The organism is Streptomyces sp. NPDC047706, from assembly GCF_043204795.1.
Lineage (GTDB): Bacteria > Actinomycetota > Actinomycetes > Streptomycetales > Streptomycetaceae > Streptomyces.
This window is the reverse complement of sequence record NZ_JBIDCW010000001.1, coordinates 281,470-339,140: the sequence shown is the minus strand read 5'-3', so window position 1 is coordinate 339,140 and position 57,671 is coordinate 281,470. Positions and strand designations below refer to the sequence as shown.

General features: G+C 71.7%; 50 protein-coding genes and 1 riboswitch (2 of these 51 only partly in view). Of the genes, 8 read left to right on the top strand and 42 right to left on the bottom strand.

Annotated elements, in window-relative coordinates:
* The 5 genes in view from ACGF8A_RS01625 to ACGF8A_RS01605 are tightly spaced (at most 34 nt apart) and all read right to left on the bottom strand, a layout consistent with a single transcriptional unit that may run on beyond the window.
* Window positions 1–155, bottom strand: the 5' portion of a protein-coding gene (locus ACGF8A_RS01625; protein ID WP_004990764.1) for a phosphoribosyl-ATP diphosphatase. The gene continues 118 nt to the left of window position 1, outside the view; 155 of the gene's 273 nt are visible here — the first part of the coding sequence; its start codon is at window positions 153–155; its stop codon lies beyond the left edge, outside the window.
* Between the two features lie 34 nt (window positions 156–189).
* Entirely contained in the window at window positions 190–675 is a 486-nt protein-coding gene (ribH, locus tag ACGF8A_RS01620) for a 6,7-dimethyl-8-ribityllumazine synthase (RefSeq protein WP_393103058.1), read from the bottom strand.
* Window positions 676–695: 20 nt separating this feature from the next.
* Window positions 696–1,982 carry a bifunctional 3,4-dihydroxy-2-butanone-4-phosphate synthase/GTP cyclohydrolase II gene (locus tag ACGF8A_RS01615; RefSeq protein WP_393103056.1) on the bottom strand — a complete coding sequence of 429 codons (1,287 nt, stop codon included), beginning with the start codon at window positions 1,980–1,982 and terminating at the stop codon, window positions 696–698.
* Window positions 1,979–2,623, bottom strand: a complete 645-nt coding sequence (locus ACGF8A_RS01610) for a nicotinamide riboside transporter PnuC (protein ID WP_393103054.1) — start codon at window positions 2,621–2,623, stop codon at window positions 1,979–1,981. Before ACGF8A_RS01610 ends, ACGF8A_RS01615 begins: the two co-directional genes overlap by 4 nt.
* The gene (locus tag ACGF8A_RS01605) at window positions 2,620–3,222 is read right to left on the bottom strand and encodes a riboflavin synthase (protein WP_393103052.1); all 603 of its coding nucleotides are present in this window, start codon (window positions 3,220–3,222) and stop codon (window positions 2,620–2,622) included. Before ACGF8A_RS01605 ends, ACGF8A_RS01610 begins: the two co-directional genes overlap by 4 nt.
* A gap of 145 nt (window positions 3,223–3,367) precedes the next feature.
* Window positions 3,368–3,498: riboswitch (FMN riboswitch) on the bottom strand.
* A 215-nt stretch (window positions 3,499–3,713) separates the two neighbouring features.
* On the opposite strand from ACGF8A_RS01605, the gene ACGF8A_RS01600 reads away from it, so the two are divergent.
* Together ACGF8A_RS01600 and ACGF8A_RS01595 are read left to right on the top strand one after the other, a co-directional pair.
* Window positions 3,714–6,053 (top strand): chitinase C-terminal domain-containing protein, encoded by a 2,340-nt coding sequence (locus ACGF8A_RS01600; RefSeq protein WP_393103050.1) that lies wholly within the window; start codon window positions 3,714–3,716, stop codon window positions 6,051–6,053.
* Window positions 6,054–6,356: 303 nt separating this feature from the next.
* Window positions 6,357–7,112: an SDR family oxidoreductase gene (locus ACGF8A_RS01595; protein ID WP_393103048.1), complete on the top strand. Its 756-nt coding sequence runs from the start codon at window positions 6,357–6,359 to the stop codon at window positions 7,110–7,112.
* Window positions 7,113–7,424: 312 nt separating this feature from the next.
* Here ACGF8A_RS01595 and ACGF8A_RS01590 read toward each other — a convergent pair whose 3' ends face one another.
* Window positions 7,425–8,669, bottom strand: coding sequence for an ROK family transcriptional regulator (locus tag ACGF8A_RS01590; RefSeq protein ID WP_393103046.1), 1,245 nt, complete (start codon window positions 8,667–8,669; stop codon window positions 7,425–7,427).
* Between the two features lie 109 nt (window positions 8,670–8,778).
* On the opposite strand from ACGF8A_RS01590, the gene ACGF8A_RS01585 reads away from it, so the two are divergent.
* From ACGF8A_RS01585 to ACGF8A_RS01570, 4 genes are all read left to right on the top strand, one after another.
* Window positions 8,779–9,996: an MFS transporter gene (locus ACGF8A_RS01585; RefSeq protein WP_393103044.1), complete on the top strand. Its 1,218-nt coding sequence runs from the start codon at window positions 8,779–8,781 to the stop codon at window positions 9,994–9,996.
* A gap of 42 nt (window positions 9,997–10,038) precedes the next feature.
* Complete coding sequence (locus tag ACGF8A_RS01580; RefSeq protein WP_393103042.1) at window positions 10,039–11,418, top strand: uracil-xanthine permease family protein; 1,380 nt, start codon at window positions 10,039–10,041, stop codon at window positions 11,416–11,418.
* 188 nt (window positions 11,419–11,606) lie between these two features.
* A complete protein-coding gene (locus tag ACGF8A_RS01575) occupies window positions 11,607–12,293 on the top strand; it encodes a DUF5995 family protein (RefSeq protein ID WP_393103040.1) in 687 nt (228 codons plus the stop codon).
* A 99-nt stretch (window positions 12,294–12,392) separates the two neighbouring features.
* Window positions 12,393–13,322: an LLM class F420-dependent oxidoreductase gene (locus ACGF8A_RS01570; protein WP_393103038.1), complete on the top strand. Its 930-nt coding sequence runs from the start codon at window positions 12,393–12,395 to the stop codon at window positions 13,320–13,322.
* A 6-nt stretch (window positions 13,323–13,328) separates the two neighbouring features.
* Here ACGF8A_RS01570 and ACGF8A_RS01565 read toward each other — a convergent pair whose 3' ends face one another.
* The 11 genes from ACGF8A_RS01565 to fmt all read right to left on the bottom strand — a co-directional run bounded on the left by ACGF8A_RS01565 (window position 13,329) and on the right by fmt (window position 26,244).
* Complete coding sequence (locus tag ACGF8A_RS01565; RefSeq protein ID WP_393103036.1) at window positions 13,329–15,026, bottom strand: flavin monoamine oxidase family protein; 1,698 nt, start codon at window positions 15,024–15,026, stop codon at window positions 13,329–13,331.
* Between the two features lie 53 nt (window positions 15,027–15,079).
* Window positions 15,080–15,868, bottom strand: a complete 789-nt coding sequence (locus ACGF8A_RS01560; protein WP_393103034.1) for a carbon-nitrogen hydrolase family protein — start codon at window positions 15,866–15,868, stop codon at window positions 15,080–15,082.
* Between the two features lie 432 nt (window positions 15,869–16,300).
* On the bottom strand, window positions 16,301–17,443 hold the full coding sequence (locus ACGF8A_RS01555) for an MFS transporter (protein WP_393103177.1): 1,143 nt from the start codon (window positions 17,441–17,443) through the stop codon (window positions 16,301–16,303).
* Window positions 17,444–17,522: 79 nt separating this feature from the next.
* Window positions 17,523–17,975, bottom strand: a complete 453-nt coding sequence (locus ACGF8A_RS01550) for an Lrp/AsnC family transcriptional regulator (RefSeq protein WP_393103032.1) — start codon at window positions 17,973–17,975, stop codon at window positions 17,523–17,525.
* Between the two features lie 10 nt (window positions 17,976–17,985).
* The gene (locus tag ACGF8A_RS01545) at window positions 17,986–19,455 is read right to left on the bottom strand and encodes an amino acid permease (protein ID WP_393103030.1); all 1,470 of its coding nucleotides are present in this window, start codon (window positions 19,453–19,455) and stop codon (window positions 17,986–17,988) included.
* A 492-nt stretch (window positions 19,456–19,947) separates the two neighbouring features.
* The gene (locus ACGF8A_RS01540; RefSeq protein WP_393103028.1) at window positions 19,948–21,402 is read right to left on the bottom strand and encodes a GuaB1 family IMP dehydrogenase-related protein; all 1,455 of its coding nucleotides are present in this window, start codon (window positions 21,400–21,402) and stop codon (window positions 19,948–19,950) included.
* 59 nt (window positions 21,403–21,461) lie between these two features.
* Window positions 21,462–21,746: a barstar family protein gene (locus tag ACGF8A_RS01535; protein WP_393103175.1), complete on the bottom strand. Its 285-nt coding sequence runs from the start codon at window positions 21,744–21,746 to the stop codon at window positions 21,462–21,464.
* 169 nt (window positions 21,747–21,915) lie between these two features.
* Complete coding sequence (locus ACGF8A_RS01530) at window positions 21,916–22,959, bottom strand: sugar-binding transcriptional regulator (protein ID WP_393103026.1); 1,044 nt, start codon at window positions 22,957–22,959, stop codon at window positions 21,916–21,918.
* Window positions 22,960–23,048: 89 nt separating this feature from the next.
* Window positions 23,049–23,735, bottom strand: coding sequence for a ribulose-phosphate 3-epimerase (rpe, locus tag ACGF8A_RS01525; protein WP_393103024.1), 687 nt, complete (start codon window positions 23,733–23,735; stop codon window positions 23,049–23,051).
* An 88-nt stretch (window positions 23,736–23,823) separates the two neighbouring features.
* A complete protein-coding gene (locus tag ACGF8A_RS01520) occupies window positions 23,824–25,242 on the bottom strand; it encodes an RsmB/NOP family class I SAM-dependent RNA methyltransferase (protein WP_393103022.1) in 1,419 nt (472 codons plus the stop codon).
* 69 nt (window positions 25,243–25,311) lie between these two features.
* Complete coding sequence (gene fmt, locus ACGF8A_RS01515; protein WP_393103020.1) at window positions 25,312–26,244, bottom strand: methionyl-tRNA formyltransferase; 933 nt, start codon at window positions 26,242–26,244, stop codon at window positions 25,312–25,314.
* Between the two features lie 286 nt (window positions 26,245–26,530).
* Here fmt and ACGF8A_RS01510 point away from each other — a divergent pair, with 286 nt between their 5' ends.
* Window positions 26,531–27,073 (top strand): hypothetical protein, encoded by a 543-nt coding sequence (locus ACGF8A_RS01510; RefSeq protein WP_393103018.1) that lies wholly within the window; start codon window positions 26,531–26,533, stop codon window positions 27,071–27,073.
* 526 nt (window positions 27,074–27,599) lie between these two features.
* Here the strand turns inward: ACGF8A_RS01510 and ACGF8A_RS01505 are convergent.
* The 14 genes from ACGF8A_RS01505 to pyrR form a co-directional block, all read right to left on the bottom strand.
* On the bottom strand, window positions 27,600–29,756 hold the full coding sequence (locus tag ACGF8A_RS01505; protein ID WP_393103016.1) for a primosomal protein N': 2,157 nt from the start codon (window positions 29,754–29,756) through the stop codon (window positions 27,600–27,602).
* A gap of 153 nt (window positions 29,757–29,909) precedes the next feature.
* A complete protein-coding gene (metK, locus tag ACGF8A_RS01500) occupies window positions 29,910–31,118 on the bottom strand; it encodes a methionine adenosyltransferase (RefSeq protein ID WP_393103014.1) in 1,209 nt (402 codons plus the stop codon).
* A 252-nt stretch (window positions 31,119–31,370) separates the two neighbouring features.
* Window positions 31,371–32,576 carry a bifunctional phosphopantothenoylcysteine decarboxylase/phosphopantothenate--cysteine ligase CoaBC gene (gene coaBC, locus ACGF8A_RS01495; protein ID WP_393103012.1) on the bottom strand — a complete coding sequence of 402 codons (1,206 nt, stop codon included), beginning with the start codon at window positions 32,574–32,576 and terminating at the stop codon, window positions 31,371–31,373.
* Window positions 32,577–32,684: 108 nt separating this feature from the next.
* Complete coding sequence (gene rpoZ / locus ACGF8A_RS01490; protein ID WP_003988945.1) at window positions 32,685–32,957, bottom strand: DNA-directed RNA polymerase subunit omega; 273 nt, start codon at window positions 32,955–32,957, stop codon at window positions 32,685–32,687.
* A 51-nt stretch (window positions 32,958–33,008) separates the two neighbouring features.
* On the bottom strand, window positions 33,009–33,566 hold the full coding sequence (gmk, locus tag ACGF8A_RS01485; RefSeq protein ID WP_393103010.1) for a guanylate kinase: 558 nt from the start codon (window positions 33,564–33,566) through the stop codon (window positions 33,009–33,011).
* Window positions 33,567–33,625: 59 nt separating this feature from the next.
* Window positions 33,626–33,949: an integration host factor gene (locus ACGF8A_RS01480; protein WP_003977346.1), complete on the bottom strand. Its 324-nt coding sequence runs from the start codon at window positions 33,947–33,949 to the stop codon at window positions 33,626–33,628.
* A gap of 288 nt (window positions 33,950–34,237) precedes the next feature.
* On the bottom strand, window positions 34,238–35,080 hold the full coding sequence (pyrF, locus tag ACGF8A_RS01475; RefSeq protein ID WP_393103008.1) for an orotidine-5'-phosphate decarboxylase: 843 nt from the start codon (window positions 35,078–35,080) through the stop codon (window positions 34,238–34,240).
* Complete coding sequence (locus ACGF8A_RS01470) at window positions 35,077–36,183, bottom strand: quinone-dependent dihydroorotate dehydrogenase (protein WP_393103006.1); 1,107 nt, start codon at window positions 36,181–36,183, stop codon at window positions 35,077–35,079. The genes pyrF and ACGF8A_RS01470 overlap by 4 nt, the downstream gene beginning before the upstream one ends.
* An 82-nt stretch (window positions 36,184–36,265) precedes the next feature.
* Window positions 36,266–39,574, bottom strand: coding sequence for a carbamoyl-phosphate synthase large subunit (gene carB / locus ACGF8A_RS01465; RefSeq protein WP_393103004.1), 3,309 nt, complete (start codon window positions 39,572–39,574; stop codon window positions 36,266–36,268).
* The gene (gene carA / locus ACGF8A_RS01460) at window positions 39,567–40,709 is read right to left on the bottom strand and encodes a glutamine-hydrolyzing carbamoyl-phosphate synthase small subunit (protein ID WP_393103002.1); all 1,143 of its coding nucleotides are present in this window, start codon (window positions 40,707–40,709) and stop codon (window positions 39,567–39,569) included. The genes carB and carA overlap by 8 nt, the downstream gene beginning before the upstream one ends.
* Window positions 40,706–41,275, bottom strand: coding sequence for a hypothetical protein (locus ACGF8A_RS01455; RefSeq protein ID WP_393103000.1), 570 nt, complete (start codon window positions 41,273–41,275; stop codon window positions 40,706–40,708). Before ACGF8A_RS01455 ends, carA begins: the two co-directional genes overlap by 4 nt.
* Window positions 41,272–42,558 (bottom strand): dihydroorotase, encoded by a 1,287-nt coding sequence (locus ACGF8A_RS01450; RefSeq protein WP_393102998.1) that lies wholly within the window; start codon window positions 42,556–42,558, stop codon window positions 41,272–41,274. Before ACGF8A_RS01450 ends, ACGF8A_RS01455 begins: the two co-directional genes overlap by 4 nt.
* Before the next feature lie 5 nt (window positions 42,559–42,563).
* Window positions 42,564–43,538, bottom strand: a complete 975-nt coding sequence (locus ACGF8A_RS01445; RefSeq protein WP_393102996.1) for an aspartate carbamoyltransferase catalytic subunit — start codon at window positions 43,536–43,538, stop codon at window positions 42,564–42,566.
* 104 nt (window positions 43,539–43,642) lie between these two features.
* The gene (gene pyrR / locus ACGF8A_RS01440) at window positions 43,643–44,203 is read right to left on the bottom strand and encodes a bifunctional pyr operon transcriptional regulator/uracil phosphoribosyltransferase PyrR (protein WP_393102994.1); all 561 of its coding nucleotides are present in this window, start codon (window positions 44,201–44,203) and stop codon (window positions 43,643–43,645) included.
* 277 nt (window positions 44,204–44,480) lie between these two features.
* On the opposite strand from pyrR, the gene bldD reads away from it, so the two are divergent.
* Complete coding sequence (gene bldD, locus ACGF8A_RS01435) at window positions 44,481–44,984, top strand: transcriptional regulator BldD (RefSeq protein ID WP_030166512.1); 504 nt, start codon at window positions 44,481–44,483, stop codon at window positions 44,982–44,984.
* A 178-nt stretch (window positions 44,985–45,162) separates the two neighbouring features.
* Here the strand turns inward: bldD and nusB are convergent, their stop codons facing one another.
* The 11 genes from nusB to alaS form a co-directional block, all read right to left on the bottom strand.
* Entirely contained in the window at window positions 45,163–45,600 is a 438-nt protein-coding gene (nusB, locus tag ACGF8A_RS01430) for a transcription antitermination factor NusB (RefSeq protein ID WP_393102992.1), read from the bottom strand.
* Between the two features lie 2 nt (window positions 45,601–45,602).
* A complete protein-coding gene (efp, locus tag ACGF8A_RS01425) occupies window positions 45,603–46,169 on the bottom strand; it encodes an elongation factor P (RefSeq protein ID WP_365460426.1) in 567 nt (188 codons plus the stop codon).
* Window positions 46,170–46,230: 61 nt separating this feature from the next.
* Window positions 46,231–47,337 carry an aminopeptidase P family protein gene (locus ACGF8A_RS01420; RefSeq protein ID WP_393102989.1) on the bottom strand — a complete coding sequence of 369 codons (1,107 nt, stop codon included), beginning with the start codon at window positions 47,335–47,337 and terminating at the stop codon, window positions 46,231–46,233.
* A gap of 598 nt (window positions 47,338–47,935) precedes the next feature.
* A complete protein-coding gene (locus ACGF8A_RS01415; protein WP_393102987.1) occupies window positions 47,936–48,799 on the bottom strand; it encodes a Pro-rich N-terminal domain-containing protein in 864 nt (287 codons plus the stop codon).
* 200 nt (window positions 48,800–48,999) lie between these two features.
* Window positions 49,000–50,091, bottom strand: coding sequence for a 3-dehydroquinate synthase (gene aroB / locus ACGF8A_RS01410; RefSeq protein WP_393102985.1), 1,092 nt, complete (start codon window positions 50,089–50,091; stop codon window positions 49,000–49,002).
* Window positions 50,088–50,603 (bottom strand): shikimate kinase, encoded by a 516-nt coding sequence (locus ACGF8A_RS01405; RefSeq protein WP_393102983.1) that lies wholly within the window; start codon window positions 50,601–50,603, stop codon window positions 50,088–50,090. Before ACGF8A_RS01405 ends, aroB begins: the two co-directional genes overlap by 4 nt.
* On the bottom strand, window positions 50,600–51,784 hold the full coding sequence (aroC, locus tag ACGF8A_RS01400) for a chorismate synthase (RefSeq protein WP_393102981.1): 1,185 nt from the start codon (window positions 51,782–51,784) through the stop codon (window positions 50,600–50,602). The genes ACGF8A_RS01405 and aroC overlap by 4 nt, the downstream gene beginning before the upstream one ends.
* A gap of 198 nt (window positions 51,785–51,982) precedes the next feature.
* The gene (locus ACGF8A_RS01395; RefSeq protein ID WP_393102979.1) at window positions 51,983–52,822 is read right to left on the bottom strand and encodes a shikimate dehydrogenase; all 840 of its coding nucleotides are present in this window, start codon (window positions 52,820–52,822) and stop codon (window positions 51,983–51,985) included.
* The gene (gene mltG / locus ACGF8A_RS01390; protein ID WP_393102977.1) at window positions 52,803–54,485 is read right to left on the bottom strand and encodes an endolytic transglycosylase MltG; all 1,683 of its coding nucleotides are present in this window, start codon (window positions 54,483–54,485) and stop codon (window positions 52,803–52,805) included. Before mltG ends, ACGF8A_RS01395 begins: the two co-directional genes overlap by 20 nt.
* A 121-nt stretch (window positions 54,486–54,606) precedes the next feature.
* Window positions 54,607–55,071, bottom strand: a complete 465-nt coding sequence (ruvX, locus tag ACGF8A_RS01385; protein WP_393102975.1) for a Holliday junction resolvase RuvX — start codon at window positions 55,069–55,071, stop codon at window positions 54,607–54,609.
* Window positions 55,072–55,084: 13 nt separating this feature from the next.
* Window positions 55,085–57,671 carry the 3' portion of an alanine--tRNA ligase gene (gene alaS, locus ACGF8A_RS01380; protein WP_393102973.1) on the bottom strand. It continues 86 nt past the right edge of the window, so the window shows 2,587 of its 2,673 coding nt (coding positions 87–2,673); its start codon lies beyond the right edge, outside the window; the stop codon is at window positions 55,085–55,087.

Below are 57,671 nucleotides of genomic sequence, written 5' to 3'. Positions count from 1 at the left end.
GCCATCCAGACCTCGGCGGCCTCCTCGACGACCTTCTTGCCGATGGCATGGACGCCCTTGTCGACCAGCTCCGCGGTGCGGGAAGTGGCGGGATCGCCGTGGGCGGCCTTGTGCTGGAGCTCGGTGAAGAGCTCCTCGAACGTCTTCTTGGACATGGTGCCGCCCACTCTACGTGTTCTGCCCGGCGACCTAACGCCAGGGCTCAGATACTGAACGCAGCGTAGCCGCGGTCGCCACCGCCGCCGTCACGGCCTCGTGCCCCTTGTCCTCGCGGGAGCCCTCCAGGCCGGCCCGGTCCAGGGCCTGCTCCTCGGTGTCGCAGGTGAGGACGCCGAAGCCGACGGGGACGCCGGTGTCGACGGACACCTGGGTGAGGCCCTGCGTCACGCCCTGGCACACGTAGTCGAAGTGCGGGGTGCCGCCGCGGATCACCACGCCCAGGGCGACCACCGCGTCGTAGCCGCGGCCCGCGAGGACCTTGGCGACGACCGGGAGTTCCCAGCTGCCGGGGACCCTCAGCAGGGTCGGTTCGTCGATGCCCAGATCGTGCAGGGCGCGCAGCGCCCCGTCCACCAGACCGTCCATCACCTTCTCGTGCCATTGCGCCGCGACGACGGCGACCCGCAGGTCACCCACGTTGCGTACGGACAGTTCCGGTGCGCCCTTGCCGCTCACGTTTCTCCTCGGTTCTTCTCTTACTGGTTGCCGCAGGTGGTCACGGCGGGCGTGTCCAGCCAGGGCAGGTCGTGGCCCATCCGGTCCCGCTTGGTGCGCAGGTAGCGGAGGTTGTGCTCGCCCGCCTGTACGGGCATCGGCTCGCGCTCGGTGACCTCGATGCCGTGCCGGACGAGCGCGTCGGTCTTCTCGGGGTTGTTGGTCATCAGCCGCACGCTGCGCACGCCCAGGTCGGCGAGGATCTGCGCGCCGGCCGCGTAGTCACGGGCGTCGGCGGGCAGGCCCAGCTCCAGGTTGGCGTCGAGGGTGTCCCGGCCACGCTCCTGCAGTTCGTACGCGCGCAGCTTGGACAGCAGGCCGATGCCGCGGCCCTCGTGGCCGCGCAGGTAGACCACCACGCCCCGGCCCTCGGCGTTGATGCGCTCCAGGGAGGTCTCCAGCTGGGGACCGCAGTCGCAGCGCAGGGAGTGGAAGACGTCGCCGGTGAGGCATTCGGAGTGCACGCGCACCAGGACGTCCGCGCCGTCACCGAGGTCGCCCTGCACCAGGGCGACGTGCTCGACGCCGTCGACGGTGGAGCGGTAGCCGTACGCCGTGAAGGTGCCGTGGGCGGTGGGGAGCCGGGTCTTGGCCTCGCGGCGGACGGTGGGCTCGGAGCTGCGGCGGTAGGCGATCAGATCCTCGATGGAGATGATCGTCAGACCGTGCTTGCGGGCGAACGGGACCAGCTCGGGCAGGCGCAGCATCTGGCCGTCCTCCCCCGCGATCTCGACGATGGCACCGGCCGGGCGCAGGCCCGCCAGGCGGGCGAGGTCGACGGCGGCCTCGGTGTGGCCGTTGCGGGTGAGGACGCCGCCGGGCCTGGCACGCAGCGGGAAGATGTGGCCGGGCCGTACGAGATCGGTGGGCTCGGCGGTGCCGCTCGCGAGCAGCCGCAGCGTGGTGGCCCGGTCGGAGGCCGAGATGCCGGTGCTGACGCCGTGGGCGGCGGAGGCGTCCACGGACACGGTGAAGGCCGTCTTCATCGACTCCGTGTTGTCCTCGACCATCTGCGGCAGACGGAGCCGGTCCAGTTCCGCGGCCTCCATGGGGGCGCAGATCAGGCCGCGGCACTCGCTCATCATGAAGGCGACGATCTCCGGGGTGGCCTTCTCGGCGGCGATGACGAGGTCGCCCTCGTTCTCGCGGTCCTCGTCGTCGACGACCACGACCGGGCGGCCGGCGGCGATGTCGGCGACGGCCTGCTCGACCGGGTCGAGGGTGAGGTCGAAGTCCTCGGTGTCGTAGAGGACGGTGGCCGCGGTCATGCCGGTGCTCCTTCCAGGACGGGCCGCGCGTCCTTGCGGGAGCGCAGCCACCAGTCGCGCATGCCCCACAGGACGAGTGCGCCGTAGATGACGTAGACGAAGCCGGAGAAGGCGAAGCCGTTGGCGAAGCTGAGCGGCACGCCGACCAGGTCGACGAGCAGCCAGGCGAACCAGAACTCGACCATGCCGCGCGCCTGGGCGTACATGGCGACGACGGTGCCGACGAAGATGTAGGCGTCCGGCCAGGGGTCCCAGGACAGGGACGGGTACGCGGTGAACAGGCCGCCGACGGCGAGGGTGCCGAGCGCCGCGGCACCGAGCAGCGCACCGCGCTCGGGCCAGGTGGCGAACCGGACGGCGATCGAGCCGTCCTGCGCCTGCTGCCGGCCGCGGTTCCACTGCCACAGGCCGTAGCCGGCGACGAGCATGACCACGATCTGCTTGCCCGCGCTGCCGGAGAGGTGGGCGGTGGCGAAGGCGGCGAAGAGGATGAGGCCGGAGAGGAACTGGGCGGGCCAGGTCCAGATCGACCGGCGCCAGCCGAGGGCCAGGGCGATCAGGCCGATCAGGTTGCCGATCATGTCCGACCACTTGATGTGCTGGCCGAAGAGGGTGAACGCCTCGGAGTTGAGCCAGTTCACCGGGTGCCTCCCCGACCGCCGAGCAGCCGCTCCACGTACTTGGCGATCACGTCGACCTCGAGGTTGACCGGGTCTCCGGGCTGCTTGAGGCCGAGGGTGGTCAGCGCGAGGGTGGTGGGGATCAGGCTGACCGTGAAGTGGTCGGCCCCGGCCTCGACGACGGTGAGGCTGATGCCGTCGACGGTGATGGAGCCCTTCTCGACGACGTAGCGCGCGAGGTCCGCGGGAAGGGAGATCTTCACGATCTCCCAGTGTTCGGAGGGGGTGCGCTCCAGGACGGTCCCGGTGCCGTCGACGTGGCCCTGCACGATGTGGCCGCCCAGGCGCGCGCCCACGGCGGTGGGCCGTTCGAGGTTGACACGGGAGCCGGCGGTGAGGACGCCCAGGCTGGAACGCTTGAGGGTCTCGGCCATGACGTCGGCGGTGAACTCGTCGCCCTCGTGTTCGACGACGGTGAGGCACACGCCGTTGACGGCGATGGAGTCGCCGTGCTGTGCCCCCTCGGTGACGACGGGGCCACGGAGCCGGAAGCGGGAGGCGTCGCCGAGGTTCTCGACGGCGGTGACCTCGCCCAGCTCTTCGACGATTCCGGTGAACACTTCCCGGGTCCTCCTGCCTGTTCGGGCACGGACTCCGGGGCTGCCGAGACGGCAGAATCACGAGCGGGGACACCAGGGACGACGCCGGACGGACTCGTCCAACAGGGGACGATCACGGTCGGCGGCGCGCACGAATGCCCGCTCGCCGCGCACTGCCTCCCATCCGGACTTTAACCGTCGGTCCAGGAATTTCACCTGGTCAACCGGCCGCTGGAGGCGACCGGGTCGCGGACTGTAACCGCCGGTTCGGAATTTCACCGACCCCGGAGTGCGCTGCTACTGGTACAGGGCCAGTGTGCCACGCCCGATCGGCGTCCATACGGGCGAGCGGTGTGGGGTGGCTCACAGGCTCTGTCGCTGGACATCCCGGACAGGCCGAGGCCGCCCCCAACTCCCGTGCGCCGACCGCCCTTTCCAGTTGGTACAGACCTATTGACGCAATGGTCTAGTCCTCTCTAGGGTCTGCGCAACTCCGTGGAGAGGAACCGATCGTGCTGTCCCCCTCACGTCTCAGATCCAGACCCGCCCTCCTCGCCGCCGCCGGGGCCGTCGCCGGGCTGGTCCTCGCGAGCCTTCCGGCCACCGTCTCGCACGCGGCCGACCAGGAGTCCTGCCGCCCCGACGGGCTGCACCGGACCCCCGGCGTGGACGTCCCGTACTGCTCGGTCTACGACACGGCGGGCCGGGAGAAGATGGGCACCGACCACCAGCGCCGGGTGATCGGCTACTTCACCGGCTGGCGCACCGGGAAGGACGGCACGCCCGCCTATCTGGCGTCGGACATCCCTTGGGACAAGATCACCCACATCAACTACGCCTTCGCGCACGTCGACTCCGGCAACAAGATCTCCGTCGGCACGGACGGCGCCGCCAATCCGGCGACCGGAACGACCTGGCCGGGCGTGACCGGTGCCGAGATGGACCCGGCGTTCCCCTACAAGGGGCACTTCAACCTGCTGAGCAAGTTCAAGAAGCAGCACCCGGACGTCAAGACGCTGATCTCGGTCGGCGGCTGGGCCGAGACCGGCGGCTATTTCGACGACAACGGCACACGAGTCGGCTCCGGCGGCTTCTACTCGATGGCGACGGACGCCGACGGCTCGGTCAACCAGGCCGGGATCGACACCTTCGCGAATTCCGCGGTCGACTTCCTCAGGAAGTACGGATTCAACGGCGTCGACATCGACTACGAGTACCCGACGACCATGAAGGACGCGGGACACCCGCTCGACTGGCCCGTCGCCAATGCCCGCCGGGCCGGTCTGGTCAAGGGCTACGCGGCACTGATGAAGACCCTGCGGGAGAAACTCGACCGGGCCGGCGCGGCGGACGGCCGGCACTATCTGCTGACGGTGGCGGCGCCGTCCTCCGGATATCTGCTGCGCGGCATGGAGACCTTCCAGGTCCAGAAGTACCTGGACTACGTCAACATCATGTCGTACGACCTGCACGGCGTCTGGAACGAATACGTCGGCCCGAACGCCTCCCTCTTCGACGACGGGAAGGACGCGGAACTCGCGGCGGCGGGCGTCTATTCCACCTCCCAGTACGGCGGCATCGGATATCTGAACACCGACTGGGCGTATCACTACTTCCGCGGCTCGATGCCGGCCGGGCGGATCAACATCGGTCTCCCCTACTACACCCGGGGGTTCAAGAACGTCACCGGCGGCACCGACGGCCTGTGGGGCAGGGCTCCCGCCACGAGCTGCCCGGCCGGCTCCGGTCTGGCCAAGTGCGGCGACGGCGCGGTCGGCATCGACAACCTGTGGCACGACAAGGACGACAACGGCAAGGAGTCGCCCGCCGGTTCCAACCCGATGTGGCACGCCAAGAACCTGGAGAAGGGCATCGTCGGCGACTACGTCACACGGTACGGCTTCCCCGCGGGCACGACGCTGACCGGGACGTACGCCCGGAGGTACGACGCCACGCTGGTCGCGCCCTGGCTGTGGAACGCCGAGAAGAAGGTCTTCCTGTCCACGGAGGACGAGCAGTCCGTGCGCGCCAAGGCGGACTACGTGGTCGACCGGGGCATCGGCGGCACGATGATCTGGGAGCTGGCCGGCGACTACGGGTGGAACGCGGCCAAGGGGCAGTACGAGCCGGGGTCGACGCTGACGTCCGCGATGTACGAGAGGTTCAAGTCCGCCCCGCCGTACGGCGCGAAGCGGTCGACGATCGAGCTGCCGGCCGAGGCGCTGAACATCGACGTGGAGTTCGGGCAGTTCCCGCTCGGCGACTCCAACTACCCCATCAGCCCCAAGCTGAAGATCACGAACCGCACGGGCACGACTCTGCCCGGCGGTACGGAGTTCCGGTTCGACTACGGCACCTCGGCCCCCGGCAACGCCAAGGACCAGTCGGGGTGGGGCACTTCGGTGATCCGAAGTGACCACACCGGGCCGAACGCCGGCGGCCTCAAGGGCGACCACCACCGGGTCTCGCTGAAGCTGCCCGGCTGGCAGACGCTGGCTCCGGGCGCCTCGGTGGAGCTGGACTTCGTGTACTACCTGCCGGTGTCGACGCCGTCGAACTGGACGGTGACGTTCGGCGGGAAGACGTACGCGCTGGCCGGGGATCTGGCGCGCGGGACGACGGTGGTGGAGCCCGGGACGGGGACACCGACGCCGACGCCCTCCCCCACGGCGAGCCCTACGGGTGGCACCGGGCAGTGCACGGCTCCGGCCTGGAACGCCATGACCGAGTACGGCGGAGGTAGCACGGTGTCTCATCGTGGGCACTCGTGGAAGGCCAAGTGGTGGACGAAGGGCGAGGAGCCCGGCACCACCGGTGAGTGGGGGGTCTGGCAGGACCTCGGCAGCTGCTGACCCCGCTCGGAGCGGGCCCGGCGGCGGTGACGAAGGCCCTTGCCCGCCGCCGGGTCTCCCCAGCAACGCCCGCGCCGCCCGAGGCCCCCGGCCTCGCGCGGCGCGGGCTTCGCTCCGCACGGGGCCGGCCACCGAACTGCGAGCCAGCCCGAATCCGGACAAGCTGGAACTCGTACGACGTGCGCCGGCGCGTCCGTGGACCAGCCGCCCCGAGGTTGTCGCGTACCAGGAGGGCTACTCGGTCCCCGCCGGCGAAGGGCGCTCCGCCCTTGGAGCGCACGGCGTCCGAAGGGGCTGAACACCATGACCACGATCCTGGTGACAGGCGGTACCGGAACCCTCGGCCGAGTCCTCACCGAGCGGCTGCACGCGGACGGGCACGACGTGCGGGTGCTCAGCCGGCACGCCGAGCCCTACGCCGTCGATCTGCGCCAGGGCGGCACCGTGCTCGACAGGGCCGTAGCCCATGTGGACACCATCGTGCACTGCGCGAGCGCTCCTGGTGGCGGCGACGAGGAAGCGGCGGCACATCTGATCGCGGCGGCGCGGCGGGCCGGGGTGGGCCACGTGCTCTACATCTCGATCGTCGGGGTCGACCGGGTGCCCTTCGGCTACTGCAGCACGAAGCTGGCGGTGGAGCGGCTGATCGAGGAGTCCGGGCTGGGCTGGACGGTGCTGCGCGCGACGCAGTTCCACGACCTGCTCGTTCGCCTGTTCGACGCCCTGTCCAGGCCGCCGGTCATGCTGCTGCCGGCCGGGCTGAAGGATCAGCCCATCGAGGTCACCGAGGTCGCGTCGCGGCTCGCGGAGCTGGCGTCGGGTGGGCCCGCCGGTCGGGTCGAGGACATGGGCGGCCCCGAGATACGGACGCTCGAGTCGCTGGCCCGCACCTATCTCAGAGCCACGGGCCACCCCCGGCGCCTCGTGAACGTGCCGCTGTGCGGCCGGACGTACCGGGCCTTGCGGAGCGGCGGTCATCTGGCGCCGGAGCAGGCCGTGGGCAAGGGCACGTTCGAGGAGTACGTCGCGGTGCGCATCGAGGGCGCCCGTGGGGCGTGAACCTGGGGTCACGACCGGCGGGCGTACCGAGGGCCCGACCGGCGGGCGTGCCCAGGGTCTGACCGGCGGGCGTGCCCCAGGGCCTGACCGGTGGCCCACCGCCCCACGGCCGTACCGGCGGGCGTGCCCCAGGGCCGGCCGTACCGGCGGGCGTGCCCCAGGGCCTGACCGGTGGCCCACCGCCCCGCGGCCTGACCGGCGGGCGTGCCCCAGGGCCGGCCGTACCGGCGGGCGTGCCCCAGGGCCTGACCGGTGGCCCACCGCCCCACGGCCTGACCGACGCCCCGCCGCTCCACAGCCTGACCGGCGGCCCTACCTCCCAGGGAGTGCGAACAGCTCGTCCTGGGCCCGGTCCCGCGCCGTCAGCAACGCCCCGCGCAGCACGGCGCCGCCGCCCAGCGCGCCGGCGCGCACCTCCGTGACCAGCGGCGACATCCGCCGTACCCGGCCCTCCACCAATCCGGCGAGCATGTCGCCACCGGCCTGCCCCACCTCCCCGCCGAGCACCACGCATCCGGGGTCCAGCACGGCGACGACGGAGGCCGCACCGAGGGCGAGCCGCTCGGCGAGCGCGTCGAGGAACCGGGTTGCGGCGGCAGCGTCGGCCCCGGGACTTCCGCCCGCCAGGGCCACGGCACCGCGCACCACCTCCGCGGCCCCCGCTCCGCCGCCTTCGGCCCGCACGCGCACCCCGCATTCCCCCGCCAGCCCCACGATCGCCCCGGCCGCCGCCAGCGAGTGGAAGCCGCCCGCGCAGTCCGTCGCCGACGGCAGCCCGCCGGTCCCCGGCACCGGCAGGAAGCCGATCTCCCCGGTCCCTCCGGACGCCCCGCGCCGCAGCGACCCGTCCAGCACCACCGCGGCTCCCGTGCCCTGCCCCAGCCACAGCAGCACGAACGTGTCCCGGTCCCGGGCGGCACCCTCCCGCTGTTCCGCCAGCGCCGCGAGATTGGTCTCGTTCTCGACGATGACCCGGGCCTGAGGCAGACGCTCCTGGAGAGCCGCGACGAGGCGCCGGTGCCAGGCGGGAAGGCCGGAGGAGTCGCGGAGTTCCCCGGTGGCCGGGTCGATCAGACCGGGCGCGCCGATGCCGACGGTGTGCAGCCTCCCCCACGCTCGCACACCCTCGCGCGGGGGCGCCTCCACGGCCCCCGCCTCCTTCGCCGCCCGCTCGACCAGCGCGACCGCCTGATCCACCGCCGGACCGGTTCCCGTGTCGTCGCCGATCGGCACGGACGCCTCGGCGAGCAGCCGGCCGAGCAGGTCGGACACGATCACGGAGACGCCTTCCGTGCGGACGTCGAGTGCGGCCAGGTACGCGCGTCCGGCGACGATGCCGTACAGCTTGGCGTTGGGGCCGCGCCGCTGCTCGCCTGCCTCGCCGGCCACCTCGATCAGGCCTGCGACGGAGAGGCGTTCGACCAGGTCGGCCACGGTCGGCCGGGACAGGCCGGTCAGCTGCTTCAGCTGCCCGGCCGTCAACGGCCCTTCCTGCTGCAACAGGCGCAGGGCGAGCCGGTCGTTGATGGCTCGCGCGGTGCTCGGGGATGCGGGCATGCCGGGATCCTTCCAGATGTGTCTGTCGTCTCGCCCACTATCTATCAGGCAGGGTCCCTGATAATTTACCGCCGACACGGTCGGCCGAGACGTGACAAGGGGCGGGAAGATGAAAGACGTGATCCACCAGCATCGGGAGGTGACACGCGCCCGGTACGCCGTGGCCGCCGTGTTCGCCGTGCACGGCGCGGTCACCGGCTCGTTCGCCACCCGGGTCCCCTGGATCCAGGACCACGCCGGGGTGAGCCCCGGCCAGCTCGGCCTCGCGCTCGCCTTTCCCGCCCTCGGCGCCTCGCTCGCGATGCCGCTCGCGGGCCGGATCAGCCATCGCTTCGGCGCCCGTACCGCCCTGCGCGGACTGCTCGCCCTGTGGACGCTGTCGCTGACCCTGCCGTCCCTCGCGCCCGGCCTGCTCGCGCTCTGCCTGGCCCTGTTCACCTTCGGCGCCACGGCCGGCATGGCGGACGTCGCGATGAACGCGCTCGGCGTCGAGATCGAGAACCGACTCGGCCGCTCCATCATGTCCGGGCTGCACGGCATGTGGAGCGCCGGCGCCCTGATCGGCTCGGCAGGCGGCACGCTCGCCGCGCACCTCGGTACCGACGCCCGGCTGCACCACGCGCTGGCCGCCGCCTGTCTCACCCTGCTGGGCCTGGTCGCCTGCACCTGGGTCCTGGACCTCCAGTCCGCCGAGGACGAGGAGCCCCCGCCCCGCTTCGCCCTGCCCCCGAGGTCGGCGGTGCTGATCGGCGCGGTCGGGTTCTGCGCCGTGTTCGCCGAGGGGGCGAGCCTCGACTGGTCGGCGATCTACCTGGAGGACGAACTGGGCACGTCCGCCGGTCTCGCGGCGGCCTGCACGACCGGCTTCACCCTCACCATGGCGCTCGCCAGGATCGCCGGCGACAAGGTGGTCGACCGCTACGGCTCGGTCCGCACGGTCCGCACGGGCGGCGTCCTCGCCACCCTCGGCGGTCTGCTGATCGCCCTCGCGGACCACCCGGCGCTCGCCATGTCCGGCTTCGCGCTGATGGGTCTGGGCATCGCCGTGGTCGTCCCGCTGTGCTTCGCCGCGGCCGGCCGCAGCGGCCCGAACCCGAGCCAGGCCATCGCGGGCGTCGCCACGATCACGTACACCTCGGGCCTGATCGCCCCGAGCGCCATCGGCACGCTGGCGCAGGCGACGAGCCTGGTGGTCTCGTTCGCGCTGGTGACCTTCCTGTCCTGCGGTCTCGCCGTCTTCGCCGGCGTGCTGCGCTCCGGCGACCGCGACCGACCCGCGGTCGTGACCGGGCGCACACCTGTACGGAGCACCCGCGACCAGCCCTGACAATGGTCCGGCACTGCACGTACGACGAAAGCGACACCTGCCATGGATCTCGGCGTCCGCTGGAAGCTGCACGGTGACGGACGCACCCCGGCCCCCGGGGCGGTGGTCCGGCCCGACGAACGGCTGTCCTGGCCGCGCACCGTCGGGCTCGGCGCCCAGCACGTGGTGGCGATGTTCGGGGCCTCCTTCGTGGCGCCGGTCCTGATGGGCCTGGACCCCAACCTGGCGATCATGATGTCGGGCGTCGCCACCGTCGTCTTCCTGCTCGCCACCCGTGGCAGGGTGCCCAGCTACCTCGGCTGCTCCCTGTCCTTCGTGGGCGTCGCGGCGGTGATCCGGGCCCAGGGCGGCACGAGCGCCACCGTGACCGGCGCGGTGCTCGTGGTCGGTGCCGCGCTGTTCGTCGTGGGACTCGCCGTGCGGCGCTTCGGGGCCCGGATCATCCACGCGACGATGCCACCGATCGTGACGGGCGCCGTGGTGATGCTGATCGGTTTCAACCTGGCTCCCGTCACGGCGACCACGTACTGGCCCCAGGACCAGTGGACGGCCCTGCTGGTGATGGCCTTCACCGGTCTGGCCGTCGTCTGCCTGCGGGGCTTCTGGTCCCGGATCGCGATCTTCCTCGGCCTGATCTTCGGCTACGGCATCTCCTGGCTCTTCGACCTGGTCTTCGGCCGGATCCACTCCGTCGACGCGAGCGGCAAGGTCACCGACCACTGGCGCCTGGACCTCTCCGGTGTCGCCGACGCCGACTGGATCGGACTGCCCGCCCTCCACGCACCGGCCTTCGAGTGGTCGGCGGTGCTGGTGGCGCTGCCGGTGGTGATCGCGCTGGTCGCGGAGAACGCCGGGCACGTCAAGGCGGTCGGCGAGATGACCGGCGACCCGCTGGACGACAAGCTCGGCACGGCGATCGCCGCCGACGGCGTCGGCTCGATGCTGTCCACCGCGGTCGGCGGCCCGCCCAACACGACGTACTCCGAGAACATCGGCGTCATGGCCGCGACCCGCGTCTACTCCACGGCCGCCTACTGGGCCGCCGCCGGTTTCGCCCTGCTGTTCGGTCTGTGTCCGAAGTTCGGCGCGGTGGTGGCCGCGATCCCGGGCGGGGTCCTCGGCGGCATCACCGTCATCCTGTACGGCATGATCGGCCTGCTCGGCGCCCAGATCTGGATCACCGCCAAGGTGGACCTGCGCAACCCGCTCAACCTCGTACCGGCCGCGGCGGGCATCATCATCGGCGTCGGCGACGTCTCGATGGAGTTCACCGAGACGTTCTCGCTCAGCGGCATCGCCCTGGGCACACTCGTCGTGATCATCGGCTACCACGGGCTGCGGGCGTTCGCCCCGGCCCACCTCAAGGCCCAGCGGCCACTGCTGGACGAGGGCACCTCCGGCTACGACGACGCCAAGTCGTAGGCGTACGAAGGCCGTCTCCTTGTCGGTGCGCCGGGCGGCCGGACGCCGGACACGTGAGCCGGACACAGTGCCGCTCCCCCTTCGTGCTCTCCTCGCGCTCCCCCCGCGCGGCAGCCGCGTTCGCCCGTTCCGGGGAAACGCCGGGCTCGCCGCCACGCAGGCCGGCCCAGGGCTGGGACGCTGCCCTCATGACGCAGCTGGAAGAGTGCACCACCCCCGTGGACGCGGTCGTCTCCCGGATGCGCGCGCTGGACGCGGCCCTGCCCGCACGGGACGGGGTGGCGGTCTTCAACCGTGTCTACCTGGCCGTCACCGAGGCCGTCGACCATCGGATCGACACCGGCGCCTTCACCGACACCCGCGCCGCTGCGACCCTGGGCGTGCGGTTCGCGGAGCGCTATCTCGCGGCCGTCGACCCGGTCACGGCGGACGGGCGTCCCCCGGCCTGCTGGCGGCCCCTGCTCCAGTTCCGCCGCCATCCCGGCGTACGGCCGCTGCAGTTCGCGCTCTCGGGCATCAACGCGCACATCGGGCACGATCTGGCGCTCGCCGTCGTGGACACCTGCCGTACCCTCGACTGCGAACCGGCGGAACTGGAGGACGAGTTCGACCGCGTGGGCGATGTCCTCGTGACGTTGGAGGAGCGCATCCGTGAGGATCTGATGCCGGGTCCCGACCTGCTCCAGATCGCCGACCCGCTCACCCATCTGTTCGGCGCGTGGAGCCTGGAGCGTGCCCGGGACGCCAGTTGGTCGGCCGCGCGGGCCCTGTGGGCGCTGCGCCGGCTCCCCGACCTCGCCGCGGAGTTCACCGAGCGCCTGGACGCGGCGGTGGGCTTCGCGGGTCGCATGCTGCTCACACCGCTTCCCGGCTGACGCCCTGCGGGCCCGGCCCTCCCGGCCGGCACCCGCGGAACTCCCGTGCACACGTTGTGCGTTGACTGCAAGGCACCCCTACTGCGAAGGAGCACAGGTATGGCGATCCGGCTCGGCCTCGGCCTCCCCCAGATGCGGCAGTACGACCTCGGCAGGGACGTGCCCGGCGTGGCACGCGAGGCCGAGCGCATCGGATACGACAGTCTGTGGGTCTTCGAACGCGCCCTGTTCCCCGAGCCCGCCACCCAGGGCCTGTACGGGATCGAGGGCCTCCCCTGGCCGGACAGCTACCGCCACGTCGCCGACCCCCTGGTGACGCTCACGCTGGCCGCCGCCACCACCGAGCGGGCCGAGCTCGGCAGCAGTGTGCTGGTGGCCCCGCTGCATGTGCCGTTCCAGCTGGCCAAGGCACTGGCGAGCCTGGACGCGGCGAGCGGCGGCCGGGTGGTCGCGGGCTTCGGCACCGGCTGGTCCCACGACGAGTACGCGGCGGCGTCGGTCCGGCCGTTCGAGGAGCGCGGCAAGGTCCTGGACGAGCTGCTCGCCGTGTGCCGGGCGGTCTGGGGACCGGACCCCGTCGCGTACGAGGGGCGGGTCACGAAGATCGCGCCTGCCCTGGTCGGCCCGAAGCCCGCCCGGCCGATCCCGGTCCTGCTGGCCGGGAGCAGCCCCAGGGCACAGCGCCGGCTCGTCGACCACGCCGACGGATGGCTGCCGGTGGGCATGTCCCCGGACGCCGTGGCCGCGCAGTGGAGCCGGCTGCGGGAGCTGGCGCAGGAGCGCGGCCGCACGGAGCCGATCCGGACGGTGCTGCGGGTGAACGCGGAGTACTCGGCCAAGGCGTACGAGGGCTCGGACCGGCAGCCCTTCCAGGGCAGCGTCGAGCAGATCGTCGAGGACCTGGTGCCGTACACCGGGATCGGCCTGGAGGAGGTCCTGCTGGACCTCCAGGGCACCCCGAGGGACGGCGAGGAGCTCAAGGACCTGGCCGCGCGGGTGTACGAGCAGGCCCGCGCGGCCGGCGTCTGACGCCGGTCAGTCCTCGGGGAGTTCCACCGGCGCGATCTCGTCGTAGAGGTCGCCGGGGCCGGGGTTGGCCGCGTCGGTCGCCCCGCCGAAGTGGTGCATGACGCCCCAGACCGCGTTCAGCGCGGTCTGGACGGCGCCCTCGGCCCAGCCCGCCGTCCAGGAGATGTCGTCACCGGCGAGGAAGACGCCCCGCTTGTCCTCGGGCAGCCGGTCCTGCATGAAGTGCGTGAACAGGCGCCGCTGGTAGCGGTAGTGGCCGGGCAGGTTGGCCTTGAACGCGCCCATGAAGTAGGGCTCGTTCTCCCAGGAGACGGTCACCGGGTTGCCGATGATGTGCCCCCGGATGTCGACCTTCGGGTAGATCTCGCCGAGCGACTTCAGCATGACCTCCATCCGCTCGTTCGCGGACAGCGGCAGCCACTTCAGGCTGTCGTCGCACCAGGTGTACGACAGGCAGATCACGGCCGGCCTGTCCGGGCCGTCGTCCAGCAGGTAGGTGCCGCGGGTCATCCGGTCGGTGAGCGTCATCGACATGACGTCACGCCCGGTCTCCTCGTCCTTGTCCAGCCAGAACGGCCGGTCCACGGGCACGAAGAGCTTGGACGACTCCATGTAGTGGGTGCGCTCGATGGCGGTCCAGTGGTCGATCGGGAAGAGCGAGTCGTCGCACTGGATCTTGGACAGCAGCATCCAGGACTGGGCGGTGAAGATCGCCGCACGGTAGGTGCGGATGTCGCCGTTCGCGTCGGTCACCGTGATGTTGTTGCCCGCGGTGCGGTGCAGCCGCGTCACGGCCGGGCGGGGCTCGCCGCCCTCGTGCAGCGAGGCCAGCGAGGTGCCGTACGGCCAGTGCACGATCTTCTCCGGCTCGCGCTCCCACAGCCGCAGCGGCAGCTGCTGCGAGCCGCCCACGATCCCGCGGTGGTGGTCGTCGGCCTCGGTGTAGACGACGCGCAGGATCTCCAGGATGGAGTTGGGGAAGTCGGTGTCCCAGCCGCCGGTGCCGAAGCCGACCTGGCCGAAGATCTCCCGGTGCCGGAAGGACTTGAAGGCCTCGGAGTCGCACAGGAAGCCGTAGAACGTCTGGTTGTCGAGCTTCTCGACGAGCTGGGCCCAGAGCTCGCGGATGCGCGGGACGTCCCGCTCGCGCATCGCCCGGTTCATGTCGGAGAAGTCGGCGCCCTCTTCGAGGCACCTGTTCCACGCCTCGGCCACGTCACGGTAGACCTGCGGCAGGTCGTCCACGGTCTCGGCGTAGTGGGACTCGCCCTTGAGGTCGACGACGGTCGACGGGGTTCCCTCGGCCAGGGGGTTGGGGAAGGGGCGCGTCCGCAGACCGACGAGGTCGATGTAGTACTGGAGGGCGGTGGAGGACGGCGGGAAGCGCATCGCGCCCATCTCGGCGGTCAGCGCGGGGTCGCAGCCGTCGAAGCCGACCGTGCGCAGCCGGCCGCCGATCCGGTCGGCCTCGTAGACGACGGGCCTGAGGCCCATCTTCATCAGCTCGTACGCGGCCACGATGCCGGACAGGCCACCGCCGATGACCGCGACCTCGGCGCCGTGCTCGGTCGCCGGAACCTGGCCGAGGCCCGCCGGGTGGGCGAGGAAGTCGTCGTAGGCGTAGGGGAAGTCCGGGCCGAACATGGTGATCGGCGGCTGCTGCTCGTCGGCGTGCTCGACGGCGTTGGGCACCGTGGACGTCATGGGGTACGGACTCCTTGCGCGAAACGGAAGATCAGCGGGCTGGGGGCGGGGCGTCAGACCAGGGACCCGTAGAGGCCGGGGCGGCGGTCCTTCAGATACGGGTTGGCCTCGCGGGAGGCGGCGAGGAAGGCGGGGTCCACATCGGCGAGAACCAGTTCCTCACCGCGTCCGGCACGGGTGCGGGCGAACCCGTCCGGCCCCGCGAGGGTGGACAGCCCCACGAACTCGAACTCGCCTTCCTGGCCCACCCGGTTGACGTACGCCACGTACATCTGGTTCTCGAAGGCCCGCACCGGCACCAGCGACTCGGCGACGAACTGGAACGGGTGCATCTGCGCGGTCGGCACCAGCAGCAGGTCGGTGCCGGCGAGGGCGTGCGCGCGGACGTTCTCCGGGAACTCCACGTCGTAGCAGATCATGAGCCCGACCCGCAGCCCGTCCAGCTCGGCCTGGACGACGGGCTGCTCGCCCGGCGTGAAGTGGTCGCGCTCGAAGCAGCCGAAGAGGTGGGTCTTGCGGTAGTTGGCCAGCCGCGTGCCCTCGGCGGAGATCAGCTGGGCGGAGTTGAAGACCGCGTCCCCGGAGCGCTCCGGGTATCCGTACGCGACGGCCAGGCCGTGCCGCGAGGCGATCTCGGCGATCGTGTCGGTGGCGTCGCCGTCGGCGGGCTCGGCGAGACGCGCGATGTCCTCGCCGATCGCGTAGCCGGTGAGGAACATCTCCGGCGCGACCAGCAGCCCCGCACCGGCGGCGGCGGCACGGCCCGCGGCCTCGTCGAGGACCTTCAGGTTCCCGGCGGTCGAGCCGGGCCGGCCGGAGCTCTGGAGCAGGGCGGTACGCATGCGTGTTCCTCACCGGGACGAATGGGTGTGGGGGCCACGTAGACGGTACGGGCGGCGGGCGCGGCCGGACAAGAAGGAGCCGTTGCGCGCTGCCGGACGCATTGTTGCGTCCGTTCCCCGTCGCGCGGCGATTCGTTGCGCGGCGGGGTCGTACACCCCTCCTCGGGGAGGCGCCCGGCCGGGCCGGGCCCCCGCCGGGTGGCGGAGACGCGCTGCCGCCCCGGGGCCCGACGTGGCGCGGGCGCGCCGCGGGCGGCGTGGTCGTGGCGTCCGGCCTGCGCCGGGCGAAGGGGCGGCGGGTCGGCGTCGCCGTGCACGACGCGGGGCGCCGGGACCGGCTCGGCCGCAGCTGGGCGTCGACCACGGACGTGGGCCCGAGGAACCTGCGGGTCACGGCACGGGTGACCTCGCGGTGGTGCCCCGGCAGCGGCCTCACCAGGACGGCGCACGCCCGCGCCGGGCCACCGCCACCGCCGCCGCGGTCACCAGGTAGGGCACCGCGAACACGGCGAAGGCGGTGCCGTGCCCGGTCGCCGAGCCGACCGCCGCGTAGGCGCCGAACACCGCGACCGTGGCCAGCTCGGTGCCCAGCCCCGCGATCGAGGTGACGGTGGCCCGCGCGCCGTCGTCGATTTGCCGCTGGAGCCGGGCGTCGGCCAGCACGTTCGCCAGCTGGAAGCCTCCGAACGCGAGAGCCACCAGGACCAGACCGGCCGGCGACCGGGCGAGGGCGCCCGCGGCGAGGGCCAGCGCGGAACCGGCGAGCAGGCCGGCGAAGCCGGCCGTCCCGAGACGCTCGGCCGGACCGGCGAGCAGGCTGCCCGCGGTGGCTCCCGTCCAGACCAGCAGGAGCAGGTAGGGGACGGCCCAGTCCGGTACGCCGGTGTCCCGGACCAGCAGCGGAGTGTACTCGTCGAGGGCGCCCCACACCGAGCCGACGGCCGTGACGAGCAGCAGGGCGGCGGTGACCGGCCGTTCGGGGCGGCCGGCGGCCCGCAGGGCGGCGAACCAGCCGTCGCTCCCGGCCGCCGCGGCCCGGTGCTCCGGAAAACGGGTCGCCACGGCCGCCGTCAGCAGACAGGTCAGCACGCTCGCCGCCCCGACCAGCGGATAGCCGCCCAGCGCGAGCACGGGCCCGGCGAGCCCCATGGCCGCCATCACGGCCACCAGGCCGACGGCACGCGCCCGGCCGGTGACGCGGGCATAGGTGCCGGCGGCGCCGTGCCGGTCCAGTTCCTCGTACACCAGCGCCTCCAGCGCGCCGGAGCCGAGGGCCCCGCCGGCGCCCCAGAGGACGAAGCCGAGTGCGAACGCCCCGTACGACGGGATGAGCACCCACAGGGCGAAGCCGGCGGCGGTCAGCAGCGGGCCGAGCAACAGCAGCAGCCGGCGGGAGACGGCGTCGGCCCAGGCACCGGAGGGCACCTCCAGGAGCACGCCGGTGACCGACCACAGGGCGAAGAGGGAGGAGATCTGCCCGAGGGACAGTCCGTTGTCGCCGAAGAGCAGGGCGTAGACGGGGTACAGCAGGACGAAGTCGTCCAGGAAGGCATAGCCGTACAGCGTCCGGGTCAGTCGCCGGACGCCGGGCTCAGGGGCCGGTGAAGGTCAATGTCGCCACGTCATGCGGCCGATGCTAGACCCCTGGGCGGAATCAGGTGGGCGATCCCGAGGAAAAGCGCCGCAGCAGCGGCGAGAGCACGAGCACGGACCTGGTCCGCTCCACGAAAGGCTCCCCCGCGATCCGCTCCAGGACCCGCTCGAAGTGCCGCATGTCGGAGGCGAAGACCTGCGCGACCGCGTCCGCGTCGCCGGTGACGGTGGACGCGGCCACGACCTCCTGATAGCGCTCGAGGCCCCGCTGGATGATCTCCGGCGAGGTGTTGCGGCGGCAGTAGATCTCGACGAACCCCTCCGTCTCCCAGCCGAGCGCCGACGGGTCCACCCGGACGGTGAAGCCGGTGATGGCGCCGTTGGCGCGCAGCCTGTCCACGCGCCGCTTGACGGCGGGCGCGGACAGACCGACGAGCTGCCCGATGTCCGCGTAGGAGCGGCGGGCATCCTCGGCGAGGGCGTGCACGATGCGTTCGTCGAGATCGTTCAGCACTGCGGGTGGTTCACTTCACTTCGGGTACGGCGAGACGGGAACGGCGGTAGCCGTACAGGAAGTAGAACACGAGACCGGCGGCCATCCAGCACCCGAAGACCACCCAGGTCACGGTGTCGAGGCTGAACATGTTGTACGCGCAGAAGACGAAGCCCAGGACGGGCAGCACCGGCCCGAACGGCACCTTGAAGGTGCGCTCCAGCTCCGGCCGCTTGTGGCGCAGCACGATCACCGCGACGTTGACCAGCGCGAAGGCGAACAGGGTGCCGATGCTGGTGGCGTCGACGAGCTTGCCGAGCGGGATCATGGCGGCGAGCACACCGCAGAACAGGGAGACGACGACCGTGTTGAGGCGGGGCGCGCCGGTCTTCGGGTGGACCTTGCCGAGCGCCTTGGGCACCAGGCCGTCGCGGGACATCGCGAAGAGGATGCGGGTCTGGCCGTAGAGCACGGTGAGGACGACGCTGGCAATGGAGATGACGGCGCCGAGGGCGAGCAGGGTGCCCCAGAAGCTCTGGCCGCTGACGTCGTTCATGATCGCGGCGAGGGAGGCGTCGGAGCCCTCGAACTTGGTCCAGTTCCAGGCGCCGACGGCGACGGCTGCGACGAGCACGTACAGCGCGGTGACGATGATCAGCGAGAGCATGATCGCGCGGGGCAGGTCCTTCTTGGGGTTCTTGGCCTCCTCACCGGCGGTGGAGGCGGCGTCGAAACCGATGTAGGAGAAGAACAGCGTGGCGCCGGCGGCGCTGACGCCCGCCATGCCGAGCGGCATGAAGTCGGCGTAGTTGCCGGACTTGAAGCCCATGAAGCCGACGGCGCAGAAGAGCACCAGAGCGGCGATCTTCACCACGACCATGATCGTGTTGGCGCGGGCGGACTCGCGCACGCCGCCGAGCAGGAACACCATCGCCAGCAGGACGACGATCAGCGCGGGCAGGTTGATGATCCCGCCCTCGCCCGGCGCGGAGGACAGCGCCGTAGGGATGGTGACACCGATGGTCCCGTCGAGCAGCTCGTTGAGGTACTCGCCCCAGCCGACCGCGACGGCGGCCACCGACACGCCGTACTCCAGGACCAGGCACCAGCCGCAGACCCAGGCGACGAGTTCACCCATCGTTGCGTATGCGTACGAGTACGAGGAACCCGCGACCGGGATGCTGCCCGCCAGCTCGGCGTACGACAGGGCCGAGAACAGGGCGGTCAGACCCGCGATCACGAACGCCAGGGTGACGGCCGGTCCGGCCTCGGGAACGGCGTCGCCGAGCACCACGAAGATGCCGGTGCCGAGGGTGGCACCGATGCTGATCATGGTGAGCTGCCACAGCCCGAGGGAGCGCCGCAGCGAACCCCCCTCACCCTGGCCGCCCTCCGCGACCAGGCGTTCCACGGGCTTGCGGCGCAGCAGGCGCGCGCCGGCCCCTGGGGACGTGGGGTCGGTCTGGCTGCTGTGCTGCGGGGGTGCGCCTTGGTCGAGCACGCGCTGGCTCCTTTGTTGCTGCCGGTCAGGCCGACGGGGACCGGCGGCATCCCCTTTTGACAGGGGACCCTCCGAGCGGGGTCCCCGCCACGCCACGTACGAGGCGACAGCCTATGAGCAGGTGCGTTGCCGGTGTAATGCAGCAACCTTGCGTATGCTCGCAAGATCATTGCGTTCCTCGGGGTGGGATGGGCGTTCGTTGCACAGCGGCTGCGAACCGTTGCACGAGGGCCATCCAAGGGTCCCCGGGCCTGTCCTCGGCGGCGCGGCCGGCGCCGTGCCGATGCCAGGCGCGCAACGCCCTTCCGGCCGGACAGCCGGCCCTGCGATCTGTGGGCGGGCCGTGGCGTCGGGCGCCGCGCAGCCGGTCCGGCGCATGTCGGCGTCCCCGACGGTGATCCCCGTGGGTCCGACGGGAGGCACCCGGACACGCCGACGGCCCCGATCATCCTGGCGGGCAGGACAACGGGGGCCGTACGGAAGGAAGTCGGGTCAGCTCCAGCTGGCGTGCAGCGGCTTGCCCTCGGCGTATCCGGCGGCGCTCTGGATACCGACGACGGCCTTCTCGGCGAACTCCTCCAGGGAGGCGGCGCCCGCGTAGGTGCAGGAGGAGCGGACGCCCGCGATGATCGAGTCGATCAGGTCCTCGACACCCGGGCGGACCGGGTCGAGGAACATACGGGAGGTGGAGATGCCCTCCTCGAACAGGCCCTTGCGGGCGCGGTCGTACGCCGACTCCTCGGAGGTGCGGTTGGCCACGGCACGCGCGGACGCCATGCCGAAGGACTCCTTGTAGAGGCGGCCGCTCGCGTCCTGGTGGAGGTCGCCCGGGGACTCGTAGGTGCCCGCGAACCAGGAGCCGATCATCACGTTGGACGCGCCGGCCGCCAGCGCCATCGCGACGTCGCGCGGGTGGCGGACACCGCCGTCCGCCCACACGTGCTTGCCGTACTTCTTCGCCTCGGCGGCGCACTCCAGCACGGCCGAGAACTGCGGCCGGCCCACGCCGGTCATCATCCGCGTGGTGCACATGGCGCCCGGGCCGACACCGACCTTGACGATGTCGGCGCCCGCCTCGATCAGGTCGCGCACGCCCTCGGCCGAGACGATGTTGCCCGCCACGACCGGCACCTGCGGGTCGAGACCGCGCACCACCTTGACGGCGCTGATCATCGACTCCTGGTGACCGTGGGCGGTGTCGATGACGAGCGTGTCCACGCCCGCGTCGAGCAGCTGCTTGGCCTTGCCCGCGACATCGCCGTTGATACCGACGGCGGCGGCGATGCGCAGCTTGCCGTTCGCGTCGACGGCCGGGGTGTACAGCGTCGCGCGCAGCGCGCCGTTGCGGGTGAGGATGCCGGCGAGCTTGCCGTCGGCGTCGACGGCGGGGGCGTATCGCCGGTTGTGGTGGTCGAGGGTGTTGAACGCCTCGCGCGGGTCGATGCCGGCGTCGAGCAGCAGCAACTCGTCCTTGGACATGACCACTTCGAGCTGGGTGAAGCGGTCGACGCCGGAGAGGTCCCGGTCGGTGACGACCCCGACGGGACGGTGGTTCTCGTCGACCACGACACCGGCGTTGTGCGCCCGCTTGGGCAGCAGGGCGAGCGCGTCGGCGACGGTCTGGTGCGGGGCCAGCACGATCGGGGTGTCGAGGACCAGGTGGCGGCTCTTCACCCAGGAGACGACGTCGGTGACGACGTCGATCGGGATGTCCTGCGGGATGACCACGAGTCCGCCGCGCCGGGCCATGGTCTCGGCCATGCGGCGGCCGGCGATGGCGGTCATGTTGGCGACGACGAGCGGAATCGTGGTGCCCGTGCCGTCCGGGGAGCTGAGGTCCACGCCCTGACGGGAGCCGACCGCGCTGCGGCTCGGCACCATGAACACGTCGTCGTACGTCAGGTCGTACGAGGGCTGGATGTCGTTGAGGAAACGCACGTGCTGCACATCCCAGTCGATCAGAGGTGGCCCCCGGACAGGTCAGCCAGGGGAGAAGAGCACGTACTTCATTGTCCCATGTCGGCCGGAACGCGATGCCTGGTGACTTCGTCCAGGCAGGTCAGGGGGTCTTCAGGAGGATCCTCCAAGGGCGAGGGGGCCACGGTCAGGCCCGGTGCGGCGTCCGCGGCCTGGGCGAACACCTGCTGGGCGGTCTCCCTCTCCGCCGGCCGCGCGCCGGCGTAAGGCCGCCAGCGCCGCACGACGACCAGCAGCCCCTTCCCGGCGGCGTCGCCGGACCGGACGCCCTGGTCGGAGAGGCTGCCGGCGAGCGCGTCCCGCGGCCGAACCAGTCGGGCAGCTGGTGCGCCCGGGCGCAGCGGTCCATCAGGGCCGCCCTGTCCGTGGCGCCGCCGAGGTCGAGGGTGACCACGTGATCCGTCGTCTCAGCACCCATCGTCGCCGCCGACGGGACGAGCCACGGCGGCGGCGCACCGCCGCTCCTTCCCGTCCGGCGTTCCGTCAGGGGCCGTCCGGATCGGCCCGGTTCAGCGCCGGCCGCGGCGTCGGCCCGGCGGTCATCAGCCAGTCGGCCGCGGAGGTGTCCGTGACCAGGCTGGTGACGAGCCCCGACCGCAGTACCGCGTCGATGGCGGCCGCCTTGCGCTGGCCGCCCGCGATCGCGACGACCTCGGGGATACGGCGGAGCTGGTCGGCCTTGACGGTGATGCACCGCTCGCCGAGGTCCCGTCCGACCCGGCGGCCGTCGGTGTCGAACAGGTGCGCAGACATCTCGGCGGCGACGCCGAGGGAGGCGTAGTGGGAGCGCTCCTCGTCACTGAGCATGTCGTGCACCGTGGAGATGCCGGGCTCCCAGGACCCGATGGAGACGCAGGCGACCGTGACCTTGTCGAAGTACTCGAAGGCCCGGGCGATCCCGGTCTGATGACGCAGCGCGGCCGCGGTGGCGGCGTCCGGCAGGAGCATCGGCGCGTAGATGGGGTGGGCGTCGCCGCCGGAGACCTGGGCGGCCCGGCGGACCGCCTCGACGGAGCCGCGCTCGGCGGTCCCCGCGTCGTACACGCCCGTCAGCTGCACGACCGTGCAGGGCGGCAGCTTGCCGAGGGCGGCGGCCATGTGGATGGTGGACCGGCCCCAGGCCAGCCCGAGCACATCGCCCTCGTTGACCAGCTCTCCGAGCAGGTCCGCGGCCACCTCGCCCAGGTTCTCGGGGTCGGGGGTCTCCTCGGCCTCGGCGGGGGACTCGACCACGACGGCGTGCCTGAGGCCGTAGCGGGCGCGCAGCGCGTCCGAGCGCTCGGCGTCCAGCTCGGCGGGCACACGGATCTCGATACGTACGAGATCCCGTTCGAGGGCGGTCTCCAGGACCCGGGCCACCTTGAAGCGGCTGACGCCGAACTCCTCCGCGATCTGGATCTTGGACTTGCCCTCGAGGTAGAAGCGGCGGGCCATGGCCGCCGCCTGCACCAGCTCTGCGGGTCCCATCCGCATGGCTGACCGGCCCGCCGACATACCCGACACGGCGATCTCCTCACTGCTGTTCACACTCTGGATTCGCCGTTCATCCTTGCAGATACGGCGCGCTCGATCAGCCCTGCTCGGCGCCCGACGGGCGCCGTTCACGTAACCGTGGCTCAGTGGTCGCACGCCCATGCCGCGTGCTTCGTCGCCGCCTCCGCCTTGGCGCGCAGGGCACGCACCGCGGCGGCCGGGTCGTCGGCCCCGTACACGGCGGATCCGGCCACGAACACATCGGCGCCCGCTTCCGCGCAGCGCTCGATGGTCGCGTCCGAGACCCCGCCGTCGACCTGGAGCCACAGCTCCAGACCGTGCTTTGCGATCAGTTCACGGGTGCGGCGGATCTTCGGCAGCATGATGTCGAGAAACGCCTGCCCGCCGAATCCCGGCTCGACCGTCATGATCAGCAGCATGTCGAGCTCGGGCAGCAGATCCTCGTACGGCTCGATGGGCGTGGCCGGCTTCAGCGCCATGGACGCCCGGGCGCCCTTGGCCCGGATCTCCCGGGCCAGCCGTACCGGCGCGGCGGCCGCCTCGACGTGGAAGGTGACGGACGAGGCGCCCGCCTCCACGTACTGCGGGGCCCACCGGTCGGGGGCCTCGATCATCAGATGGCAGTCCAGCGGGGTGTCCGTCGCCCGGGCCAGCGACTCCACGACCGGCACGCCGAGCGTGAGGTTCGGGACGAAATGGTTGTCCATGACGTCTACGTGGAGCCAGTCGGCCCCTTCGACCGCCCGCGCCTCGTCGGCGAGACGGGCGAAGTCGGCGGACAGGATGCTGGGGTTGATCTGCGCGGCCATGACCTAAGCGTGCCATGTCCCTGCACGGTTGTTCGCGCCGGTCGGGATATCGGACGCTCTTCGGATGTTCCGCCCGGACACCGCGGCGTCAGCCCGTCCGCCGCACGACCGCCAGATACATCGCGTCCGTCCCGTGCCGGTGCGGCCAGAGCTGGACGTCCGGTCCGTCCCCGAGGTCCGGTACGCCCGGCAGCAGCGGACGGGCGTCGACCGGCTCCGTCTGCGGGAACTGCTTCAGCACGTCCGCGACCACGGCCCGCGTCTCCGCCAGATGCGGTGAGCAGGTGGCGTATCCGACGACACCGCCGACCCGCACGGACTCCAGCGCCGTCCTCAGCAGCCCCCGCTGCAACGGGGCGAACCCGTCGAGGTCCTCGGGCCGGCGCCGCCACCGGGCCTCCGGCCGCCGGCGCAGCGCGCCGAGACCGGTGCACGGCACGTCCATCAGCACCCGGTCGAACGAGCCGGCCCGCCACGGCGGCCGGGTCCCGTCGGCGGCGATCACCTGGTACGGGCCGGGGTTGCCGGCGAGTGCCTTGGCCACCAGCCCCGCCCGGTGCGGCTGCTTCTCCGAGGCGAGCAGCGCGGCGCCCCGCTCGGCGGCGAGGGCCGCGAGCAGCGCCGCCTTGCCGCCGGGCCCGGCACATCCGTCGAGCCACTTCTCGTCCGGCCCGTCGAGCGGGGCGTTCGCGAGCGCCAGCGCGACCAGCTGACTCCCCTCGTCCTGCACGCCGGCCCGGCCGTCCCGCACGGCCTCGATCGACCCGGGCTCCCCGCCCTCGGTGAGCCGCACGGCAAACGGCGACCAGCGTCCGGGCACCGCGGCGTCCTCGCGCAGCAACTCGTCGGCCGTGGCCCGTCCCGGCCGCGCGACCAGCGTCACCTCGGGCCGCTCGTTGTCGGCCGCCAGCAGTTCCTCGATGCCGGCCCGGCCACCGCCGAGCGAGTCCCACAGCGCGGAGACCACCCAGCGCGGATGCGAGTGCACGACGGCGAGATGGTCCTCGGGGTCCTCGTCGTAGGGCGGCGCGACCCGCTCCAGCCAGCCGTCGAGGTCGTGCTGCGCCACCTTGCGCAGCACGGCGTTCACGAACTTGGCCCGCCCGTCGCCGAGCACGACCCGGGCCAGCTCCACGGTGGCGGAGACGGCGGCGTGCGAGGGGATCCGCGTCCCGAGCAACTGGTGCGCACCGAGGCTCAGCACGTCGAGGACGGGCGGATCGACCTCCCGGAGCGGGCGGTCGACACACTCCGCGATCACGGCGTCGTACGTCCCCTGCCGCCGCAGCGTCCCGTACACCAGCTCGGTCGCCAGCGCCGCGTCCCGCCCGTCGAACTCCCCGCCCTCGCGCGCCTTCCGCAGCAGCGGCGGCAGTACGAGGTTGGCGTACGCGTCCCGCTCGTCGACGGCCCGCAGCGCCTCGAAGGCGAGGATGCGTACGGGGTCCTTCTGGGGCCGACGATAGGGCTTGCCGGGTTTGCGGGGCCGACGGGAGGTGTCGCTCACGTAAAGGTGCTCCGGATTTCTGTGGTGCCGTGTGCACCCAGCGTACGCCGGACGGTCCTGGGCAGCGGCTCAGCCCCCGAGCGTCTCCCCGTCCGCGATCCGCACGCCGCGCGCCCAGTCGGCGGCCCGCATCGGCTTCTTGCCCTGGGCCTGCACCCACAGCAGTTCGACGGCGTGCGAGCCGGTGCCCGCGTACACGTTGTTCTTGCCCACGGACAGCTGACCGGGGACGAGGTCCGTCCGGTCGGGCACCGGCGCGACCTGCACGAGCTTGAGCCGCTCCCCGCGGAAGGTGGTCCAGGCGCCGGGCGCCGGGGTGCAGCCGCGCACCACCCGGTCGACGCGCAGGGCGGGCGTCGCCCAGTCGACCCGGGCATCCTCGACGGTGATCTTCGGTGCGACGGTCACCCCGTCCGCGGGCTGCGGTACGGCCTTCAGGGAGCCGTCCGCGATGCCGTCCATGGTCGCGGCGAGCAGCCCGGCGCCGGCGAAGGCGAGCCGGGTCAGCAGGTCGCCGCTGGTGTCGGAGGGACGGATCGTCTCGGTCACGGTGCCGTAGACGGGCCCCGAGTCGAGGCCCTCCTCGATGAGGAAGGTGGAGGCGCCGGTGATCTCGTCGCCGGACATGATGGAGTGCTGCACGGGAGCGGCGCCGCGCCAGGCGGGCAGCAGCGAGAAGTGCAGGTTGACCCAGCCGTGGGCGGGGATGTCGAGGGCGGCCCGGGGCAGCAGCGCGCCGTATGCCACGACGGGGCAGCAGTCGGGGCCGATCTCGCGCAGCCGCTCCAGGAACTCCGGCTCGCGGGGCCTGGCCGGCTTCAGCACCTCGATGCCGGCCTCCTCCGCCCGCTCCGCCACGGGCGACGCGACCAGCCTACGCCCCCGCCCGGCCGGCGCGTCCGGCCGCGTGACGACGGCGACCACCTCGTGCCGCCCGGATTCGAGCAGGGCGTCCAGAGCGGGAACAGCGACCTCGGGGGTACCGGCGAAGACGAGCTTCATGTGCGGACACGGGCCTCTCGGCTGGGTTGGGCAGGGCAACGCACAAGTCTATTGCGCGGTCCGGCGACTGCCCGCTCGGCCTCGTCCCCCGGGACCACCGGGTCGGTGAAACGGGTGGGCGGGACCCCACAGCGCCACCGCCCCGCGCAACGGCGCACGCATATGCCCCCGCGCCCCCACACCGTGACCCCCGGCCCCCGAACGCGTTGGTCAAGAAAGAGTTGACCAACGGGCCGCCCCAGCGGCCCGATCCTTTCTCCTCAACGCCGGTTCGAGAGGCTTGTTCATGGCCGACCACGCAACCCACGACGCCCAGGCTCGGGCCAGCCTGCACTTGCTGGTGCGGGACATCGAGCGGGTCCGCCGGCAGGTGGACGCACTGCGCACACTCACCGCGCAGCTGGGCAACGTCTACCGCCCGCGCCGCTCCGGTCCCTCCACGGGCTTCGTCGTCTACGGACGCGCTCCCGCCCCGACGGTCCGTCTCGCCCAGGAGCTGCGCGACAGCGTCGAGACCCTGGTCACGGCCGCGGTCGACTTCGACCGCTCGCTCGGCTTCTCCTGGGACGCGGTGGGCTCCGCCCTCGGCGTCACCAAGCAGGCGGTGCACCGCCGCTACGGCTCACGCCGCGCCACCGCACAGGCGGCCGCCGAGGCCGAACGGAGCACGGAAGGGGCCGCGACCCGCGCGGTCAACGTGGGCGCCGGCCTCCCCACGGTGCCGACGGTCCCCGCGGCGCGCTCCATGCCGACCCAGCCGACCGCCGGCAGCCCGGCGCTGCGCGACGAGGTCAGGCCGACCGCCTTCCCCGGCCCCCGCAACGGCTGACCCACCCCACGGCTGCCGGACCCGTCCTCCCGGCGACGCCGAGCGCGCCCGGGAGGGCAGCCGTGTTCGGGGCTCGAAGCTCGTCTCCGGTGCGTGGGAGCACAGTGGCGGGCGCTGGCGCCGTCCCAGGCCTCCGGCCAACACGACCGGGATCTGCCGGGGTTCAGCGAGATCTGCCAAGGTCCGCAGGATCTGCCAAGGTCCGCGGGATCTGCCAAGGTCCGCAGGATCTACCAAGGTCCGCGGGATCTACCAAGGTCCGCAGGATCTACCAAGGTCCGCGGGATCTACCAAGGTCCGCAGGATCTACCAAGGTCCGCGGGATCTACCAAGGTCCGGCGAGATCTGCCCGGCTCTGCCGGAGTCCTTTGGAGACTCACCGCGCAACCGCTCCGGCGCCTGCGCGCACGCCGGTTCGCCCGTGTTCCACGCCTCACCCATGGGCCCGTCAAGCACAGCCCCCGCGGCCGATGCCGGCCCGAACGCGCAGCCCCTGAGCCGATGTCCACCGGGGCGCACAGGCCCCTCAACCGATGTCGGGCGGATCGATCCGCAGCCACACCGCCGCCCCGCTCCCCCGGGCCGTCCGGGCCGCCTGCGCGGCCTTCAGCGCGGCCGCCAGTGCGGCGCCCCGCCCCGGCGGCACCCGGACCAGCGCCCGCACCCAGTGCTCCCCGGCGGGCGGCGCCCCGGCCCGCCGTGAGCGTCCCGCTGCCGCGGGCGGTGTGACGGGCAGCGGCACGGGACCCAACACCTCTGCCTCCGGCGGCAGTTCGACCATCTCCAGGAACTCGGCGACCGCGGAGGGCGGCCCCGACACGGCCGCCATCCGTGACACCGGCGGAAACCCGAGCTCGGCCCGCTCGGCCAGCTCCCGTACCGCATGCCCCACGGGATCCCACCGCACCAGCGCCTGCACGGGCCGCAGCGTCGGTTCCGCGACGACGACCACGGTGCCGCCGTCACCCTGCGGCCGGACCAGCGCCGAGGCCGCGATCCAGCGCCGCAGCGCGTCCTCACCGGCCCGCAGATCGGGCCGCCCGAGCATCGCCCAGCCGTCGAGCAGCAGCGCCGCCGCGTAACCGCCCTCGGCGACGGGCTCGGCCCCCGGCGTGCTCACCACCAGCGCGGGTGCCCCCGGCACCGTGTCCAGCACGTGCTCCCGCCCGGAGGTCCGCACCGGCACGGCGGGGAACGCCCGCCCCAGCTCCTCGGCGGTCCGCCGTGCGCCCACGACCTGCGCCCGCAGCCGGAACGCCCCGCACTGCGGGCAGTGCCACGAGTCCTCCTCGCGCGCGCACCAGCCGCAGCGCAGCGCCCCCGCGTCGCGCGCCTCCAGTGGCCCGGCGCAGTGCCGGCACCGCGCGGGCGCCCGGCACTGCGCGCAGGCCATCCTCGGCACGTACCCGCGCCGCGGCACCTGGACCAGCACGGGGCCGTGCCGCAGCCCGTCCCGGACCACCTGCCAGGCGAGGGTCGGCAGCCGGGCGGCCCGCGCCGCCTCGTCCCGCGCCAGATCCTGGTCCCCCACGGTCCGCACCAGCGGAGCGGCGGCCCGGACCTGCTCCCGCACGGCGACCAGCGGTCGCGCCCAGCCGCTCTCCACGAGCTGCGCGGCCTCCACGGTGCAGCTCCAACCGCCCAGCACGAACGCGCACTTGTCCTGGGCGGCGCGTAGCAGCAGCACGTCCCTCGCATGCGGCTGCGGCGCGTGCTGCTCGCTGTGGCTGTCGTCCCCGTCGTCCCAGACGGCGACCAGCCCGAGATCCTGCACCGGCGCGAACATCGCGGCGCGCGTCCCCACCACGGCCCGTACCGACCCGCGCCGCACGGCGAGCCACTCCCGGTACCGCTTCTGCGGACCCGCGTCGGCCGTCAACAGCGCATGCCGCCCCTCACCCAGGAGAGCCGTCAACTCCGCGTCGACCCGGGAGGCCGTCCGTCCATCCGGTACGACAACCAGTGCACCGCGCCCCGAGGCCAGTGTCGCCGCGACGGCGCGGGCCAGTTCGGCGCTCCATCCGGGGCCGGGCAGGGCGTTCCACACGGCCCGTGGAGCGCCGCCGGAGGCCAGCGCGTCCAGGAACGCCACCCCGTTCTCGTAGCGTGCCCAGGACCCCGCGTCCGGTGGCGCGGGCGGCGGCAGCGGTGCGGGCGACGGCCGCTGCTCGGCCCGGGCGCTGCGCGGCGGCACGGCGAGCTGGAGCACATCGGCGAGGCTCCCGGCGTACCTGTCGGCGACGGACCGGGCAAGTCCCAGCAGCTCCTCGTTCAGCACCGGCTCCGGCGACACCACCTGCGCCAGCGCCGCCAGCGGCCCCGAGTAGTCCGACTCGGCCAGCCGCTCGACGAGGAACCCGTCGATCAGGCCTCCGCCCTCGCGGCGCCCTTCCCGGACGCGATGCCGGCCGGCCCCGAACCGCACCCGCACCCGCACGCCGGGCTGTGCGTCGGCGTCGAGCTCCTCCGGCACGGCGTAGTCGAAGTAGCGGTCGAGGTGGAGCACGCCCTTGTCCACGAGCACCCGCGCGACGGGCAGCTGCTCGGCCAGCGCGGCGCCGCGCCAGGTACGGGGCTTGGCCCGGGGAGTCCCGGCCTTGCGCACGCTCTCCCGGATGAACGCGAGCTGCTCCGGCGTCGCGCCCTCCGCGCCGCCGTCCCCCCGGTCGTTCTCGCTGCTCACGCTTGCATTCTTACCAAACACCACTGACAACCGGCACCGGCCCGAGGGCCGCTCACGCAGCACGCGAGGCCCGGCCCCCGAAGGGAACCGGGCCTCGCGTCGGGCGAAGAGGACCTGCCGGGACCTACAGCCCGGCGGCCGCGCGCAGCGCGGCTACAGCCCCGCGGCCGCGCGCAGCGCGTCCACGCGGTCCGTGCGCTCCCAGGTGAAGTCGGGAAGCTCACGGCCGAAGTGGCCGTACGCCGCGGTCTGGGCGTAGATCGGGCGGAGCAGGTCGAGGTCGCGGATGATGGCGGCCGGACGGAGGTCGAAGACCTCCTCGATCGCCTTCTCGATCTTCTCGGGCTCGACCTTGTGGGTCCCGAAGGTCTCGACGAACAGACCGACCGGCTCCGCCTTGCCGATGGCGTACGCCACCTGGACCTCGCAGCGGGAGGCGAGACCCGCGGCGACCACGTTCTTGGCGACCCAGCGCATCGCGTACGCCGCCGAGCGGTCCACCTTGGACGGGTCCTTGCCGGAGAAGGCGCCGCCGCCGTGGCGGGCCATGCCGCCGTAGGTGTCGATGATGATCTTGCGGCCGGTCAGGCCGGCGTCACCCATCGGGCCACCGATCTCGAAGCGGCCGGTGGGGTTGACCAGCAGGCGGTAGCCCTCGGTGTCGAGCTTGATGCCGTCGTCGAGGAGCGCCTTGAGCTCCGGCTCCACGACGAACTCGCGGATGTCGGGCGCGAGCAGCGACTCCAGGTCGATGTCGCTCGCGTGCTGCGAGGAGACGACGACCGTGTCGAGGCGGACGGCCTTGTCGCCGTCGTACTCGATGGTGACCTGCGTCTTGCCGTCCGGGCGCAGGTAGGGGATCGTGCCGTTCTTGCGCACGTCGGAGAGCCGCTTCGACAGGCGGTGCGCCAGGAAGATCGGCAGCGGCATCAGGGTCGGCGTCTCGTCCGAGGCGTAGCCGAACATCAGGCCCTGGTCACCGGCGCCCTGCCGGTCCAGCTCGTCCTCGTCGCCCTCGACCCGGCTCTCGTACGCCGTGTCCACACCCTGCGCGATGTCCGGGGACTGCGCGCCGATCGAGACCGAGACACCGCAGGAAGCGCCGTCGAAGCCCTTCTTCGAGGAGTCGTAGCCGATGTCCAGGATCTTGTCCCGGACCAGCTGCGGGATCGGCGCGTAGGCCTTCGTGGTGACCTCACCGGCCACGTGCACCAGACCGGTGGTGATCAGGGTTTCGACGGCGACCCGGGACGTCGGGTCCTCGCGCAGAAGCGCGTCGAGAATGGTGTCGCTGATCTGGTCAGCGATCTTGTCGGGGTGACCCTCGGTCACGGACTCCGAGGTGAACAGGCGACGGGACACAACGCTCCCTGGGGTTGCAGCGGCTGCTGGCTGATCATTGGTGGACGGGACAGGGGCTGCGCCCGCCGACGTCCGAGGCACAGTTTATCGGTCGCTCTCCGCCGCGGGGCCACCGTCTCGCCTCTCGGGAGCTCCGTGACCTGCGGCATGGGCATTCTGCCCGCTGTGCGGCGATGTTGGCCAGGGGCGCCACGCCCCCAATGGACGCATTCGGGGGGCGCGGCACGGGTCTTCCGTGAGCCGCCCGGGGAACTACCCGAGCCGCCCCGCGACGAGATCCCACACCACGTCGGCCAGCGCTTCCTTGGGCCCGTACGGCACGGGTGTCTCACTGCCGTCGGCGCCCAGCACCACCGCCTCGTTCTGCTCCGAGCCGAACGTCTTGCGCTCGCCCACCTCGTTGACCACGAGCAGATCGCAGCCCTTGCGCTCCAGCTTCCTGCGGCCGTTGGCGAGCACGTCGTCGGTCTCGGCGGCGAAACCGACGACCACCTGTCCCGGGCGGGCGCGGTCGGCCGAGAGCTCCGCGAGGATGTCGGGATTGCGCACGAGCACCACGGGTTCCGGGTCCTGGCCGTCCTGCTTCTTGATCTTCCCGGCCGCGTACGCCGCCGGGCGGAAGTCGGCGACGGCCGCGGCCATGACGACCGCGTCGGCGTCCGCGGCCGCCTTCAGCACCGCCTCGCGCAGCTGCACGGCCGTGCCGACCTGGACGACGTCGACGCCCGCCGGATCGGGCAGCCCGGTCGTGTTGGCGGCGACCAGCGTGACGCGGGCGCCCCTGGCCGCGGCGGTGCGCGCGAGGGCGTAGCCCTGCTTGCCGGAGGAGCGGTTGCCGAGGAAGCGGACCGGGTCGAGCGGCTCGCGGGTGCCTCCGGCGCTGACGACGACGTGGCGGCCCCCGAGGTCCGGCTCGGCGGCGCCGCGGGCGAGCACGCGGCGGCAGACCTCGAAGATCTCACCCGGGTCGGGCAGCCGGCCCTTGCCCGTGTCGACGCCGGTGAGACGGCCGACGGCGGGCTCGACGACGACCGCGCCCCGGCGCCGCAGCGTCGCCACGTTCTCCTGGGTCGCGGGGTGCTCCCACATCTCGGTGTGCATCGCGGGGGCGAAGACGACCGGGCAACGGGCGGTGAGCAGGGTGTTCGTCAGCAGGTCGTCGGCGATGCCGTGGGCCGCCTTGGCGAGCATGTCGGCGGTGGCCGGGGCGACGACCACCAGGTCGGCGTGCTGGCCGATGCGGACGTGCGGAACCTCGTGGACGTCGTTCCAGACCTCCGTCGAGACGGGGTGGCCGGAGAGCGCGGACCAGGTCGCGGCACCGACGAAGTGCAGCGCGGAGGCGGTGGGGACGACGCGCACGTCGTGGCCCGACTCCGTCAGCCGCCGCAGCAGCTCGCAGGCCTTGTACGCGGCGATGCCACCGCTGACCCCCAGCACGACCTTCGGCTTGTCCACCGTCTCTCCCCGGACTCGACCTGTACCGCGTACTCGTCTATGACACACCACAGGCCCGGCGGACGCGCCGGCCGGGCCTGTGGATGAGTCTGCCGCAAGCAGGAAATGCTACTGCGCCGGGCCCTCGACGGCCTCGGACGTCAGCAGTCCCGCGTTGATCTCCCGCAGGGCGATCGAGAGCGGCTTCTCGTGCACGTGGGTGTCGACGAGCGGACCGACGTACTCGAGGAGGCCCTCGCCGAGCTGCGAGTAGTACGCGTTGATCTGGCGGGCCCGCTTGGCCGCGTAGATCACGAGGCTGTACTTCGAGTCGGTGGCCTCGAGGAGCTCGTCGATCGGCGGGTTGATGATGCCCTCGGGCGCGGAGATGGAAGAGGACACGCTCTACCTTCCGATGGATGGGAAAGAATCAGGCTGCATGATCAATCACGATCACACAACGTCCATCAAGGCTAGCAGCTCACGGGCCACGTCCTCGACGGAGGTGTTGACCAGGGTCTCGTCGAACTCCGGCTCCGCCGCCAGCTCGACCTTCGCGGCCGCCAGACGGCGCTCGATCACCTCGGGCGGCTCGGTGCCCCGGCCGGTGAGTCTGCGCACCAGCTCCTCCCAGGAGGGCGGAGCGAGGAACACCAGCTGGGCCTCGGGCATGGACTCCCGCACCTGCCGGGCACCCTGGAGGTCGATCTCCAGCAGGACGGGCTCACCCTTCTCCAGCCGCTCCAGCACGGCCGCGCGTGGCGTGCCGTAGCGGTTGCCGGCGAACTCGGCCCACTCCAGCAGCTCGCCGTTGGCGATCAGCTTGTCCATCTCCTCGTCGGTGACGAAGAAGTAGTGGACCGCGTGCTTCTCGCCGGGGCGTGGCCTGCGGGTCGTCGCCGACACCGACAGCCAGACCTCGGGGTGTTCGTTGCGCATATGAGCGACGACCGTGCTCTTGCCGACCCCGGAGGGTCCGGAGAGCACGGTCAGCCGCGGACGTTCACTCATGCAGCGATTATTCCAGCAATCCCGGGGTGCCCGGGACCAGTCCCGGGGTCCGGAGGGAGTCAGGAACCGGTGCTGCCGAACTCGCGCTCGAGGGAGGCGATCTGGTTGGAACCGAGACCACGCACGCGGCGGCTCTCGGAGATGCCGAGTCGCTCCATGATCTGCTTGGCGCGGACCTTGCCCACGCCCGGCAGGGACTCAAGGAGGGCCGAGACCTTCATCTTGCCGATGACGTCGTTCTCCTGGCCCTGCTTGATGACCTCGTGAAGGGAGGCGCCGGAGTGCTTGAGTCGATTCTTGACCTCGGCCCGCTCCCGGCGAGCCGCGGCGGCCTTTTCGAGCGCGGCTGCGCGCTGTTCGGGGGTAAGGGGCGGAAGAGCCACGCCTACGTCACCTCGGATGTCGAACTGTCGGATACGGACCGGTGAGGAACCTAGTCGCCCCACACCTGGGGAGCCGCGAGCAACACGCTCGCCCGCTTCCCCCACTGCCTTGGGGGCGTGGGAGGTGCCCCCACACGTCGGAGACTAGCGGTCAAGTCCGCCAGAGTCAGCGAGAACAGCGGAAAAGTCCTGGTCAGCCTCTGCCAGGACAGGACATTTCAGACATATTGCCCTGGATTTGAGGATGTATCCAGCCTCAAGCCGTCCACGAACCCCTGGTCGGGGCCCTCATGCCGCCGTCACCGCGGCCCGGATCTCCTCCGCGAAGCGGTCCGCCGCCGTACGCAGCGCGACCACGTCGGGACCGTGGCGCAGCACCCCCCGGCTGACGTTCGGCACGACGTCGCGCACGGCGGCGCCGAAGACCCCGGGCAGGTCCGCCGGGGTGGCCCCCTGGGCACCGATCCCGGGGGCGAGCAGGGGACCGCCGATGCACAGGTCGTACGACGAGAGGTCACCGAGCGTGACGCCGACGACCGCGCCGAAGGAGCCCATCGGCTCCTCCCCCGCGTTCTCGGCGGCCAGGTGGGCCAGCACCGTCGCGCCGACGGTGCGGCCGTCGGCGCGCACGGCGTGCTGGACCTCCGCGCCCTCGGGGTTGGAGGTCAGCGCCAGCACGAACAGGCCCGTGCCGTTCTCCCGCGCCAGTTCCACGGCCGGCCTCAGCGCTCCGTAGCCGAGATACGGCGAGACGGTCAGCGCGTCGGAGAACAGCGGGGAGTCCTTGTGCAGGAAGGACTCGGCGTACGCGGCCATGGTGGAGCCGATGTCACCGCGCTTGGCGTCCATGACGACCAGCGCGCCGGCCGCCCGCGCCTCCTCGACGGCCGTCTCCAGCACCGCGACGCCGCGGGAGCCGAAGCGCTCGAAGAAGGCGCTCTGCGGCTTGAGGACGGCGACCCGGTCGGCCATGGCCTCGACGACCGTGCGGCTGAACCGCTCCAGACCGGCGACGTCGTCGTTCAGGCCCCAGTCGGCGAGCAGGGAGGCGTGCGGGTCGATGCCGACGCAGAGCGGGCCGCGCTCGTCCATGGCGCGGCGCAGCCGCACACCAAAGGGTTCCAGGCTCATGTGGCCTTCCTCACATCGGCACCGACGGCGTCGGCGAGCGTGGCGTACGGGCTCGTGCGCAGGCGTGCGGCGAGGCCCTTGTGGATCGTGCGGGCCCAGAAGGGCCCCTGGTAGATGAAGCCGCTGTAGCCCTGCACCAGGGTGGCGCCGGCCAGGATGCGCTGCCAGGCGTCCTCGGCGTTCTCGATGCCGCCTACGCCCACGAGGGTGATGCGGTCCCCCACGCGCGCGTACAGGCGGCGCAGCACCTGCAGGGAGCGGTCCTTCAGCGGGGCGCCGGAGAGTCCGCCTGTCTCCTCGACCAGCGAGGCCTCGGATCCCAGGCCCAGCCCCGCGCGCGCGATGGTGGTGTTGGTGGCGATGATCCCGTCCAGGCCCAGTTCGACGGCGAGGTCGGCGACGGCGTCGATGTCCTCGTCGGCCAGGTCGGGCGCGATCTTCACCAGGAGGGGGACGCGCCGTGCGGTGACCATGCGGTCGGCGGCCTCGCGGACGGCGGTCAGCAGGGGCCGCAGGTGGTCGACCGCCTGGAGGTTGCGCAGCCCGGGCGTGTTGGGCGACGAGACGTTCACGACCAGGTAGTCGGCGTACGGCGCCAGCCGCTCGGCCGACTTCACGTAGTCCAGGACGGCCTGGGCCTCGGGGACCACCTTGGTCTTGCCGATGTTGACGCCGACGACCGTCCTGAAGACCGGCTCGCGCGAGGCCAGGCGGGCGGCGACGGCGAGCGAGCCGTCGTTGTTGAAGCCCATGCGGTTGATCAGCGCGCGGTCGGCGACCAGCCGGAAGAGCCTCTTCCTGGGGTTGCCGGGCTGTGCCTCCCCCGTCACCGTACCGATCTCGACGTGGTCGAAGCCGAGCATCGACATGCCGTCGATGGCGACGGCGTTCTTGTCGAAGCCCGCGGCGAGTCCGAAGGGGCCGTGCATGCGCAGGCCGAGGGCTTCGGTGCGCAGCTCCTTGTGGCGGGGTGCCAGCACGGCCGCCAGGAAGGTCCGCAGCACGGGGACGCGGACGGCGAGGCGGATCCAGCGGAAGGCGAGGTGGTGCGCCTGCTCGGCGTCCATGCGCCGGAAGACGAGACTGAAGAAGATCTTGTACATGTGTCCTCACGAAGACATGTGCGAAGACGTGCCGTCCTCGCGAAGAGGGGGACACCGTTTTCCGGTGTCCCCCTCGGGGCTGCTAGTCGCGGGCCGCGGTCAGGATCTCCGCGTGTTCCTGGAGCGATCGGACGCCCACGTCTCCGTGGTTGAGCGCGTCGATGCCCTGGACGGCGGCGGCGAGCGCCTGGACGGTCGTCAGGCAGGGCACGGACCGCGCCACGGCCGCCGTACGGATGTCGTAGCCGTCGAGGCGGCCGCCGGTGCCGTACGGGGTGTTGACGATGAGGTCGACCTCGCCGTCGTGGATGAGCTGGACGATGGTCTTCTCGCCGTTCGGGCCGGTGCCCTCGGACTGCTTGCGCACGACAGTGGCGTGGATGCCGTTGCGCTTGAGCACCTCGGCCGTGCCGGAGGTGGCCAGCAGCTCGAAGCCGTGCGCGACCAGCTCACGCGCCGGGAAGATCATCGAGCGCTTGTCGCGGTTGGCGACCGAGATGAAGGCGCGGCCCTTGGTCGGCAGCGGGCCGTACGCGCCGGCCTGCGACTTGGCGTACGCCGTGCCGAAGACGGAGTCGATCCCCATGACCTCGCCGGTGGAGCGCATCTCCGGGCCGAGGACGGTGTCCACGCCGCGGCCCGAGGTGTCGCGGAAGCGGGTCCAGGGCATCACAGCCTCCTTGACGGAGATCGGCGCGTCCAGCGGCAGTTCGCCGCCGTCCCCGTGCGCGGGCAGCAGGCCCTCGGCGCGCAGCTCGGCGATGGTCGCGCCCAGCGAGATCCGGGCGGCGGCCTTGGCCAGCGGCACCGCGGTCGCCTTCGAGGTGAAGGGGACCGTGCGGGACGCGCGCGGGTTGGCCTCCAGGACGTAGAGGATGTCGCCCGCCATCGCGAACTGGATGTTGATCAGGCCGCGGACGCCGACTCCCTTGGCGATCGCCTCCGTGGAGGTGCGCAGTCGCTTGATGTCGAAGCCGCCGAGCGTGATCGGGGGCAGGGCGCACGCCGAGTCGCCGGAGTGGATGCCGGCCTCCTCGATGTGCTCCATGACGCCGCCGAGGTAGAGCTCCTCGCCGTCGTAGAGGGCATCGACGTCGATCTCGATCGCGTCGTCGAGGAACCTGTCCACGAGCACCGGCCGGGAGGGGCTGATCTCGGTGGACTCGGCGATGTAGGACGACAGCCGGGTCTCGTCGTAGACGATCTCCATGCCGCGGCCGCCGAGGACGTACGACGGCCGCACGAGCACCGGGTAGCCGATCTCGTCTGCGATGGTCTTGGCCTCGGCGAAGGTGGTGGCCGTGCCGTGCTTGGGGGCCGGCAGGCCGGCATCCTGCAGGACCTGGCCGAAGGCACCGCGGTCCTCGGCGGCGTGGATGGCCTCCGGGGACGTCCCGACAATCGGCACGCCGTTGTCCTTCAGCGCCTGCGACAGCCCCAGCGGCGTCTGGCCGCCGAGCTGTACGACCACGCCGGCGACCGGGCCGGCCTGCTGCTCGGCGTGCACGATCTCCAGCACGTCCTCCAGCGTGAGCGGCTCGAAGTACAGCCGGTCGGAGGTGTCGTAGTCGGTGGATACGGTCTCCGGGTTGCAGTTGACCATCACGGTCTCGAACCCGGCGTCGCTCAGCGCGAAGGAGGCGTGCACACAGGAGTAGTCGAACTCGATGCCCTGGCCGATGCGGTTGGGCCCGGAGCCCAGGATGATCACCGCGGGCTTCTCGCGCGGCGCGACCTCGCTCTCCTCGTCGTAGGAGGAGTAGAAGTACGGCGTCCGCGCGGCGAACTCGGCGGCGCAGGTGTCGACCGTCTTGTAGACCGGGCGGACGCCGAGCGCGTGCCGCACCTCGCGGACGACGTCCTCGCGCAGGCCGCGGATCTCGCCGATCTGTGTGTCGGAGAAGCCGTGCCGCTTGGCCTCGCCGAGCAGCTCGGCGGTCAGCCCGGGCGCCTCGGCCAGCTCGTCGGCGATCTCCTTGATCAGGAAGAGCTGGTCGACGAACCACGGGTCGATCTTCGTGTACTCGAAGACCTCCTCGGGCGTGGCGCCGGCACGGATGGCCTGCATGACGGTGTTGATCCGGCCGTCCGTCGGGCGCACGGCCTCGCGCAGCAGCTCGGCCTTGTCGCCGGGCTCGCCGACGAAGGTGAACTGGCTGCCCTTCTTCTCCAGCGAGCGCAGCGCCTTCTGGAAGGCCTCGGTGAAGTTGCGGCCGATGGCCATGGCCTCGCCGACCGACTTCATGGTGGTGGTCAGCGTGGAGTCGGCCTGCGGGAACTTCTCGAAGGCGAAGCGGGGCGCCTTGACGACGACGTAGTCCAGGGTCGGCTCGAAGGACGCCGGGGTCTCCTGGGTGATGTCGTTGGGGATCTCGTCGAGGGTGTATCCGACGGCGAGCTTGGCGGCGATCTTCGCGATCGGGAAGCCGGTCGCCTTGGAGGCCAGCGCGGACGACCGCGACACCCGGGGGTTCATCTCGATGACGATGACCCGGCCGTCGGCCGGGTTGACCGCGAACTGGATGTTGCAGCCGCCGGTGTCGACGCCGACCTCTCGGATCACGGCGATGCCGATGTCCCGCAGGATCTGGTACTCGCGGTCGGTGAGCGTCATGGCGGGCGCCACGGTGATGGAGTCACCGGTGTGCACGCCCATCGGGTCGAAGTTCTCGATGGAGCACACGACCACGACGTTGTCGTTCTTGTCGCGCATCAGCTCCAGCTCGTACTCCTTCCAGCCGAGGATGGACTCCTCCAGGAGCACCTCGGTGGTCGGCGAGAGCGTCAGGCCCTGGCCCGCGATGCGGCGCAGCTCCTCCTCGTCGTGCGCGAAGCCGGAGCCGGCGCCGCCCATGGTGAAGGAGGGGCGCACGACGACCGGGTAGCCGCCCAGCTCCTCGACGCCCTTGAGGACGTCGTCCATCGAGTGGCAGATGTAGGACCGCGCGGACTCGCCGTGGCCGGTCTTCTTGCGGACCTCCTCGACGACCGCCTTGAACTGCTCGCGGTCCTCGCCCTTGTGGATCGCCGTCACGTTGGCGCCGATCAGCTCGACGCCGTACTTCTCCAGCACGCCGTTCTCGTGCAGCGAGATCGCGGTGTTGAGCGCCGTCTGGCCGCCCAGGGTGGGCAGCAGCGCGTCGGGCTGCTCCTTGGCGATGATCTTCTCGACGAACTCCGGGGTGATCGGCTCGACGTAGGTGGCGTCGGCGATCTCCGGGTCGGTCATGATCGTCGCGGGGTTGGAGTTCACGAGGATGACCCGCAGGCCCTCGGCCTTCAGGACCCGGCACGCCTGGGTGCCGGAGTAGTCGAACTCGGCGGCCTGGCCGATGACGATCGGGCCGGAGCCGATGACCAGGACGGACTGGATATCGGTGCGCTTAGGCACGCTGGCCCTCCATGAGCTTCACGAAGCGGTCGAACAGGTAGGCGGCGTCGTGCGGACCCGCTGCCGCTTCGGGGTGGTACTGGACGCTGAAGGCCGGCTTGTCGAGGAGCTGGAGGCCCTCCACCACGTTGTCGTTGAGGCAGACGTGGGAGACCTCGGCGCGGCCGTAGGGGGTCTCGGAGACCTTGTCGAACGGGGCGTCGACGGCGAAGCCGTGGTTGTGCGCGGTGACCTCGACCTTGCCGGTCGTGCGGTCCTGCACCGGCTGGTTGATGCCGCGGTGGCCGTACTTCAGCTTGTAGGTGCCGAAGCCGAGGGCGCGGCCGAGGATCTGGTTGCCGAAGCAGATGCCGAACAGCGGCGTGCCGCGCTCCAGGACGCCCCGCATGACGGAGACGGGATGGTCGGCGGTGGCCGGGTCGCCCGGTCCGTTGGAGAAGAACACGCCGTCGGGGTTCACGGCGTACACGTCCTCGACGCTCGCCGTGGCGGGCAGTACGTGCACCTCGATGCCGCGCTCGGCCATCCGGTGCGGGGTCATGCCCTTGATGCCGAGGTCGACGGCGGCGACGGTGAACTTCTTCTCGCCGATCGCGGGGACGACGTACGGCTCGGCCGTGGCGACCTCGGCGGCGAGGTCGGCGCCCTTCATCTCGGGCGCCTGGCGCACCTCGGCGAGCATGCTGCCCTCGTCGGGCAGCGCGTTGCCGGAGAAGATGCCGACGCGCATGGCGCCGCGCTCCCGCAGGTGCCGGGTGAGCGCGCGGGTGTCGATGCCGGAGATGCCGACCACGCCCTGCCGGCGCAGTTCCTCGTCCAGCGAGCGACGGGAGCGCCAGCTGGAGGGCACGCGCGCGGGGTCCCGCACGACGTAGCCCGCGACCCAGATCTTCCTCGACTCGGGGTCCTCGTCGTTGACGCCGGTGTTGCCGACGTGCGGGGCCGTCATCACGACGACCTGGCGGTGGTACGACGGGTCGGTGAGGGTCTCCTGGTAGCCGGTCATGCCGGTGGAGAACACGGCCTCGCCGAAGGTCTCCCCCACGGCCCCGTAGGCACGGCCGCGAAAGATCCGGCCGTCCTCCAGGACGAGTACGGCGGGGACCTTCGTGGTTCCCCCTGTGGAGGTCGTCATCGTTCGGCGCCTTCCGTGGTGCTGGTGGTGATCATGGAGTTGATTGCGTCGACCCACTCGTTGTGCTCGGCCGCGTGGTCGGAGCGGAACCCGGAGTCGATCAGCCGCTCGCCGTGCGCCCAGGTCACGACGAGCAGGCCGCCCTCGGTGAGGACCTTGCCGGCGATGCCCTTGTCCAGCCGGGCCTCGCGCAGCGCCGCCGCCGGGACGAAGAAGTCGCTCGCCCCGGGGCGTACGACGTCGAGGCCCGCGTCCGTCAGCGTGAGCTCGACCCGGCTGCGGGTGCCCAGGCCGTGCGCCACGATGCGGTCCAGCCACTGACCGGCTGTGGTGGAGCCGTGGTAGCGGCCGGTCATCGTCAGTTTCGCCGCGCCGGGCTCGTCCGGCGCGCCGGGCAGCTCCGGCAGATCGCTCTGGAGCGTGCCGCGCCACTTCCAGCCCTCACGCATCAGCCAGTAGACGAGCGCGACGAACAGGGCGAGGCCGACGACCCAGCCGATGCGCGCGGCCCAGTCGGTCACTTCCGCCGATTCCTTACCGGCGGCGAGCAGGGTTACAGGTGTCACGTGAGCTTCCCGTCGACGAGCGTGGCCTTGCCCCGGAGCCACGTGTGCGTGACACGGCCCGGCAGCTCACGACCCTCGTACGGGGTGTTGCGGCTGCGCGAGGCGAAGCCCGCGGGGTCCACGGGCCCACGGTATGCCGTGTCGACGAGGGTGAGGTTGGCGGGCTCACCTGCCGAGACGGGCCGTCCATGGCCTGCGGCCCGGCCGATGCGGGCAGGCGCGAAGGACATGCGGTCCGCCACGTCGGCCCAGCCGAACAGCCCCGTGTCGACCATCGTCTCCTGGACCACCGACAACGCGGTCTCCAGGCCGACCATCCCCATCGCGGCGGCCGCCCACTCGCAGTCCTTGTCCTCGTGCGGGTGCGGGGCGTGGTCGGTGGCGACGATGTCGATCGTGCCGTCCGCGAGCGCCTCGCGCAGTGCCAGCACGTCCCGCTCGGTGCGCAGCGGCGGGTTCACCTTGAAGACGGGGTTGTACGTCCGTACCAGCTCGTCGGTGAGCAGGAGGTGGTGCGGGGTGACCTCGGCGGTGACCCGGATGCCGCGGGACTTGGCCCAGCGCACGATCTCCACGGACCCGGCGGTCGACAGGTGGCAGATGTGCACCCGGGAGCCGACGTGCTCGGCGAGCAGGACGTCCCGGGCGATGATCGACTCCTCGGCCACCGCGGGCCAGCCGCCGAGCCCCAGCTCCGCGGAGACGACACCCTCGTTCATCTGGGCGCCCTCGGTCAGCCGCGGCTCCTGCGCGTGCTGGGCGACGACTCCGTCGAAGGCCTTCACGTACTCCAGCGCCCGGCGCATGATCACGGCGTCGTCGACGCACTTGCCGTCGTCGGAGAAGACGGTGACCCCGGCCGCCGACTCGTGCATGGCGCCCAGCTCGGCGAGCTTCCTGCCCTCCAGCCCGACGGTGACCGCGCCGATCGGCTGCACGTCGCAGTAACCGTGCTCCCGCCCCAGTCGCCAGACCTGCTCGACGACACCGGCGGTGTCGGCCACGGGGAAGGTGTTGGCCATGGCGAACACGGCCGTGTAGCCGCCGGACGCGGCCGCGCGCGTGCCGGTCAGCACCGTCTCGGAGTCCTCACGGCCGGGCTCACGCAGATGGGTGTGCAGGTCCACCAGGCCCGGCAGCAGCACCTTGCCTGCGGCGTCCACGACCTCGGCGCCCTCGGCCACCAGACCGGCGCCCACCTCGGCGATCACCGCGCCGTCGATCAGCACGTCCTGCGGCTCGCCGCCGAGCACCTTCGCACCACGGATCAGGATCTTGCTCATCTGTCTTACTTCTCCTCGGAGCGGGTGGTGGTGGCGGGTTCGTTTCCACCGAGCAGCAGATACAGGACGGCCATCCGGATGGAGACCCCGTTTGCGACCTGCTCGATGGCCGTGCAGCGGTCGGAGTCGGCGACCTGGGCGGTGATCTCCATGCCCCGGACCATCGGGCCGGGATGCATCACGATGGCGTGCTCGGGCATCCTCGCCATGCGGTCGCCGTCCAGCCCGTAGCGCCGCGAGTACTCGCGCTCGGTCGGGAAGAACGCCGCGTTCATGCGCTCGCGCTGCACGCGCAGCATCATCACCGCGTCGGACTTGGGCAGCGTGCTGTCGAGGTCGTAGGAGACCTCGCAGGGCCAGGTCCCGATGCCGACCGGCAGCAGGGTGGGCGGGGCGACGAGGGTCACCTCGGCGCCGAGGGTGTGCAGCAGGTCGACGTTGGAGCGGGCGACCCGGCTGTGCAGGACGTCGCCGACGATCGTGACGCGCTTGCCGGCCAGGTCGTGGCCGAGCCCGGCGTCCCGGCCGAGCAGGCGGCGGCGCATGGTGAACGCGTCGAGCAGTGCCTGGGTGGGGTGCTGGTGGGTGCCGTCGCCGGCGTTGATGACGGCCGCGTCGATCCAGCCGGAGTTGGCCAGCCGGTACGGGGCGCCGGACGCGCCGTGCCGGATGACGACCGCGTCGACGCCCATCGCCTCCAGGGTCTGGGCGGTGTCCTTCAGGGACTCGCCCTTGGAGACCGAGGAGCCCTTGGCGGAGAAGTTGATGACGTCCGCCGACAGGCGCTTCTCGGCGGCCTCGAAGGAGATCCGGGTGCGGGTGGAGTCCTCGAAGAAGAGGTTCACCACGGTGCGGCCCCGCAGGGTCGGCAGTTTCTTGATCGGCCGGTCGGCGACCCGGGACATCTCCTCGGCGGTGTCGAGGACGAGGACGGCGTCGTCGCGGGTGAGGTCGGCGGCCGAGATGAGATGGCGCTGCATCTTTCAGGCTCCGTAAGACAGTTCATTCGGGAGAATTCGGGCAACCAGGCGCACGCCGGGGCGTGCCGGGCCGGCGCAGGGCAGCCGCCGTACGCCCGCGGTTGCTACTGGGCGGTCTTCTTCACACCGAGCAGCACGGTGTCGCGACCGTCCTCCTCGGCGAGCTGGACCTTGACCGTCTCCCGCAGCGACGTGGGGAGGTTCTTGCCGACGTAGTCGGCACGGATGGGCAGTTCGCGGTGGCCGCGGTCGACCAGGACCGCGAGCTGGACCGCGCGGGGGCGCCCGATGTCGTTCAGGGCGTCGAGGGCGGCGCGGATCGTGCGACCGGAGAAGAGGACGTCGTCGACTAGGACGACCAGCTTGCCGTCGATGCCGTCACCGGGGATGTCCGTGCGGGCCAGTGCGCGCGGCGGGTGCATGCGCAGATCGTCGCGGTACATCGTGATGTCCAGCGAACCGCACGGGACTTTGCGCTCGGTGATCTCTTCCAGCTTGGCGGCGAGCCGCTGGGCGAGGAAGACGCCCCGGGTCGGAATGCCGAGGAGCACCACGTCGTCGGCGCCCTTGGCGCGCTCGACGATCTCGTGGGCGATGCGGGTCAGTACCCGCGCGATGTCGGGGCCTTCGAGCACGGGCCGCGCATCGGACGCTTGCGTGTCCATACGAAACGGACCTCCTTCTCCGCCTCACGGGACGGACCTTAAAGGACGTCGGGATTGCGCCATCCACCGTAGCAGGCCGCGGCGACACCCCGGATCACCCCCCACAGGGTTATCGGATCACCCACTTGGCCTAGTCGGCCGTGGATACCACGGAAGAGTCGGTGCGGACCATTCGGCTTGACGCAGGAGAGTAACGCTGCGTAACCTCACAGTGAGTTACCAGCCGCGCGGCACGGGAAACACACCTGTCGCGTCGACACAGTGTCCGGGGAGCCATATGTCCAGCGAATACGCCAAACAGCTCGGGGCCAAGCTCCGGGCCATCCGCACCCAGCAGGGCCTTTCCCTCCACGGTGTCGAGGAGAAGTCCCAGGGACGCTGGAAAGCGGTGGTGGTCGGGTCCTACGAGCGCGGCGACCGCGCCGTGACCGTGCAGCGCCTTGCCGAGCTGGCGGACTTCTACGGCGTTCCCGTGCAGGAACTGCTTCCGGGGACGACGCCCGGTGGCGCCGCCGAGCCGCCGCCCAAGCTGGTCCTGGACCTGGAGCGGCTGGCCACGGTGCCGGCCGAGAAGGCGGGCCCCCTCCAGCGGTACGCGGCGACGATCCAGTCGCAGCGCGGTGACTACAACGGCAAGGTGCTCTCGATCCGCCAGGACGACCTGCGCACGCTCGCCGTCATCTACGACCAGTCGCCCTCGGTCCTCACCGAGCAGCTGATCAGCTGGGGCGTGCTGGACGCGGACGCGCGTCGCGCGGTGGCGTCGCACGAGGAGGGCTGAGCACCCGGCCGCTTCAGCAGAAACGTGCCGCCGGGGTGGCCGGAACTTCATGGTTCCGGCCACCCCGGCGGCTTTCTGCGCGCCTCACGGGTCCCGGACGTATCCGTGGAGCCCCGGTGACACGAGAACGCCGGAGGGCCGCAGCGCACGCTGCGGCCCTCCGGCGTTCCGCGGTGTCTCAGTCCTCGGCGGTGCGCCGCAGCGAGGGCTTGAGGTCCTTGAGCCGGCCCAGCAGGCCGTTGACGAACGAGGGCGACTCGTCCGTCGAGAACTCCTTGGCCAGCTGCACCATCTCGTCCAGCACGACCGCGTCCGGGGTCTCGTCGACCCAGATGAGCTCGTACGCGCCGAGCCGCAGGAGATTGCGGTCGACGACCGGCATCCGGTCCAGCGTCCAGCCGACCGAGTACTGGGCGATCAGCTCGTCGATGCGCGTCGCGTGCTCCGCGTAGCCCTCGACGAGCTGCATCGTGTACTCGCTCACCGGCGGCTGCCGGGTGTCGGTCCGCGCGTGCCGGATCCAGTCCGAGAGGACCGTCAGGACGTCGGCGCCGCGCTGGTCGCCCTCGAAGAGGATCTGGAAGGCGCGCTTGCGGGCCGTGTTGCGGGCAGCCACGGTTAGCTGTTCACCCGGCCGAGGTAGTCGCTGGTGCGGGTGTCGACCTTGATCTTCTCACCGGTGGTGATGAAGAGCGGCACCTGGATCTGGTGGCCGGTCTCCAGGGTGGCGGGCTTGGTGCCGCCGGTGGAGCGGTCGCCCTGCACGCCGGGCTCGGTCTCCTGGACGACGAGCTCGACGGCGGCCGGCAGCTCGACGAAGAGCACCTCGCCCTCGTGCTGCGCGACGGTGGCGGTGAAGCCCTCGATCAGGAAGTTGGCGGCGTCGCCGACGGCCTTGCGGTCGACCATCAGCTGGTCGTAGGTCTCCATGTCCATGAAGACGAAGTAGTCGCCGTCCATGTAGGAGAACTGCATGTCGCGCTTGTCGACGGTGGCCGTCTCGACCTTCACGCCGGCGTTGAAGGTCTTGTCGACGACCTTGCCCGAGAGCACGTTCTTGAGCTTGGTGCGCACGAAGGCCGGGCCCTTGCCGGGCTTGACGTGCTGGAACTCGACGACGGACCAGAGCTGGCCGCCATCGAGCTTGAGCACCATGCCGTTCTTGAGGTCGTTCGTGGAAGCCACGGTTGCTTCAATCTCCTGGACGTACGTGGACGACCCCGGGGCAGGCGCGACAGCTCTGAGGCTAGAGCGCGAGCAGCTCCTTGGTCGTGATGGTGAGTAGCTCGGGTCCGCCGTCCGCCTCGGGGCGTACGACGAGCGTGTCATCGATCCGGACACCGCCCCGGCCCGGGAGGTGGACCCCCGGTTCGACGGTGACCGGCACGCAAGCGTCCAGTTTACCCATGGCCGTGGGGGCCAGCTGAGGGTCCTCGTCGATTTCCAGTCCCACTCCGTGCCCGATGAGCTCCGGGAGGCCCTGTCCGTACCCGGCCGAGTCCAGCACGTGGCGCGCCGCGCGGTCCACGTCGCGGTAGGCGGTGCCGGGGGCGAGCATCTCGCGGCCGGCGCGCTGAGCGGCGAAAACCAGGTCGTACAGCTCGATCTGCCAGTCCGCGGGCGAGGTGCCGATGACGAAGGTACGGCCGATCTCGCAGCGGTAGCCACGGTAGGTGGCGCCCAGGCACACGGAGAGGAAGTCGCCCTCCTCGACGCGGCGGTCGGTGGGGCGGTGGCCCCGTCTGCCGGAGTTCGCGCCGGTGGCGACGGACGTGGGGAACGCGGGCCCGTCGGCGCCGTGGTCGACGAGGCGGCGTTCGAGTTCCAGGGCGAGGTGGCGTTCGGTGCGGCCCACCAGGATGGACTCCAGGAGCTCACCGAGGGCCTGGTCGGCGATCTCGGCGCCGATGCGGAGGCAGGAGATCTCCTCCTCGTCCTTGACGACTCTGAGCTGTTCGACCGCGTTGCCGAGGTCGGCGAGGCGGAGGGCGGGGGCGGCCGAGCCGATGGCCCGGTGGCGGGCGACGGTGAGGTGGTGTTCCTCGACGGCGAGGGAGTCGGCGCCCTGGGACGTCGCGAGGTCAGCGGCGGCGACGGCGGGGTCCGCGCCGGGGGCGGGCACCGTGTGCAGGCCCAGGGACTCGTCCAGGCGGCCCTCGGTGGGGCGGTCGTCCGGCGGACCGGTGCCGACCAGCAGGTCCTCGCGCTTGCCCAGCAGCAGTACGGCACCGTGGGGGGCCGCGCCCGCGAGGTAGCGCACGTTGGCGGGCCGGGAGATCAGCGCGGCCGCGCTGCCGCCCGCGTTGCAGCGCTCCCGTAGCCGGGTCCGGCGGGTCGCGTACACCTCTGACATGAGCCGAGCGTAAGAGCTTCGGTGCGCTCACGCCGCTCGGGGAGGCCGAGTGGGCGGTGTCCGGGGAGGTGGGGCGGGCCTTCCTGGCGTCGGGGGCGGGTATTTCCGAAGCCGGGGGTGGGGCGGGGCTTGCATCGGCGGCTTCCCGCTGTGGGGGGCGTGTCGCGCCGTCCCGGGCGGGGGCTGTCCGTCGGCGGCTGTCGGCCCGTGGGGGCTTGTCGCGCAGTTCCCCGCGCCCCTTCAGGACGATGCGGGCCTCCCGCGTCGCCAGGCCGCGCCCGCTCCAGGGCGATGCGGGCCCCGCGTCACCGGGTCCGAGGCCGGGCGCCTACGGAGGGGTGGGGAGCTGTCCGTCGGCGGCTGTCGGCCCTGGGGGCTTGTCGCGCAGTTCCCCGCGCCCCCTCAGGGCAATTCTGGCGACCCGCGTCGCCAGGCCGCGCCCCTTCAGGACGATGCGGGCCTCCCGCGTCACCAGGCCGCGCCCGCTCCAGGGCGATGCGGGCCCCGCGTCACCACGGGCCGCGGCCCCCGCCGAGCGCGGTACCGGCCCCTGCGTCACAGGGCGATGCGGGGGCCGCGGTGCTATGGGTGCGGTGTGTCACCACGTGGGTGGGCTTGCTATGGCGCGGGAGAGGACCTCGTCCAGGATCCGGGCCGTGCCGGGGACGTCCAGCTGGGAGTTGTCGATGATCGGGAGGCCCGAGCCGTACCAGCCGGCCATGCGGCCGTGGATGCGGGCCACCTCCTCGTCGGTGAGGCGGCGGTTGCCCGAGCGCTCCGCGTTGCGTTCCAGGACGATGTCGAGGCCGGGGAGGAGGACCACGGGCAGGAGGCCGGGGCCCACGTGGCGCTTCCAGCCGCCCAGGCCCACGACGGGACGGTCCGGGAAGACCGCGTCGTCGAGGATGCAGGAGATGCCGTTGGCCAGGAAGTTGCGCGCGGCGAAGCCGCAGGTGCGGCGGGCCAGGCGGTACTGCGCCTCGGAGTTGTCGTTCCAGCCGGACTGGGGGTCGGCGAAGCCCGAACGGACCCATTCGCGTACGTCGTCGAGGCTGATGTGAGCCGTGGGCACCCTGCGGTGGTCGGCCCAGTACTTCGCCACGCTGGTCTTGCCCGCGCCCGCCGGCCCGATGAGCAGCACCGCGAGAGTGGTGGTACCCGCATCGGGGGCGGTGGTGGCGGCCGGCGCGGCGGGCATCGTCACCGGCCCGCCGGGGGGCAGCTGGACGTGGCCCGTGGTGTCCGGGGGCGGCGGTGCCGTCGGGGGCGGGTGCGCAGCGGCCGGCGGGGAGCCGGTGAAACCGGGCGGCGGGGGCACGGGGACGGAGCCCTGCGGGACGGGCTCGGTCCCCTGGGGGTGAGGACCCGCACCCGGGTGTTGTGCGGCCGGCGACCAGCCGGCGGCCGGTCCGTGCCCCGGCTGGTGGGGCGGCGGCAGCGGAGACCCCACTGCGTGCTGCATCCGGTGCCACTCCGTCTCGTACAGGCAATGGGCGCTGGCGGCGGGACGCTGACCCCGCTCGCCACCGAACGGTACCGTCCCCCGCCGTCCTTTGGTGAACGGTGGGGGACGGCCCGAAGTGCCCGGCCAGACAAGGAGAATCGGGCGGAAGCGGCCCTGCGGGACGTACCGGACCTCGCGCCGAGTCTCCCGACCGGCTTCTACTGACCGACCTCGCCGTACGCCGCCAGCAGCATCGCCGGGTCGGGTCCCTCCAGGACCGTCGGCTTGGCCAGGCCGTCCAGGACGATGAAGCGCAGCATGTCGCCGCGGGACTTCTTGTCGACCTTCATCGTCTGCAGCAGCTTGGGCCACTGGTCGTAGCGGTAGTGCAGCGGCAGCCCGACCGACTCCAGGATCGTGCGGTGGCGGTCGGCGGTGGCGTCGTCCAACCGGCCCGCCAGACGGCCGAGTTCGGCGGCGAAGTGCATGCCGACGGAGACCGCGGCACCGTGCCGCCACTGGTAACGCTCGTTCTTCTCGATGGCGTGGCCGAGGGTGTGGCCGTAGTTGAGGATCTCCCGCAGACCCGACTCCCTCAGGTCGCTGGAGACGACCTCGGCCTTGACCCGGATGGAGCGCTCGACGAGTTCCGCCGTGTGGGGGCCGGCCGGCGTGCGCGCCGCCTCCGGGTCGGACTCGATGAGCTCCAGGATCGCCGGGTCGGCGATGAAGCCCGCCTTGATGACCTCGGCGAGTCCGGAGACGTAGTCGTGGACCGGCAGGGAGTCCAGTGCGGCGAGGTCGCAGAGGACGCCGACGGGCGGGTGGAAGGCGCCCACCAGATTCTTGCCCTCGGCCGTGTTGATGCCGGTCTTACCGCCGACGGCCGCGTCGACCATGGCCAGGACGGTGGTGGGAATCGCGATCCAGCGCACCCCGCGCAGCCAGGTCGCGGCCACGAAGCCGGCGAGGTCGGTGGTCGCGCCGCCGCCGACGCCCACGATCACGTCGGTGCGGGTGAAGCCGGACTGGCCGAGTGCCTTCCAGCAGTACGCGGCGACCTCGGCCGTCTTGGCCTCCTCCGCGTTGGGCACCTGGACGGCGATCGCCTCGTAGCCTTGTTGGGCCAGGTCGGTGCGCAGCGCCTCACCCGTCTCGGCAAGCGCCTCGGGGTGGATGACCGCGACCCGCTTGGCACGGTCGCCGATCAGACCGCCGAGTTCCCCGAGCAGTTGACGGCCGACCAGGACCTCGTACGGCTCACTGCCCGCGGTGCCGCCGACCTGGATCCGCGTCACTGACTCGCTCATGCTTCCTTCAACTCCAGGGCGTTCAGCACCTCTTGGGTGACCTCTTCGGGCGTACGGCCGTCGGTGGCCACGACCGAGCGTGCCACCTCCTCGTACAGGTGCCGCCGGGCCTCCATCAGCTCCCGCCACTGCTTGCGCGGGTTGATGGCCAGCAGCGGCCGGGCCGCGTTCAGGCCGGTCCGCCGGGCCGCCTCCTCGACGTCCATCGACAGGTACACGACCTGGTGCCCGGCGAGCAGCTCCCGGGTGCCGGGGTCGAGGACGGCGCCGCCGCCCAGCGCCAGCACACCCGTGTGCTCGGCGAGCGCGCTGCGCACCGCCTGCGTCTCCAGCGTGCGGAAGGCGGCCTCGCCGTCCTCGACGAAGATGTCGGCGATGGCGCGTTCCTGCGCGGCCACGATGTCCTCGTCCGTGTCCCGGAAGGCGACGCCGAGCCGCTCGGCCAGCAGGTGGCCCACGGTGGACTTGCCGACCCCCATGGGGCCGACCAGCACGGCCAGCGGCCCGCTCATCGGATCGCCAGGTGGTCGAGGTAGGACCGCACGTTGCGAGCGGTCTCGGTCACGCTGTCGCCGCCGAACTTCTCCGCCACCGCGTCCGCGAGGACCAGCGCGACCATCGCCTCGGCGACGATGCCGGCGGCCGGGACCGCGCACACGTCGGAGCGCTGGTGGTGGGCCTGGGCGGGCTCACCGGTGACCACGTCGACCGTCTGCAGCGCCCGCGGAACGGTCGCGATCGGCTTCATCGCCGCGCGCACCCGCAGCAGCTCACCGGTGGTCAGACCGCCCTCGGTGCCGCCGGAGCGGCCGGTGGCGCGCCGGATGCCCTCGTCGGTGGTGACGATCTCGTCGTGCGCCTGCGAGCCCGGCACGCGCGCCAGCTCGAAGCCGTCGCCGACCTCGACGCCCTTGATCGCCTGGATGCCCATCAGGGCGGCGGCCAGCCGGGCGTCCAGCCTGCGGTCCCAGTGCACGTGCGAGCCGAGGCCCACCGGCACGCCGTACGCCAGCACCTCGACGACGCCGCCGAGCGTGTCGCCGTCCTTGTGGGCCTGGTCGATCTCCGCGACCATCGCCTTCGACGCGTCGGCGTCCAGGCAGCGCACGGGATCGGCGTCGAGCTTCGCCACGTCGGCCGGGGTCGGGTAGACGCCGTACGGGGCCCTCGCCGCCGCGAGCTCCACGACATGGCTGACGATCTCGATGCCGGCGGTCTCCTTCAGGTACGACCGCGCGACCGCGCCGAGTGCCACACGGGCGGCGGTCTCCCGGGCCGACGCCCGCTCCAGGATCGGGCGCGCCTCGTCGAAGCCGTACTTTTGCATGCCGGCGAGGTCGGCGTGACCGGGCCGGGGGCGCGTCAGCGGCGCGTTGCGGGCCAGCGCCGCCAGCTCGTCCGGGTCCACGGGATCGGCCGCCATGACCTTCTCCCACTTCGGCCACTCGGTGTTGCCGACCATGACGGCGACCGGCGAGCCGAGGGTCAGGCCGTGCCGGACACCGCCGAGGAAGGTGACCTGGTCCTGCTCGAACTTCATGCGTGCACCGCGTCCATAGCCGAGCCGCCGCCTCGCCAGGTGGTCCGCCACCATCTCCGTGGTGATCGGCACGCCGGCGGGAAGGCCCTCCAGCGTCGCGACGAGTGCGGGACCGTGGGACTCCCCCGCGGTCAGCCAGCGCAACCTGCTCAACGGTGCTCCTCTGTGCTCGCGCCCGGTACTGACCTGCGTACGCGTCTGCTCGCGTAGCGGGTGGCGCGACCCGGGTGCGCGGCCCTGGCCCGCCACGTTCGATCCTCCCACGTCCGGACCGCCGGCCAGCCCGCCGGTCCAGCAGGCGGACGTACTGTGTCAGGACGAGGGCACAGGAGACCGGCGGGCGCCGGGACGTCAGCGACCGGCGAGGGCCTGCTCGCCGGCCTTGCGCATCGCGTCCAGCGGCGCGGGCGCGCGGCCCGTCACCCGCTCCACCTGGAGCACCGCCTGGTGGACCAGCAGGTCGAGCCCGCTGACGACGGCCCCGCCGTACGCCGACCAGCGGGCGGCCAGCGTCGTGGGCCACGGGTCGTACAGCACGTCGAAGAGCGTCGCGGGCCGCTCAGGCACGGCGGAGGCGAGCGCGTCGGTGGTACCGGCGGGTGTGGTGGCGACGACCAGCGGGTGGTGCAGCGCCTCGGCGGCGTCGGCCCAGTCCGCGATCCGGACGTCGGTCTCCAGCCGCTCTCCCCACTCCCGCATCTCCGCGGCCCGGCCCGCGCTGCGCACGTAGGCGACGACCTCGCCGGTGCAGATCCGGGCCAGCGCGGCCAGCGCCGACGACGCGGTGGCTCCGGCGCCGAGGATCGCGGCCGAGTCGGCCTGCTCGATGCCGTGCTCGCGCAGGGCGGCGACCATTCCCGGGATGTCGGTGTTGTCGCCGACGCGGCGGCCGTCGCCGGTGAGGACGACCGTGTTGACCGCCTCGACCGAGGCGGCGGTGTCACTGACCTCGTCCAGCAGCGGGATCACGGCCCGCTTCAGCGGCATGGTCAGCGACAGCCCGGCCCACTCGGGGCCGAGCTGCGCGAAGAAGCCCGGCAGGCCTTCCTCGTCGACCTCGAAGCGATCGTACGTCCAGCCCGTCAGCCCCAGTTCCTGGTACGCCGTGCGGTGCAGCACCGGGGACAGGGAGTGGGCGACGGGTGAACCGAGCACGGCGGCCCGACGGGCCTCAGTTGCCCGAGCTTTCATTGAACTTGTCCTTGAGCTCCAGGAATTCGTCGTGCGTGCGGGCGAACTCGGTCCTGTTGCGGCCATCGGTCGCCACGAAGTACAGCCAGCCCTCGTCGGTCGGGTTCAGCGCCGCCTTCAGCGCGTCCGCACCGGGGTTTCCGATCGGTCCGGGCGGCAGGCCCTTCTGGGTGTAGGTGTTGTACGGGTCCTGGTTGCTGTTGATCTCGGCTTCGCTGATGTCGATGTTGCTCTCACCCTTCAGATAGTTGAAGGACGAGTCGAACTGGAGGAGCTGGTAGGTCTCCGTGTTGTCGGGCGCCAGGCGGTTGTAGACCACCTCGGCCATCCTGCGGAAGTCGTCCTCCGTCTTGCCCTCGGCCTGGACGAGGCTGGCGACCGAGATGACCTGCAGCGGGTTCTCCAGGTCCAGTGCCTTGGCCTTGGCGGCGAGGTCGTACTGGCTGTACTGGCGATTGGCCTGCGTGACCATCTCCTTGAGGATCGCCTCGGGCTTCATGCCCTTCGCCGCGGGATAGGTGCCCGGGAAGAGGAAGCCCTCCAGCGGGTCCTTGATGTCGGGGTCGTTGTTCGCCCAGCCGGGCAGGCCGAGTTTCTTGTACTGCTTCTCGGCGACGTCCTCGGTGGTGCCGGACTCCAGGCCGAGTTTCTCGTCGATGGCGTTGTACACGGCCACGTTGCGCTGACCCGGGGTGACCATGACGTTGTTCTGGCTCTTCGGGTCGAGCATCATCTCGACGGCGCTCGCCGCCGACATCTGCTTCTTCAGCAGGTAGGCGCCGGCCTGGATCGACCCGCCCTCGGAGTTCTGCGACTGCGCGGCCACGAAGGCGTCGACGCTCTTGATGACGCCGGCCTCCTTCAGGCGGCGGCCGATCTCCGCTCCGCTCGCGCCCTTGGGGATCTCGACGGTTACCTGCTCGCTCGTGCCCTCACCCGCGTAGTCCGGGGCCGCACCGAAACGATCCTGGTAGAACTGGTAGCCGAAGTAGGTGACACCGGCCAGACCACCGCCGAACACCAGGGCCACCACGAGACAGGCGCATCCGTTGCGGCTCTTCTTGTTCTTGCCGCCCCGGCCCCGCCGCTCACCCCGTCCGGGCCGGTCCCCCCGCTCGTCGTCGTCATCGTCCCCGCCCGCGAAGAAGGCGTGCTCGCCCTGGTCGGGTCCGGGATCCCAGTCGGTCTTCGGCTCGGGTTCCGCGCGCCGCCGGCCGGGCGGCTCGGGCGGCGGGTAGGCGTCGGGGGTGCCGTAGAAGTCCGGCTGCTCACCGCCGTAGGCGGCCGCCTGCTGGGGGTACACCGGGTCGGTGGGGTCGGCGGCGTACGGCAGGTGCGGCTGCGCGCCGGTGGCCCAGGTGCCCGTGTCGTACTGCTGCTGGGTGCCGTAGGGCTGCTGCGTCTGGGCGGCGTAGTGCTGCTGGTCGTACTGCTGCTGGTACTGCTGCTGCGCCTGACCGTAGCCGGGGTACTCGCCGCTGCCCCAGTCGCCGTACTGCGGCTGCGGCTGCTGCTGCGGCTGCTCTGGATGGTGCTGCGGCTGGCCGCCGTAGGGGGACTGCTGACCCGCGCGGGCCTGCTGTCCTCCCCATCCGCCGTCCCCGTACAACGGGTCCTCCGGATGCCACGGTTCGGAGCCTTGGCCCCGGCCATACTCAGTCATCGATCCCCTAGAGCCGCGAGGCGGCGGTCGCGTGGCTTCCGGCTCGGCTCCCGTCCCGCCTCTTGCTGTGCGGCGGCTGTTCGAACGCCGCCGCATCGCGCGGAACGTTACCGTATCGCGATCAGATGACCACTTCGACGCTCTCACCGGGCGTATTACCTGACACCCGTTCGGATTCCAGGGCCTGCTGCAGGATGACGACCGCGGCGGCCTGATCGATGACCGAGCGGCCCTTCTTGGAGTTCTTGCCGCTCGCGCGGAGGCTCTGCCCCGCGGTCACCGTCGTCATCCGCTCGTCCACGAGCCGGACCGGCACCGGGGCGATGCCCTTGGCCAGGTCCTGGGCGAAGCCGCGGACCTTGGCCGCCGCGGGCCCCTCGCCCCCCTTCAGGGAACGCGGGAGACCGACGACGACCTCGATCGGCTCGTACTCCTCGACAAGCTGCCTCAGCCGACGGTGAGCCGCGGGGATGTCCCGCCCGGGGACCGTCTCGACCGGCGTGGCGAGGATCCCGTCGGGGTCGCACGAGGCGACCCCGATACGGGCGTCCCCGACGTCGATCGCGAGACGACGTCCTCTGCGCATCTCCACCAGACCCTTACTTGGCCGTGTCCGCCACGAGCCGCTCGACGGCGTCGACGGCGTCGCCGATGGCGGCCGGGTTCTGGCCGCCGCCCTGGGCGACGTCCGGCTTGCCGCCTCCGCCGCCACCGAGGGTCTTGGCCGCGGTACGGACCAGGTCACCGGCCTTCAGCCCGCGCTCGCGGGCGGCCTCGTTGGTGGCGATGACCGTCAGCGGCTTGCCGCCCACCGTCGTGAACAGGGCCACCACGGCGGCCCGGCCACCCTGGATGCGGCCGCGCACGTCGAGCACGAGCTTGCGCAGGTCGTCGGCGGTGGTGCCGTCCGGGACCTGACCGGTGACGAGCGCCACACCGCGGACGTCCCTGGCGGACTCGGCGAGACCGGCGGCGGCCTGGAGCACCTTCTCGGCGCGGAACTTCTCGATCTCCTTCTCGGCGTCCTTCAGCTTGCCGAGCATGGCGGAGACCTTCTCCGGAAGCTCCTCCGGACGGCCCTTGACCAGCTCCTGGAGCTGGGCGACGACCGTGTGCTCACGGGCGAGGAAGTTGTAGGCGTCCATGCCGACCAGGGCCTCGATACGGCGCACACCCGAGCCGATGGAGGACTCGCCGAGCAGCTTCACCAGGCCCAGCTGGGCGGTGTTGTGCACATGCGTGCCGCCGCACAGCTCCTTGGAGAAGTCGCCGATCGTCACGACGCGGACCCGCTCGCCGTACTTCTCGCCGAACTCGGCGATGGCGCCCTGCTTCCTGGCCTCGTCGATCCCCATGACCTCGGCGTGCACGTCGAGGTCGCGGGTGAGCACCTCGTTGATCTTCTGCTCGACGTCGGTCATCACGGCCGTCGGGACGGCGGACGGCGAGCCGAAGTCGAAGCGGAAGCGGCCGGGCTGGTTCTCGGAGCCGGCCTGGGCCGCGGTCGGGCCGAGCGCGTCACGCAGGGCCTGGTGGGTGAGGTGGGTGGCCGAGTGGGCGCGGGCGATCGCCGTGCGGCGGCGGCTGTCGATGGTGGCGTGGGCCTTGGCGCCCACGGTGACCTCGCCGACCTGGACGACGCCCTTGTGGACGTACACGCCGGGCACCGGCTTCTGGCAGTCCCGGACCTCGATCACGGCGCCGTTGTCCACCTTGATGCGGCCGGTGTCGCCGATCTGACCGCCGCCCTCGGCGTAGAACGGGGTGCGGTCCAGGACGATCTCGACCTCGTCGCCCTCGGTGGCGGCCGGGGAGGAGGCGCCGTCGACGAGGATGCCGACGATCGTGGTCTCGCCCTCGGTGTCGGTGTAGCCGACGAAGTCGGTCTCACCGGCGCCGTCGGCGATCTCACGGTAGGCGCCGACGTCGGCGTGGCCGGTCTTCTTGGCCTGGGCGTCGGCCTTGGCGCGCTCGCGCTGCTCCTTCATCAGGCGCCGGAAGCCGTCCTCGTCCACGGAAAGACCCTGTTCGGCGGCCATCTCCAGGGTGAGGTCGATCGGGAAGCCCCAGGTGTCGTGGAGCAGGAAGGCCTTGTCGCCGGGCAGGACGGTGCCGCCGGCGGCCTTGGTGTCGGTCACGGCCGTGTCGAGGATGTTGGTGCCGGCCTTCAGCGTCTTGAGGAAGGCGTTCTCCTCGGCGACGGCGACCTTCTCGATGCGCTCGCGGTCGGTGATGAGCTCGGGGTACTGCTGGCCCATCATCGCGATGACCGTGTCGATCAGGTCCTTGACGACCGGGCCGGTGGCGCCCAGCAGGCGCATGTTGCGGATGGCGCGGCGCATGATCCGGCGCAGCACATAGCCGCGGCCCTCGTTGCCGGGGGTGACGCCGTCACCGATGAGCATCACGGACGTGCGCATGTGGTCGGTGACCACGCGCAGCGAGACGTCCGAGTCGTGGGCGTCGCCGTAGGCGACACCGGTCAGCTCGGTGGCCTTCTTGATGACGGCCATGGAGGTGTCGATCTCGTACATGTTCTGCACGCCCTGCAGAATCATGGCGAGACGCTCGAGGCCGAGGCCCGTGTCGATGTTCTTGCTGGGCAGTTCGCCGAGGATCTCGAAGTTGTCCTTGCCGATGCCCTCGCCGCGCTCGTACTGCATGAAGACGAGGTTCCAGATCTCCACGTACCGCTCGTCGTTGACGGCGGGGCCGCCCTCGGCGCCGAACTCGGGGCCGCGGTCGTAGTTGATCTCGGAACAGGGGCCGCAGGGGCCCGGGACGCCCATGGACCAGTAGTTGTCCTTCATGCCGAGGCGCTGGATGCGCTCCTTCGGCACGCCGACGACCTCGTGCCAGATGCGCTCGGCCTCGTCGTCGTCCTTGTAGACGGTGATCCAGAGCTTCTCCGGCTCCAGGCCGTAACCACCCTTGTCCTGAGGGCTGGTGAGCAGCTCCCAGGCGTACTTGATGGCGCCTTCCTTGAAGTAGTCGCCGAACGAGAAGTTGCCGCACATCTGGAAGAACGTGCCGTGCCGGGTGGTCTTGCCGACCTCCTCGATGTCGGGCGTGCGCACGCACTTCTGCACGCTGGTGGCGCGCGGGTACGGCGGCTTGACCTCGCCCAGGAAGTAGGGCTTGAAGGGCACCATGCCGGCGGGGACGAGGAGCAGAGTCGGGTCGTCC

Coding starts and splice junctions, on each gene's coding strand:
- ACGF8A_RS01615 (WP_393103056.1), bottom strand. CDS start 1,982: ATGACCGCGGCCACCGTCCTCTACGACACCGAGGACTTCGACCTCACC.
- ACGF8A_RS01595 (WP_393103048.1), top strand. CDS start 6,357: ATGACCACGATCCTGGTGACAGGCGGTACCGGAACCCTCGGCCGAGTC.
- ACGF8A_RS01590 (WP_393103046.1), bottom strand. CDS start 8,669: ATGCCCGCATCCCCGAGCACCGCGCGAGCCATCAACGACCGGCTCGCC.
- ACGF8A_RS01585 (WP_393103044.1), top strand. CDS start 8,779: ATGAAAGACGTGATCCACCAGCATCGGGAGGTGACACGCGCCCGGTAC.
- ACGF8A_RS01580 (WP_393103042.1), top strand. CDS start 10,039: ATGGATCTCGGCGTCCGCTGGAAGCTGCACGGTGACGGACGCACCCCG.
- ACGF8A_RS01575 (WP_393103040.1), top strand. CDS start 11,607: ATGACGCAGCTGGAAGAGTGCACCACCCCCGTGGACGCGGTCGTCTCC.
- ACGF8A_RS01570 (WP_393103038.1), top strand. CDS start 12,393: ATGGCGATCCGGCTCGGCCTCGGCCTCCCCCAGATGCGGCAGTACGAC.
- ACGF8A_RS01565 (WP_393103036.1), bottom strand. CDS start 15,026: ATGACGTCCACGGTGCCCAACGCCGTCGAGCACGCCGACGAGCAGCAG.
- ACGF8A_RS01560 (WP_393103034.1), bottom strand. CDS start 15,868: ATGCGTACCGCCCTGCTCCAGAGCTCCGGCCGGCCCGGCTCGACCGCC.
- rpe (WP_393103024.1), bottom strand. CDS start 23,735: ATGGCCGCGCAGATCAACCCCAGCATCCTGTCCGCCGACTTCGCCCGT.
- fmt (WP_393103020.1), bottom strand. CDS start 26,244: ATGAAGCTCGTCTTCGCCGGTACCCCCGAGGTCGCTGTTCCCGCTCTG.
- ACGF8A_RS01510 (WP_393103018.1), top strand. CDS start 26,531: ATGGCCGACCACGCAACCCACGACGCCCAGGCTCGGGCCAGCCTGCAC.
- gmk (WP_393103010.1), bottom strand. CDS start 33,566: ATGAGTGAACGTCCGCGGCTGACCGTGCTCTCCGGACCCTCCGGGGTC.
- pyrF (WP_393103008.1), bottom strand. CDS start 35,080: ATGAGCCTGGAACCCTTTGGTGTGCGGCTGCGCCGCGCCATGGACGAG.
- ACGF8A_RS01470 (WP_393103006.1), bottom strand. CDS start 36,183: ATGTACAAGATCTTCTTCAGTCTCGTCTTCCGGCGCATGGACGCCGAG.
- carA (WP_393103002.1), bottom strand. CDS start 40,709: ATGACGACCTCCACAGGGGGAACCACGAAGGTCCCCGCCGTACTCGTC.
- ACGF8A_RS01450 (WP_393102998.1), bottom strand. CDS start 42,558: ATGAGCAAGATCCTGATCCGTGGTGCGAAGGTGCTCGGCGGCGAGCCG.
- ACGF8A_RS01445 (WP_393102996.1), bottom strand. CDS start 43,538: ATGCAGCGCCATCTCATCTCGGCCGCCGACCTCACCCGCGACGACGCC.
- pyrR (WP_393102994.1), bottom strand. CDS start 44,203: ATGGACACGCAAGCGTCCGATGCGCGGCCCGTGCTCGAAGGCCCCGAC.
- bldD (WP_030166512.1), top strand. CDS start 44,481: ATGTCCAGCGAATACGCCAAACAGCTCGGGGCCAAGCTCCGGGCCATC.
- ACGF8A_RS01420 (WP_393102989.1), bottom strand. CDS start 47,337: ATGTCAGAGGTGTACGCGACCCGCCGGACCCGGCTACGGGAGCGCTGC.
- ACGF8A_RS01415 (WP_393102987.1), bottom strand. CDS start 48,799: ATGCAGCACGCAGTGGGGTCTCCGCTGCCGCCGCCCCACCAGCCGGGG.
- aroB (WP_393102985.1), bottom strand. CDS start 50,091: ATGAGCGAGTCAGTGACGCGGATCCAGGTCGGCGGCACCGCGGGCAGT.
- ACGF8A_RS01405 (WP_393102983.1), bottom strand. CDS start 50,603: ATGAGCGGGCCGCTGGCCGTGCTGGTCGGCCCCATGGGGGTCGGCAAG.
- ACGF8A_RS01395 (WP_393102979.1), bottom strand. CDS start 52,822: ATGAAAGCTCGGGCAACTGAGGCCCGTCGGGCCGCCGTGCTCGGTTCA.
- mltG (WP_393102977.1), bottom strand. CDS start 54,485: ATGACTGAGTATGGCCGGGGCCAAGGCTCCGAACCGTGGCATCCGGAG.
- ruvX (WP_393102975.1), bottom strand. CDS start 55,071: ATGCGCAGAGGACGTCGTCTCGCGATCGACGTCGGGGACGCCCGTATC.